At 62.9% G+C, this 50,559-nt stretch carries 46 protein-coding genes; 17 read left to right on the top strand and 29 right to left on the bottom strand.

From position 1 onward, the window contains the following. Positions 1 to 79 precede the first annotated feature (79 nt). The 6 genes from ACCD07_RS27130 to ACCD07_RS27105 form a co-directional block, all read right to left on the bottom strand. Positions 80 to 1,531, bottom strand: coding sequence for an efflux transporter outer membrane subunit (locus tag ACCD07_RS27130; RefSeq protein ID WP_413449147.1), 1,452 nt, complete (start codon positions 1,529 to 1,531; stop codon positions 80 to 82). Continuing rightward, positions 1,524 to 4,676 (bottom strand): efflux RND transporter permease subunit, encoded by a 3,153-nt coding sequence (locus ACCD07_RS27125; protein WP_413449146.1) that lies wholly within the window; start codon positions 4,674 to 4,676, stop codon positions 1,524 to 1,526. Before ACCD07_RS27125 ends, ACCD07_RS27130 begins: the two co-directional genes overlap by 8 nt. Before the next feature lie 12 nt (positions 4,677 to 4,688). Continuing rightward, positions 4,689 to 5,882, bottom strand: a complete 1,194-nt coding sequence (locus tag ACCD07_RS27120) for an efflux RND transporter periplasmic adaptor subunit (RefSeq protein ID WP_413449145.1) — start codon at positions 5,880 to 5,882, stop codon at positions 4,689 to 4,691. Positions 5,883 to 6,059: 177 nt separating this feature from the next. Continuing rightward, on the bottom strand, positions 6,060 to 6,995 hold the full coding sequence (tal, locus tag ACCD07_RS27115) for a transaldolase (protein ID WP_353403967.1): 936 nt from the start codon (positions 6,993 to 6,995) through the stop codon (positions 6,060 to 6,062). A 141-nt stretch (positions 6,996 to 7,136) separates the two neighbouring features. Continuing rightward, positions 7,137 to 7,541 carry a response regulator gene (locus ACCD07_RS27110; RefSeq protein WP_413449144.1) on the bottom strand — a complete coding sequence of 135 codons (405 nt, stop codon included), beginning with the start codon at positions 7,539 to 7,541 and terminating at the stop codon, positions 7,137 to 7,139. A 9-nt stretch (positions 7,542 to 7,550) separates the two neighbouring features. Further along, positions 7,551 to 9,005, bottom strand: coding sequence for an ATPase domain-containing protein (locus ACCD07_RS27105; RefSeq protein WP_353403969.1), 1,455 nt, complete (start codon positions 9,003 to 9,005; stop codon positions 7,551 to 7,553). Positions 9,006 to 9,414: 409 nt separating this feature from the next. Here ACCD07_RS27105 and ACCD07_RS27100 point away from each other — a divergent pair, with 409 nt between their 5' ends. The 5 genes from ACCD07_RS27100 (at position 9,415) to ACCD07_RS27080 (ending at position 16,861) form a co-directional block, all read left to right on the top strand. Further along, positions 9,415 to 10,200 carry a helix-turn-helix transcriptional regulator gene (locus ACCD07_RS27100; RefSeq protein ID WP_413449143.1) on the top strand — a complete coding sequence of 262 codons (786 nt, stop codon included), beginning with the start codon at positions 9,415 to 9,417 and terminating at the stop codon, positions 10,198 to 10,200. A gap of 116 nt (positions 10,201 to 10,316) precedes the next feature. Continuing rightward, a complete protein-coding gene (locus ACCD07_RS27095) occupies positions 10,317 to 12,560 on the top strand; it encodes a TonB-dependent receptor (RefSeq protein WP_413449142.1) in 2,244 nt (747 codons plus the stop codon). 136 nt (positions 12,561 to 12,696) lie between these two features. Beyond that, positions 12,697 to 14,202: an aldehyde dehydrogenase family protein gene (locus ACCD07_RS27090; protein ID WP_413449141.1), complete on the top strand. Its 1,506-nt coding sequence runs from the start codon at positions 12,697 to 12,699 to the stop codon at positions 14,200 to 14,202. A 55-nt stretch (positions 14,203 to 14,257) separates the two neighbouring features. Then, positions 14,258 to 16,390 carry a PQQ-dependent dehydrogenase, methanol/ethanol family gene (locus tag ACCD07_RS27085; RefSeq protein ID WP_413449140.1) on the top strand — a complete coding sequence of 711 codons (2,133 nt, stop codon included), beginning with the start codon at positions 14,258 to 14,260 and terminating at the stop codon, positions 16,388 to 16,390. Between the two features lie 96 nt (positions 16,391 to 16,486). Next, positions 16,487 to 16,861, top strand: a complete 375-nt coding sequence (locus tag ACCD07_RS27080; protein ID WP_413449139.1) for a VOC family protein — start codon at positions 16,487 to 16,489, stop codon at positions 16,859 to 16,861. A 6-nt stretch (positions 16,862 to 16,867) separates the two neighbouring features. On the opposite strand, the gene ACCD07_RS27075 is transcribed toward ACCD07_RS27080, so the two are convergent. The 4 genes from ACCD07_RS27075 to pgi all read right to left on the bottom strand — a co-directional run bounded on the left by ACCD07_RS27075 (position 16,868) and on the right by pgi (position 21,868). Further along, complete coding sequence (locus ACCD07_RS27075) at positions 16,868 to 17,722, bottom strand: SIS domain-containing protein (protein WP_176654247.1); 855 nt, start codon at positions 17,720 to 17,722, stop codon at positions 16,868 to 16,870. Continuing rightward, a complete protein-coding gene (gene zwf / locus ACCD07_RS27070; RefSeq protein ID WP_176654248.1) occupies positions 17,723 to 19,195 on the bottom strand; it encodes a glucose-6-phosphate dehydrogenase in 1,473 nt (490 codons plus the stop codon). A 121-nt stretch (positions 19,196 to 19,316) separates the two neighbouring features. Continuing rightward, positions 19,317 to 20,213 carry an SMP-30/gluconolactonase/LRE family protein gene (locus tag ACCD07_RS27065; protein WP_413449138.1) on the bottom strand — a complete coding sequence of 299 codons (897 nt, stop codon included), beginning with the start codon at positions 20,211 to 20,213 and terminating at the stop codon, positions 19,317 to 19,319. A gap of 5 nt (positions 20,214 to 20,218) precedes the next feature. Then, complete coding sequence (pgi, locus tag ACCD07_RS27060) at positions 20,219 to 21,868, bottom strand: glucose-6-phosphate isomerase (protein WP_413449137.1); 1,650 nt, start codon at positions 21,866 to 21,868, stop codon at positions 20,219 to 20,221. Positions 21,869 to 22,122: 254 nt separating this feature from the next. Here pgi and edd point away from each other — a divergent pair, with 254 nt between their 5' ends. The 3 genes from edd (at position 22,123) to ACCD07_RS27045 (ending at position 25,467) form a co-directional block, all read left to right on the top strand. After that, the gene (gene edd, locus ACCD07_RS27055) at positions 22,123 to 24,045 is read left to right on the top strand and encodes a phosphogluconate dehydratase (protein WP_413449136.1); all 1,923 of its coding nucleotides are present in this window, start codon (positions 22,123 to 22,125) and stop codon (positions 24,043 to 24,045) included. 3 nt (positions 24,046 to 24,048) lie between these two features. Next, positions 24,049 to 24,672 (top strand): bifunctional 4-hydroxy-2-oxoglutarate aldolase/2-dehydro-3-deoxy-phosphogluconate aldolase, encoded by a 624-nt coding sequence (gene eda, locus ACCD07_RS27050; RefSeq protein WP_176654252.1) that lies wholly within the window; start codon positions 24,049 to 24,051, stop codon positions 24,670 to 24,672. A 276-nt stretch (positions 24,673 to 24,948) separates the two neighbouring features. After that, positions 24,949 to 25,467, top strand: coding sequence for a hypothetical protein (locus tag ACCD07_RS27045; protein WP_413449149.1), 519 nt, complete (start codon positions 24,949 to 24,951; stop codon positions 25,465 to 25,467). On the opposite strand, the gene ACCD07_RS27040 is transcribed toward ACCD07_RS27045, so the two are convergent. Beyond that, positions 25,393 to 25,575: a hypothetical protein gene (locus tag ACCD07_RS27040; RefSeq protein ID WP_413449148.1), complete on the bottom strand. Its 183-nt coding sequence runs from the start codon at positions 25,573 to 25,575 to the stop codon at positions 25,393 to 25,395. The genes ACCD07_RS27045 and ACCD07_RS27040 overlap by 75 nt on opposite strands. Before the next feature lie 63 nt (positions 25,576 to 25,638). Between ACCD07_RS27040 and ACCD07_RS27035 the strand changes: the two genes are divergently transcribed. Together ACCD07_RS27035 and ACCD07_RS27030 are read left to right on the top strand one after the other, a co-directional pair. Then, on the top strand, positions 25,639 to 26,556 hold the full coding sequence (locus ACCD07_RS27035) for a hypothetical protein (RefSeq protein WP_413449135.1): 918 nt from the start codon (positions 25,639 to 25,641) through the stop codon (positions 26,554 to 26,556). Positions 26,557 to 26,636: 80 nt separating this feature from the next. Next, positions 26,637 to 27,941 carry an RES domain-containing protein gene (locus ACCD07_RS27030; protein WP_413449134.1) on the top strand — a complete coding sequence of 435 codons (1,305 nt, stop codon included), beginning with the start codon at positions 26,637 to 26,639 and terminating at the stop codon, positions 27,939 to 27,941. Positions 27,942 to 28,282: 341 nt separating this feature from the next. Here ACCD07_RS27030 and ACCD07_RS27025 read toward each other — a convergent pair whose 3' ends face one another. Beyond that, on the bottom strand, positions 28,283 to 29,560 hold the full coding sequence (locus tag ACCD07_RS27025) for a hypothetical protein (protein WP_413449133.1): 1,278 nt from the start codon (positions 29,558 to 29,560) through the stop codon (positions 28,283 to 28,285). A gap of 218 nt (positions 29,561 to 29,778) precedes the next feature. Next, on the bottom strand, positions 29,779 to 30,036 hold the full coding sequence (locus ACCD07_RS27020; protein ID WP_413449132.1) for a hypothetical protein: 258 nt from the start codon (positions 30,034 to 30,036) through the stop codon (positions 29,779 to 29,781). 19 nt (positions 30,037 to 30,055) lie between these two features. On the opposite strand from ACCD07_RS27020, the gene ACCD07_RS27015 reads away from it, so the two are divergent. Next, positions 30,056 to 30,292 (top strand): hypothetical protein, encoded by a 237-nt coding sequence (locus ACCD07_RS27015; protein WP_413449131.1) that lies wholly within the window; start codon positions 30,056 to 30,058, stop codon positions 30,290 to 30,292. A gap of 101 nt (positions 30,293 to 30,393) precedes the next feature. Here ACCD07_RS27015 and ACCD07_RS27010 read toward each other — a convergent pair whose 3' ends face one another. The 4 genes from ACCD07_RS27010 to ACCD07_RS26995 all read right to left on the bottom strand — a co-directional run bounded on the left by ACCD07_RS27010 (position 30,394) and on the right by ACCD07_RS26995 (position 32,603). Continuing rightward, a complete protein-coding gene (locus ACCD07_RS27010) occupies positions 30,394 to 30,795 on the bottom strand; it encodes a GFA family protein (RefSeq protein ID WP_413449130.1) in 402 nt (133 codons plus the stop codon). 16 nt (positions 30,796 to 30,811) lie between these two features. Then, entirely contained in the window at positions 30,812 to 31,075 is a 264-nt protein-coding gene (locus ACCD07_RS27005; RefSeq protein ID WP_413449129.1) for a BrnA antitoxin family protein, read from the bottom strand. 66 nt (positions 31,076 to 31,141) lie between these two features. Next, on the bottom strand, positions 31,142 to 31,657 hold the full coding sequence (locus ACCD07_RS27000; protein ID WP_413449128.1) for a hypothetical protein: 516 nt from the start codon (positions 31,655 to 31,657) through the stop codon (positions 31,142 to 31,144). Positions 31,658 to 31,703: 46 nt separating this feature from the next. Next, entirely contained in the window at positions 31,704 to 32,603 is a 900-nt protein-coding gene (locus tag ACCD07_RS26995; protein WP_176654256.1) for a LysR family transcriptional regulator, read from the bottom strand. A gap of 84 nt (positions 32,604 to 32,687) precedes the next feature. Between ACCD07_RS26995 and ACCD07_RS26990 the strand changes: the two genes are divergently transcribed. Continuing rightward, a complete protein-coding gene (locus ACCD07_RS26990; protein WP_413449127.1) occupies positions 32,688 to 33,497 on the top strand; it encodes an NAD(P)H-dependent oxidoreductase in 810 nt (269 codons plus the stop codon). Positions 33,498 to 33,500: 3 nt separating this feature from the next. On the opposite strand, the gene ACCD07_RS26985 is transcribed toward ACCD07_RS26990, so the two are convergent. Both ACCD07_RS26985 and ACCD07_RS26980 read right to left on the bottom strand, forming a co-directional pair. Beyond that, on the bottom strand, positions 33,501 to 34,079 hold the full coding sequence (locus tag ACCD07_RS26985; protein WP_413449126.1) for a hypothetical protein: 579 nt from the start codon (positions 34,077 to 34,079) through the stop codon (positions 33,501 to 33,503). Between the two features lie 38 nt (positions 34,080 to 34,117). Then, complete coding sequence (locus ACCD07_RS26980; RefSeq protein WP_413449125.1) at positions 34,118 to 35,554, bottom strand: cytochrome P450; 1,437 nt, start codon at positions 35,552 to 35,554, stop codon at positions 34,118 to 34,120. Positions 35,555 to 35,660: 106 nt separating this feature from the next. Here ACCD07_RS26980 and ACCD07_RS26975 point away from each other — a divergent pair, with 106 nt between their 5' ends. After that, positions 35,661 to 36,509 carry a helix-turn-helix domain-containing protein gene (locus tag ACCD07_RS26975; protein ID WP_413449124.1) on the top strand — a complete coding sequence of 283 codons (849 nt, stop codon included), beginning with the start codon at positions 35,661 to 35,663 and terminating at the stop codon, positions 36,507 to 36,509. 93 nt (positions 36,510 to 36,602) lie between these two features. Here the strand turns inward: ACCD07_RS26975 and ACCD07_RS26970 are convergent, their stop codons facing one another. The 8 genes from ACCD07_RS26970 to ACCD07_RS26935 form a co-directional block, all read right to left on the bottom strand. Further along, the gene (locus ACCD07_RS26970; RefSeq protein WP_353403989.1) at positions 36,603 to 37,031 is read right to left on the bottom strand and encodes a VOC family protein; all 429 of its coding nucleotides are present in this window, start codon (positions 37,029 to 37,031) and stop codon (positions 36,603 to 36,605) included. A 101-nt stretch (positions 37,032 to 37,132) separates the two neighbouring features. Beyond that, the gene (locus ACCD07_RS26965) at positions 37,133 to 37,540 is read right to left on the bottom strand and encodes a DoxX family protein (protein ID WP_176654262.1); all 408 of its coding nucleotides are present in this window, start codon (positions 37,538 to 37,540) and stop codon (positions 37,133 to 37,135) included. Positions 37,541 to 37,565: 25 nt separating this feature from the next. Next, positions 37,566 to 39,038: a radical SAM protein gene (locus ACCD07_RS26960; protein ID WP_413449123.1), complete on the bottom strand. Its 1,473-nt coding sequence runs from the start codon at positions 39,036 to 39,038 to the stop codon at positions 37,566 to 37,568. Beyond that, positions 39,035 to 39,808: a prolipoprotein diacylglyceryl transferase gene (locus tag ACCD07_RS26955; protein ID WP_353403992.1), complete on the bottom strand. Its 774-nt coding sequence runs from the start codon at positions 39,806 to 39,808 to the stop codon at positions 39,035 to 39,037. The genes ACCD07_RS26960 and ACCD07_RS26955 overlap by 4 nt, the downstream gene beginning before the upstream one ends. Next, the gene (locus tag ACCD07_RS26950) at positions 39,805 to 40,038 is read right to left on the bottom strand and encodes a hypothetical protein (protein ID WP_353403993.1); all 234 of its coding nucleotides are present in this window, start codon (positions 40,036 to 40,038) and stop codon (positions 39,805 to 39,807) included. The genes ACCD07_RS26955 and ACCD07_RS26950 overlap by 4 nt, the downstream gene beginning before the upstream one ends. A gap of 88 nt (positions 40,039 to 40,126) precedes the next feature. Then, positions 40,127 to 41,101, bottom strand: a complete 975-nt coding sequence (locus ACCD07_RS26945; protein WP_413449122.1) for a diguanylate cyclase domain-containing protein — start codon at positions 41,099 to 41,101, stop codon at positions 40,127 to 40,129. Beyond that, positions 41,098 to 41,724, bottom strand: coding sequence for a chemotaxis protein CheC (locus ACCD07_RS26940; RefSeq protein ID WP_176654267.1), 627 nt, complete (start codon positions 41,722 to 41,724; stop codon positions 41,098 to 41,100). Before ACCD07_RS26940 ends, ACCD07_RS26945 begins: the two co-directional genes overlap by 4 nt. Positions 41,725 to 41,726: 2 nt before the next feature. After that, positions 41,727 to 42,098 carry a response regulator gene (locus tag ACCD07_RS26935; protein WP_176654268.1) on the bottom strand — a complete coding sequence of 124 codons (372 nt, stop codon included), beginning with the start codon at positions 42,096 to 42,098 and terminating at the stop codon, positions 41,727 to 41,729. A gap of 202 nt (positions 42,099 to 42,300) precedes the next feature. Between ACCD07_RS26935 and rpiA the strand changes: the two genes are divergently transcribed. Continuing rightward, on the top strand, positions 42,301 to 42,978 hold the full coding sequence (gene rpiA / locus ACCD07_RS26930) for a ribose-5-phosphate isomerase RpiA (protein WP_413449121.1): 678 nt from the start codon (positions 42,301 to 42,303) through the stop codon (positions 42,976 to 42,978). Then, the gene (locus ACCD07_RS26925) at positions 42,978 to 43,370 is read left to right on the top strand and encodes a hypothetical protein (RefSeq protein WP_413449120.1); all 393 of its coding nucleotides are present in this window, start codon (positions 42,978 to 42,980) and stop codon (positions 43,368 to 43,370) included. The genes rpiA and ACCD07_RS26925 overlap by 1 nt, the downstream gene beginning before the upstream one ends. Before the next feature lie 37 nt (positions 43,371 to 43,407). Here the strand turns inward: ACCD07_RS26925 and ACCD07_RS26920 are convergent, their stop codons facing one another. Together ACCD07_RS26920 and argA are read right to left on the bottom strand one after the other, a co-directional pair. Then, the gene (locus ACCD07_RS26920; RefSeq protein ID WP_008451241.1) at positions 43,408 to 43,680 is read right to left on the bottom strand and encodes an oxidative damage protection protein; all 273 of its coding nucleotides are present in this window, start codon (positions 43,678 to 43,680) and stop codon (positions 43,408 to 43,410) included. Between the two features lie 35 nt (positions 43,681 to 43,715). Next, complete coding sequence (gene argA, locus ACCD07_RS26915) at positions 43,716 to 45,026, bottom strand: amino-acid N-acetyltransferase (RefSeq protein ID WP_176654271.1); 1,311 nt, start codon at positions 45,024 to 45,026, stop codon at positions 43,716 to 43,718. A 55-nt stretch (positions 45,027 to 45,081) separates the two neighbouring features. On the opposite strand from argA, the gene hrpA reads away from it, so the two are divergent. Together hrpA and ACCD07_RS26905 are read left to right on the top strand one after the other, a co-directional pair. Next, positions 45,082 to 49,302: an ATP-dependent RNA helicase HrpA gene (hrpA, locus tag ACCD07_RS26910; RefSeq protein WP_413449119.1), complete on the top strand. Its 4,221-nt coding sequence runs from the start codon at positions 45,082 to 45,084 to the stop codon at positions 49,300 to 49,302. Positions 49,303 to 49,379: 77 nt separating this feature from the next. Beyond that, complete coding sequence (locus tag ACCD07_RS26905) at positions 49,380 to 50,486, top strand: alpha/beta hydrolase family esterase (protein WP_413449118.1); 1,107 nt, start codon at positions 49,380 to 49,382, stop codon at positions 50,484 to 50,486. Positions 50,487 to 50,559 lie beyond the last annotated feature (73 nt).

The raw sequence follows: 50,559 nt of genomic DNA, 5'->3' as shown, positions 1-50,559 counted from the left end.
CCCCCCCCCCCCCCCCCCCCCCCCCCCCCCCGCCCCCCCGCCCCCCCCCCCCCCCCCCCCCCCCCCCCCCCCACCCCCGTTATTTCAGGCCGCCGCCGAGGGCGCGGTAGAGGTCGATCGCGCTGGTGGTGCGCAGCAGGCGCGCCTGCACCAGTGACTGCTGGGCGCTGAACAGTTCGCGCTGCGCGTCCAGCACGTCGAGCGAGCTGGCCACGCCGTTGTCGAAGCGCAGTTGCAGCAGCTTCAGGCGGTCGGCCTGGGCGTCCTGCACGGCGCGCTGCGCGGCCACCTGTTCGCCCAGGTAGTCGCGCGCGGCCAGCGCGTCGGCCACTTCGCGGAACGCGGTCTGGATGGTCTTCTCGTAGTCGGTCACGGCCAGGTTCTTGCGCACTTCGCTCAGCGTCAGGTTGGCGCGGTTGCGGCCGGCATCGAAGATCGGCAACGTCAGCTGCGGCGCGAACGACCAGCTGCCCGAGCCGCCGTCAAACAGCCCGCCCAGCGACGGGCTGCTGCTGCCCAGCGCGGCCGTCAGGCTGATGCGCGGGAAGAAGGCTGCGCGCGCGGCGCCGATGTTGGCGTTGGCCGATTTCAGCCGCTGCTCGGCGGCGCGGATGTCGGGACGGCGCGTCAGCAGGTCCGACGGCAGCCCGGTCGGCACGGCGCTCAGCAGGTCGATCTGCTGGTCGCTCGGCATGGCGCCGGCCGCGGCACCGGCTACGGCCTGCGACGATGGCTGGCAGACCAGCAAGGTCAGTGCGTTGTCCGCCTGCGCGCGCTGGCGCGCCAAGGTCAACGCGGCGGCGCGCGCGGTTTCCATCAGCGTTTCGTTGGAGCGCAGGTCCAGCCGCGACGAGGCGCCCACTTCGGCGCGCTGCTGCGTCAGCTTGTAGGTGCGGGCGCGCGCTTCATAGGTCTGCTGCGCCAGTGCGTACTGCTCGGCGTAGGCGCGCTCGGTGTAGTAAGCCTGCGCCACCTGCGCCACCAGGGCGATCTGCGCCGCCTGGCGCGCTTCGTCGGTGGCCAGGTAGGCCGCCAGCGCGGCGTCGTTCAGGCTTTTCACGCGACCGAAGAAATCCAGCTCGAAGGCGGATATCGCCAGGCCTGCGTCGTAGCGCTTGCCGATCGTGGTCTGGCCCGTCGGCGACAGGAAGGCCGGTGTCTTGGCCTTGGTCACGGCCGCGTTGGCGTTCAGGTTGGGCAGGCGGTCGGCCGACTGGATGTCGTACTGCGCGCGCGCTTCCTCGATGCGCAGGGCGGCCGTGCGCAGGTCGCGGTTGTTGTCCAGCGCGGCGGCGATCAGCTGCTGCAGGCGCGGATCGCTGAAGTATTCGCGCCAGCCGGTATCGACGGCGTCCTTCTGGCCGGGGCCGGCCTGCACGCTGGCGAAGCCGGTCTTGGCGCCCGCGCCGGCGGTATCGGCCGGGAAAGCGGCGGCCACCGGCGCCGCCGGGCGCTGGAAGGTCGGCGCCATCGAGCAGGCCGACAGCAGTGCCGCCGCCAGCACGGTCAGGGGCAGGGCAAACTTAGTCATAGGTTTCATGGTTCTTATCGTTCATTTCATGTGCGGCCAGTTTGCGCTGGCGTTCGCTGCCCTTGAAGATCTTGCGGACCACGACGAAGAAGACCGGCACCAGGAACACCGCCAGCACGGTGGCGGTGATCATGCCGCCCATCACGCCGGTGCCGATGGCGCGCTGGCTGGCCGAACCGGCGCCGGTGGCGACCACCAGCGGCAGCACGCCGAGGATGAAGGCCAGCGAGGTCATGATGATCGGACGGAAGCGCAGGTGCACCGCTTCCAAGGTCGATTCGATCAGGCCCTTGCCCTGCGCCTGCAGGTCCTTGGCGAACTCGATGATCAGGATCGCGTTCTTGGCCGACAGGCCGATGATGGCGATCAGGCCGACTTTGAAGTAGACGTCGTTCGGCAGGCCGCGCATGGTGGCGCCCAGCAGCGCGCCGAGCACGCCCAGCGGCACCACCAGCAGCACGGCCACCGGGATCGATTCGCTCTCGTACAGCGCGGCCAGCACCAGGAAGGCGGCCAGCAGCGACAGCGCGAACAGCATCGGCGCCTGCGAGCCGGAAGTCTTCTCTTCCAGCGACTGGCCGGTCCATTCGATGCCGAAGCCTGGCGGCAGCTGCTGCGCAAGGTGTTCCAGTTCGTCCATCGCTTCGCCGGTCGAGCGGCCGGGGGCGGCGTCGCCGGTGATGCGGATGGCCGGATAGCCGTTGTAGCGCACCAGCTGCACCGGACCCTGGATCCAGTGCGAGGTGGCGAACGAGGAGAACGGCACCATGGTGCCATTGCTGCTGCGCGCGTTGAGCTTCATGATGTCTTCCGGCTGCAGGCGGCGCGGCGCGTCGGCCTGCACGATCACGCGCTGCTGGCGCCCGCTGCTGGCGAAGTCGTTGACATACGAGGAACCGAGCGCGATCGACAGCATGCTGTTGACGTCGGCGAAGGTCACGCCCAGCGCGTTGGCTTTTTCACGGTCGATGTCGACCTGCAGCTGCGGCGAGTCTTCCAGCCCTTCGGGACGCACGCCCTTCAGGATGGCGCTCTTGGCGGCCAGGCCGAGCAACTGGTTGCGGGCGGCGATCAGCGCGTCGTGGCCCAGCGCGCTGCGGTCCTGCAGACGCGCCGTGATGCCGGTGGCGTTACCCAGTTCGCGGATGGGCGGAGGACTGAGCGGGAACACCACCGCGTCGCGAATGACCGACAGGTCCTTAAAGGCGCGCTGCGCGATGGCCTGCGCGGAGTCCTCCGGACCCCGTTCCTTCCAATCCTTCAGCGGCACGAACACCAGGCCGGCGTTCTGGCCGTTGCCCGAGAACGAGAAGCCCGCCACGGCGATGGTGCGCGCCACCGCAGGCTGCTTGCGGAAGTAGGCATCGACCTCGGTCAGCACGGCCTGCGTGCGGCTGGTCGATGCGCCGGCCGGCAGCTGGATGTTGGAGATCAGATAGCCCTGGTCTTCGTTCGGCAGGAACGACGACGGCAGGCGCGCATACAGCCAGCCCACCACGCCGCACAGCACGGCGAAGATCACCAGATAGCGGCCGGTGCGCTTGAGCATCTTGGCGATCACGCCCTGGTAACCTGTGGCGGTGACGGCGAAGCCGCGGTTGAACCAGCCGAAGAAGCCTTTCTTCTCGTGGTGATGGCCCGCTTCCACCGGTTTCAAGATGGTCGCGCACAGCGCCGGCGTCAAGGTCAGCGCCATCAAGGCCGAGAACAGCATCGCAGACACCATCGCCAGCGAGAACTGGCGGTAGATCGCGCCGACGGCGCCGCCGAAGAAGGCCATCGGAATGAACACGGCGATCAGCACCAGCGTGATGCCGATGATGGCGCCGGTGATCTGCGACATCGCCTTGCGCGTCGCGTCGCGCGGCGACAGGCCTTCCTCGCTCATGATGCGCTCGACGTTTTCCACCACGACGATGGCGTCATCGACCAGGATACCGATCGCCAGCACCATGCCGAACATGGTCAGCACGTTGATCGAGAAGCCGAAGATCTGCATCGCGGCGAAGGTGCCCATCAGCGCCACCGGCACCACGATGGTCGGGATCAGCGTGTAGCGGAAATTCTGCAGGAACAGGTACATCACCAGGAACACCAGCACCACCGCTTCCAGCAGCGTCTTGACCACTTCCTCGATCGAGATCTTGACGAACAGCGAGGTGTCGTAAGGGATGGTGTACTTCACGCCGGGCGGGAAGTACTTGGCCAGTTGGTCCATGCGCTCGCGCACCGCGGTGGCGGTCTGCAGCGCGTTGCCGGTCAGCGACAGCTGCACGGCGATGGCCGCGAACGGCGCGCCGTTCAGGCGCGCGTTGATGTTCAGGTTGGCGCCGCCCATTTCAATGCGCGCCACGTCGCTCAGGCGCACCAGCGAGCCGTTGGGGTTGGAGCGCAGCACGACCTGGCCGAACTCGGTGGTCGACGACAGCTGGCCGGTCACCACGATAGGCGCGGAGAAGGTCTGCTGCGCAGGGCTGGGCAAGTCGCCCAGCGTGCCGGAGGTGACCTGCGCGTTCTGCGCCTTGATGGCGGCGGTGACGTCGGCCATGGTCATCTTCAGGCCGACCAGCTTGGCCGGATCGACCCAGATGCGCATCGCGCGCTCGGTGCCGAACAACTGCGCCTGGCCCACGCCGGGAATGCGCTTGATCTCGTTGACCACGTTGCGCGCCATGTAGTCGCCCAGGCCGTAGGGATCGAGGCGGCCGTCGGTCGAGGTCAGGCCGACGAACATCAGGATGTTCGAGCGCGCCTTGTTGACCTGCACGCCCTGCTGCGTGACGGCGGCGGGCAGGCGCGATTCGACCCGCTTGATGCGGTTCTGCACGTCCACGGCGGCCAGGTCCGGATTGGTCCCCGGCACGAAGGTCACGGTGATGGTGACGGCGCCGGTGGCCTCGCTTTGCGACTCCACGTACTGCAGGCCGTCGGCGCCGTTCATTTCCTGCTCGATGACGCTGGTGACTGCATCGTCCAGCACCTGGGCGGTGGAGCCCGGGTAGTTGGCGGTGATGACGATCGACGGCGGGGCGATGGTCGGATACTGGGCCACCGGCAGGATGGTGATCGCCAGCGCTCCTCCCAGCAGGATGAACAGCGCGATCACCCACGCAAACACGGGGCGATCGATGAAGAACTTTGCCATCTGGGCTCCCGGTTATTTGGCTGCGGCCGGAGCGGCGGCAGCGGGTGCTGCAGTTGCAGCGGCAGCGGTGGCCGACGGCGCCTTCCACGGCTGCGGATTGACCGTCGCACCCGGCTTGGCCTTCTGGAAGCCTTCGACGATGATGCGTTCGCCGCCCTTGAGGCCGGAGCTGACGATCCAGTTCTGGCCTTCGTTGGCGGTGGCGACCACCGGCTGCGCGAGCACCTTGTTGTCGGCGCCGACGATCCACACCGACGAGCCTTCCGGGCTGCGCACCACGGCCTGCTGCGGCACGGTGATGGCGGCGCTGTCCACGCCCTGTTCCAGCCGCGCGCGCACGTACATGCCCGGCAGCAGGGTGCGGTTGGGATTGGGGAATTCGGCGCGCATGGACACCGCGCCCGAGCTTTCGTCCACCGACACGTCGGAGAACAGCAGCTTGCCCGATTGCGGATAAACCTGGCCGTCCTCGGTCACCAGCGTGACCTTGGCCTGGTCTTTACCAGCGCGTTGCAGCTTGCCGCCGGCCATGGCCTTTTGCAGTTTCAGCAGCTCGGTCGACGATTGCGTGATGGTGACGTAGATCGGATCGAGCGTCTGCACGGTGGCCATCGGCGTCGCTTCACCCTGGCCGACCAGCGCGCCCTCGGTCACCAGCGCGCGGCTGATGCGGCCGGAGATCGGCGAGGTCACGGTGGCATAGCCCAGGGTCAGGCCGGCGTTGGTGCGCGCGGCTTTCGAGGTGGCCAGGTCGGCCGCGGCCTGCTTCTGCGCGGTGACGGCGTCGTCGTATTCCTGCTGGCTGACGGCTTGCGCGGCCAGCAGCGGCTTGTAGCGCTTGACCTTCAGCTCGGCCTGCGCCAGGTTGGCCTCGGCCTTGGCGACGGCGGCCTGGCTGCTGTCGTAGGATGCCTGGAACTGGGCCGGATCGATGCGGAACAGCACTTCGCCGGCCTTGACGTCGCCGCCTTCCTTGAACACGCGCTGCAGCACGATGCCGGCGGTACGCGCGCGCACCTGGGCCACGCGCGAGGCTTCGGTACGGCCCGGCAGTTCGCTGGTGAGGGTGACGGCGGCGGGGGCGACGGTGACGACGGATACGGCGGCCGGGGGCGGGGCGGATGGCGCGGCGGCCTTGTCGCCGCAGGCGCTCAGCAAGGTTAAGGCGGCAGCTGCGACGGCAGTGTAACGAGGGACTGATCTCATGGATGGATCTCGTAAAAGGTTTGTTGTGTTGAACGTGCGCCGCTCGGGTCTGGTTATATGCCGAACGAGGTCGCAACATTGTAATGCATGCAGGAATGTAACGTTTTGTGAGCTGCAAAAACAAAAGGCGGGATCCCGGCCGCCGCCGAAATCCCGCCCCGATGGCCCGCGGCCGCCTTAGCGCATGCCGGAGATGATTTGTTTCAGCTTGCCCGAGTCGGCGCAGAAGGCGCGGATGCCTTCGGCCAACTTTTCCGAGGCCATCTGGTCTTCGTTGAGCTGGAAGCGGAAGGTTTTCTCGTCCTGGGTCAGCTTGATGATGCCGGCCGCCGGCGGCGCGTCGGCGCTGAGCTTGCGTTCGACGGGGCCGTCGGTGTCGGCCAGCTTTTGCAGCAGGTCCGGGCTGATGGTCAGCAGGTCGCAGCCGGCCAGTTCCAGGATCTGGCCGGTGTTGCGGAAGCTGGCGCCCATCACCTCGGTTTTATAGCCGAACTTGCGGTAGTAGTTGTAGATGCGCTTGACCGACTGCACGCCCGGATCTTCGGCGCCGACGTAGTCGATGCCGGTCGATTTCTTGTACCAGTCGTAGATGCGGCCGACGAACGGCGAGATCAGCTGGGCGCCCGCTTCGGCGCAGGCGATCGCCTGGCCCAGCGAGAACAGCAAGGTCATGTTGCAGCGGATGCCTTCCTTTTCCAGGATCTCGGCCGCGCGGATGCCTTCCCAGGTGGCGGCCATCTTGATCAGCACGCGCTCGCGCTCGATGCCGGCTTTTTCGTACAGCGCGATCAGTTCGCGGCCCTTGGCCACAGAACCCTCGACGTCGAACGACAGGCGGGCATCGATCTCGGTCGACACGCGGCCCGGGATGATGCGCAGGATCTGCTTGCCGAAGGCGATCAGCAGGTGGTCGATGGTGTCGGCGATCGAGTTGTCGAGGTTGTCGCGCACGGCCTTTTCCAGCAGCGGCTTGTATTCGTCCTTCTGCACGGCCTTCAGGATCAGCGACGGGTTGGTGGTGGCGTCGCGCGGGGTGTAGGCCTGGATGGACTGGAAATCGCCGGTGTCGGCGACTACGGTGGTGAATTTCTTGAGCTGTTCGAGCTGGTTCATGTGCACTGCCAATCAGGTGAAGGGAATAAGACTTGTCTTATTGTACTCAAGCGTGAACAATTGTTAAAGAATGCCCGCGCATTCGTCGCCGTATTGCCTTGAAATAAAGATCAGCTTGCTATTCTGCCATCCCCGGCCCGTTCAGCGCGATTGGCGCCGGGCGATCAGATGGTTGATCTCCGCCAGCAACACCTCGAAGCGTACCGGTTTTTTGAAAAAGGTGTCGTAGGGCAGGTCGGCATCCTTGCGCGGAATGCCGGCGCTGGCCAGGATGAAGGGAATGTCGCGCAGCGCCGGATCGGCGCGCCACGCCCGGCACAGGGCGGCGCCGTCGAGCACCGGCATCATGTAGTCCGACACCACGATGTCCGGCCGCTCGCGGGCGGCGGCGGCCAGCGCCCGCTCGCCGTTGATGGCGGTGCGCACGCGGAAACCGTGATATTCGAACAGCATCGTGTAGGCCGACAGCACGTCGAACTCGTCGTCGACCACCAGGATCAGCTTGCCGTCCGGATTGGTGTCCATGATTGCGGGAGCATCGCTCATATAGTCGCGCTACAGTGCCAGTGTGGGGACGACGGCACCGGACACCGCGCCCTCGATGCTCATGCCCGAGTCGGAAATGAGCAGGATGTGATTGGCGGCGTCGTAACTGTTTTCGCGCAGCTTGAGCACGCCGATCTGGCGGCGGTTGATACCGTTCACGTCGACATAGCGCAGCAGGATGATGTTCTCGAACAGCATCGAAGCCGACATGTCGCCGTGCAGCTGGCCCTGGCCGAAGTACGGCAGCTCCTGCGTGAAGAAGGTGGTCACGTTGCGGCAGCGCAGTTCGTTGACGAAGGCGGCCAGGAAGGAGCGCGCGCGTCCCTCGTGCAGCACGACTTCGCGCAGGCCGTCGAGGCCGTCGACCAGCAGCCGCGACACCGAGCGCCGCTCGACGTTGCTCAGCACGTCGTGCGCCAGCGCGTCGACCAGCACTTCCAGCGGCGGGTGCCAGATCAGCTGCAGCGCGCCGCTGTCGTAATAGGGCTTGAGGTCGATGCCGACGTTGGCGGCCTTTTCGATCAGCCGCTGTGGCGATTCGTAAAAGCCGGTGATCAGGCAGTGCTCGCCGCGCCGCAGGCCGTCGTAGATGAAGTGCAGGCCCATCAGCGTCTTGCCGACGCCGGGATTGCCCAGCAGCGCCGTGGTCGAGCCCCGGGCGACGCCGCCATGGGTCAGGTGGTCCCAGCCTTCGATGCCGAAGCCGAGCCGCTGGTGCGACACCGACGGCGTGGCCGCCGACAGGCTGCTGACCGCTTCCAGGCGCGGGTAGATGGCGATGCCATTCTCTCCCACCTCGAACACGTGGCGGCCCAGCAGGTGCTTGCTGCCGCGCAGCTTGAACACCTTGATTTCGCGGATCAGCTGCAGCCCCTGTTCGTACTGGCTCAGTTCGATCAGGCCGTCGACCAGCGTGTTTTCCGAATCGGCGACGTTGCCCTCGGTGGGCGACAGCAGGAAGGTGGTGCATTCCATGGTCGACACCAGCGAATTGAGCGAGAGCATGAACTCGGACAGCGCGACGTCGGACGGCTTGGCGTCGCGCACGGTGCGGAAGCCGTCGATGATCATGATGTCGGGACGCTGCTCGGCCAAGGTGCCGGCGATGGACTTGAGCAGTTCGCGCAGGCCGCCCTTGAGCAGGTCGCTGTAGGCGCCGAGGAAGACGATGCGGTCGCCGACCAGTCTTTCGTCGAAGAAGGAGAAGCTGCTCAGGTGGTTGAGCATCTTGCCGTGGGTTTCGGCGATCAGCGTCAGTATCAAGACCTTCTTGCCCTGCAGCGCGTGCTGGAAACCGATCTGGCAGGCCAGCGTGGTTTTGCCGCTGCCGGCCAGGCCCTGGATCAGATACAGGCTGTGGGCGGGGAAGCCGCCGCCGAGGATGCGGTCGAAACCGTCGACGCCGGTGCGCAGCAGCGGAATGCGCGCTACGGTGCCGGCTGTACTGGAAGTAAAGGTAGTCATGTCCACTCTCACGGAGGCTAAGTGCGGCCGCGAACACCTGATTGTGCAAAATGCAATATTGCGAAGCGGCAAACTAGCCATACTCTAGCGCAGAAGCGGCAATTATAGAAGGACTATTGCCATCGGTGCGGTGCGCCAGCACACGGATGGCGCCATTGCTGCCTCGGCAGCCGTCTGCGCCTTGCCAAGATGCTATGCTTCTAATCATCGTAGTCCCCGGGCAAGCGCTTGACTTGACATACGACCGACCGGACGGTAGTATATATTTCAATCGAAGCGCTGAATTATGTTGACTTCGAAATTGCATCAGAGGAAGCGCCCCACGGCAATCGATCCGTGGTGAAAAACGATGCGTCAATCAAGTGACTTTTCGAGCTCGGAGAAAGCGATGAGCTGCCACGCAGAGGCAATGAACAATCCCGCAGTCCAGCATTTCTCAACGCAATTTGAACGGTTGACCTCACTCGAGGAGGCTGGGCAGACATTGGCTGAATCAGCCCAATCTCTTGGGTGGGAACTGGTCGCTTTCCACGCCGATGTCGAAGTGCATTCCCTGCCGCGCGCCCGTGACGGCCAATACATTGCCCGCGCCATGGGCTGGCCACAAGACTACATCGACCAATGGGTCAGGCAGGAAATGGGGCGCCACTGTCCAGTCGGGCAACGCGGCCTTTCAACCATGCGTCCGTTCTTATGGGACAGCAACGCCGCCAACGCATCATGGAGCAACGAGAGCATTACCCCCAAGCGTCGCCAGGTGCTGGACCACTATCAAACCCTGGTATCTGGCGGCCTTGCCATTCCCGTACGGCACGCCGACGGCAAGATCGGCTACGTCTCCTGGTGCACCCGTGAGTCGATCAGCGCGCGGCTGCACGACGACGCCAACCTGGAGTCGGCCGTGGTGCTGTCGCACGCGTTTATTCGTCACGCTGCCCGACTGCAGTCGCTGCATACCGGCGTGGCGAACGTACTGAGCGAACGTGAACGTGAATGCCTGAGCTGGGTCGCGCGCGGCAAGACCGAGCAGGAGATCGCGCAGATTCTCCATCGCTCCGCCGCGACCATCCATTTCCATATCGGGAATGCGATCACCAAACTGCATGCCGTCAATCGTACTCATGCGGTCGCCATTGCCTGCACACGCCGGCTGATTTATGCCGACCTCATCGAACAGAACTACCGGATCCGCTAGTTCCCCCCTTCCCCTTGATGAGGCACAGTGACGACGTCGAATCGTGGTTGAAGTGCCACGCGAAAAAAAGCGCACGGGTGACTCACCTGGCGTTACATAAAAATGGGGGGGACAAAATGATCAAGAGGAATCAAGGCTGTGTAAGCCACGGCCGGCGTTATTCGTTGCTCGCACTCGCCGTGGCATCCACCTTGGGTGTGCCGGCGTCTGCAACAGCGATTGCCGAAGAGCGGGTCGCGCCGCAAAGCGAAGGCGCCGGGCTCACCGAAGTCATCGTGACGGCGCGCCGCCGCGCGGAAAACATGCAAACCGTGCCGGTGGCGGTGAGCTCCATCGGCGCCCAGCAACTTGAGCACAGCGTTGCCATGGACACGACGTCGCTGGCGCAATTCGCGCCCAACGTGGTGTTCGACAAGGTGGAGGCTGGTACTGCCGGCGGCGCCGCTTTTTCCATCCGTGGCATCAGCTATCAGGACGTTGAAAAGGCCTTTGACCCAACCGTTCTGCTGTTTGTCGACGACATTGCGGTCGGCACCGGCACCGGCAACGTGATGAACATGCTGGATGTGCAGAACATCGAGGTGTTGCGCGGGCCGCAGGGTACGCTGTTTGGCAAGAATGCGGTTGGCGGCATCGTCAACATCCATCGCCGGGAGCCGGAACTGCATGATGTGTTCGGGAAGGTGCGCGCTACGGTGGGGAATTTCGACACCAGGAGCCTTGAAGGGTATCTCAACTTCGGTGGCGAGAACTTCGCGCTCAAATTGACCGCGGCGGAACTTGACCACGGTGGCTACTACAAGAACGCCACCCTGGGCACCCGCCAGGACGATCGCAAGGAACAGGACTATGGCGTGCATTGGCTGTGGCAGCCGACCAGATCGCTCAAGCTGGAACTGCAGACCAACCATGTCGAGCAAAAGGGCACGCCCAATCCTGTCTTGAACATTTCGGATCGTGCCGCCATCAATGGTTCCGGTGATGCCTTCTGCGCATTCTATGGCCAATGCGCGACCAACCCCTACAAATCGCAGTCAGGTGATCCTCAGGTCGCCGTGGGCGAAGGGCCTACCCGCCTGACCTTGAACAGTGACATGAACATCGCCAGGCTTAACTACGATCTCGACGATAAATACCGCCTGACCTACATCGGCGGCCACATGAAGAGCTACGACTTCACCCAGTTCGATTTCGACGGAACGCCGCTGCCGCTGTATTCGGCCGCCAAGGATTCCTGGTACACCCAACGCAGCCACGAACTGCGCATCAGCCGCAATGACCCGGTATTGAGCGGCCAGGCCGGCGTGTATTACTGGAGTGCCGATTCGTTCACGATCAACAACGGCCCCGGTCTGGTCGACCGCGCTTCGGCCAGCTCGAAGTCGTATTCGATTTATGGCGAAAGCGACTATCGCTTCGCCAATGAATATGTGCTGACCACCGGCGCGCGGCACATCAGCGAAACGAAGGAGATAGGAAAATTCGTCGATGATGGCCAGGGCAGGGTGTCGATTCCCGACGGCACGCATTTCTCGCGCACCGACTCCGCCAACATCTGGCGCCTGGGCCTGCGCCGCGAGCTGGCCAGCGGCGATATGGTCTACGGAACGTATTCGACGGGCTTCCGCAGCGGTGGCTTCTCGCCGCGCGCAGCGACCATTTCGGCACTGGAACACGGCCAGGCGCCGGAAAAGCTGAGCAACTTCGAGCTGGGCGCCAAAACCCGCTGGTTCGACAAGCGCTTGCAACTGAACGCTGCGCTGTTCCATATGATCTACGACAATATGCAGATCGAGACCAGCCTGCCGGCGCCCGGAGGAAATGGACAGCAACAGGGCTTCGACAATGTCGGCAAGGCGATCATCAATGGCGGCGAGCTGGAGTTGCTGGCCAGGCCGGACCAGCACTGGACCTTGAGCAGCAATCTCGGCCTGACTGATGCCCACTATGCCAGCTTCTTTACCGACCTGTATGGCACTGGCGTCAAGCAAGATTTCAGCAACCTGAAACTGCGTCGCGCACCGCGGGTGACCTATGCCTTGGCAGCGGATTACCGCGACGCGGTCGGCGCGGGAAAAATGAACTACCACGTCGGCTACAACTGGCGTTCCAACTACGAGGGCACGCTGGACAATGCGCCGGGAACACAGGTGAAGGCGTTCGGCATTCTGGAGGCTTCTGTCAGCTACGAGCAGGGTCCGTGGTCGGTGGTCCTGTTCGGCCGCAACCTGACGAACGAGACGGCGTATTCACACACCTTCTCGGTGGCGCCAAATAACCAGGGCGGCAGCATCTGGAAATTCGCCACGCCGCGCACGCCGCGCAACTATGGTTTGCAGGTGACCTACTACTTCGAATAGTGCGGCGCCAGGCGACGCGATTCGCCAACAAGCAGGCAAGGCGCGTACGCGCGCCTTTGCCAAGATCAAATTTATCTGCAGCATGAGAAGTTCCCCGAAGCCCGGGGCTGCAGGTTCCAACACGAAGGAGTCCCGTATGACTATCGCAGCAAGTGCGCAAGACGCGAGCGTCGGCTATCCGCTGTCGCCCAAGACCCGGCAATTCCTTGCACAAGCTTGTCTTGGCCACCTGATCGACGGCAAATTTGTTCCTTCCGCCAATGGCGCAACCATGCCTGTGGTCGATCCCAATACCGGCGCGGAATTCGCCCGCGTGGCGCAAGGCAGTCCGGCCGAGGTCGAACTTGCCGTGGGCGCAGCCCGCCGCGCATTTGAGGATGGCCGCTGGCGTCATCTGCATCCGAACAAGAAGGAAGCCGTGTTGCGTCGCCTGGGGGCGCTGCTGGAAGACAATCGCGACGTGCTGATGGATCTGGATATGCTCGACGGCGGCATCATCCGTTCGCAAACGCCGTTCTTCGTTCAATTCGGCATTGATGTCACCAACTACTATGCCGGGTGGCCAACCAAGATTGAAGGAAGAATGTCGCCAACCGGGCCCGACGTGGTGGTCCAGCAAGTGCGTGAACCGCTCGGCGTGTGCGCCGTCATCATGCCGTGGAATGCGCCTTCCGCCGTGCCTTTGGGCGTGGTCGCGCCGATTGCCTGCGGCAATTCAATCATCCTCAAGCCGGCCGAACAGACGCCGCTGACCGCCATCTTTTTCGGTGGGTTGTGCGAACAGGCAGGCCTGCCGGCGGGGGTGATCAACATTGTGCACGGCCTGGGCGGCACCGTTGGCGCGGCGCTGGTCGAGCACCGTGAAGTCGATGCAATCAGTTTTACCGGTTCCGTTGAAACGGGGCGGGGCATCCAGGCTGCGGCAGCCAAACAACTCAAGCGGGTATCGCTGGAACTGGGCGGCAAAAGCCCGCAGATCGTCTTTGCCGATGCCGATCTCGATGCGGCTGCCAACGCGGCAGCCTGGGCGGTATGGGGGCACTCAGGCCAAATCTGCACGGCCGGTTCGCGCGTTCTGGTGAACCGCGCGATCCATGATGAATTTGTCGCGCGCATGGTGGACGCTTCCCGCGCACTGACAATTGGCTCCTGCTTCGATGCCGAAACCTGCATCGGCCCGGTGATCTCCCAAAAGCAACTGGATCAGGTGACCCGCTACGTCGAACTGGGCAAGGCCGAAGGCGCACATCTGGCGCTGGGCGGCGCCCGTCACGGGGAGAAAGGGTTTTTCTTTGAGCCCACCATTTTTACCGCCGTCAGCAACCGCATGAAAATCGCCCAGGAGGAAATCTTCGGGCCGGTGATGGCGGTCATTCCGTTTGACACGGATGAGGAAGCCTATGCCATCGCGAATGACACGACCTTTGGCCTGGCGGCAGGCGTCTGGACCCGCGACCTCGGACGCGCGCATCGCGCATCGCAACGACTCAAGGTGGGCACGGTCTGGATCAACACTTATCAGCTGAACGAGACCTCGGTTCCGTATGGCGGTGTGAAGCAGTCGGGATTTGGCCGCAGCCTGGGCGCCGTGTCGATCGAAGAGTTCACCCAGGTCAAGAGCGTCTGGATCAACGCCGCCTGAGGGACGGGGCGACTTGCCCGACGCAGGCCATATCCGCAATAAGGAGACAGAGACAATGGATGAAAAAAGCAAACGACTTCTGGCGCGCCGCGGAGGCGCGGGCCGTCGACTGCTGTTGGCGATGGGCTTGTTCATGGCGATAGGCATACCGGCGGCGCCTTGCCACGCCACCGATGTGGGCAAGGCACTCGCGAAGCCGGGCAATGCCGATGCCGATTGGCCCAGTTACGGACGCACCAGTGACGAGCAACGTTTCTCGCCCCTTGCCAAAATCAATGAAAAAAACGCGGCCCGGCTTGGCCTGGCGTGGGAAGCGAGCCTTGAAAGTCCCAGGTTCGGTATCGAAGCCTCGCCGATCGTCGTCGACGGGGTGATGTATGTCAGCTCAAGCTGGGGCCGGGTGTTTGCGTTTGATGCGCGCACCGGCAAAAGCCTGTGGGCGTTCGACCCCAAGGTGCCAGGCAGCTGGTTGCGCAACGGCTGCTGCAAGCCGGTCAATCGCGGCGTGGCCTTCTGGAACGGCAAGATCTATGTGGGCGCATTTGACGGGCGCCTGATTGCGCTCGACAGCCGGACCGGCGCGATGATATGGGAGGCCAACACAACGGGCGGAAAGCCCTACTATACGATCACCGGCGCGCCGCGCGTCGTCAAGGGCAAGGTGATTATCGGCAATGGTGGCGCCGATTTCGCCACGCGCGGATTTTTTTCCGCGTATGACGCTGAAACGGGCAAGCTGGATTGGCGCTTTTACGTCGTCCCGGATGACCCGAAAAAAGGATTTGAACACCCTGAGCTGGAAATGGCCGCCAAGACCTGGGGCGCGGACCATGACTGGTCGCTCGGCGGCGGCGGCAATCCATGGGACTCGTTTGCCTATGATCCGGACCTCAACCTGCTCTATGTGGGCACGGGCAACGCCGGTCCGTTTGGTGTGTTCCGTCCCTCGGGCGGCGATGGCTTGTTCCTGTCTTCGATGCTCGCGATCAATCCGGATAACGGCCGGCTGGTGTGGCACTATCAGACGACCCCAGGGGACAGCTGGGACTTTACCGCGACCCAGCACATGATCCTCGCCGATATCAAGATTGGCGAACAAACGCGAAAAGTGCTGATGCAGGCGCCCAAGAATGGTTTTTTCTACGTGCTGGACCGGGCGACGGGAAAACTGCTGTCTGCCAAGAATTTTGTGCATGTCAACTGGGCCAACGGCGTGGACCTGGAAACGGGGCGGCCCAATATCACCGATGTCGGCGACTACAGTCACGGCCCGAAATTGATGTTTCCTTCTCCGTTCGGCGGCCACAACTGGCATCCGATGGCGTTCAATCCGAAAACCGGCCTGGTCTATATCCCGGCCCGCGATCTTGGCTGGATCTGGGGCGCTGATCGACCGACATTTTTCACCACCGGCTATGATCTGGCCAGGCTAAACAAGGATGATGTCGCCAAGGACATGCGCGGCATGCTGATCGCATGGGATCCCGTGGCGCAAAAGCCCGCATGGAGCATTCAGCAAAAGACGCAGATCAATGGTGGCGTCCTGACCACGGCGGGCAATCTGGTCGTGCAGGGCACCGAGGACGGCCACATCATGGTCTATTCCGCGGACAAGGGAAAACGCCTCAAGGATATTTTTATTGGCACGGGCATTGTGGCGCCGCCGGTAAGCTATATGCTCGATGGCGAACAATATATCGCTCTCGCGGCCGGATGGAACGGCGTCAAGACGGCGCGGCACAAGGCGGGCGCGCCTGCTCCCTACGACAACGCGGGGCGCCTTGTGGTGCTGCGCCTTGGTGGTTCACCGGTTCCTGTCGCGCCACAGGTAAGGGTGCCGGCATTTTATCGGGGTGGGGCGGGTGAGCGGCCGGCCAGCCTGGTCAGCAAGGGGGCGCCGCTTTACCAGAGAAATTGCGCCATGTGCCACGGCGTCGTCGGTGAGGGAGGGGTCTTTCCGGATCTGCGACGCATGAGCAACGCGACCTATCATGCGTTTGACGAGATCGTGCTGGGCGGCGCGCTGGCGCCTCTGGGCATGGCGAGTTTCGCCGATCAGCTCGACAAGCAGCAGGTTGAAGCGATCCGCGCCTATATCGCCGACTGGGCAGAGCGCTCGCGCCACGGGGACGAAAACCCCAGTCCGACTGGCGCTTCGTCCATCACTGAAAAGTCCCGCGGGTTCTGAAATCCGCAGGCGCAAACGGACTATGGCACACTCCTGACAGAAACTGACAAGCACCACGAGTAGACTGAAGTTCCTTTTTTTGCATTGGAACTCAGCATGAAATTCGCATCGATTCGTCTTGTCACCGAGCAGTTTGAAGCTCTTCTCGCCTTCTACAGGAACCTGTCCGAAATTGAACCCGTCCGGCTTGCCGACGGCTTTGCTGAAGTGCGCTTTGAGGGCGTCGTGCTGGCTATCTCTGCCCAGCAACTGGTGGCGCGGTTTAATGCCGGGGCAGCTATTGCTGCCGCCAACCGGTCGGCTATCCTGGAGTTCCAGGTGGCAGACGTGGAGTCTGTCCGCAGCCGTTTGGTTCAGGAGAATGTTGAAATCGTGATGTCCCCCACGCGCATGCCGTGGGGGAATCTGTCGCTTTTGGTTCGAGACCCGGATGGGAACCTGGTCAACATCTATTCGAAGCCTGAAGACTGAGACGCCTCAGCCGATGAACGAATCGAACTGCAGGTCGAACTCCTGCAAGGCCTTCTGCGCGTTCTGCATCTTCTTGCGGAACTCGGGGCCGCGTTGCAGCGCCAGGCCGACGGCCAGCACGTCGATCACCACCAGATAGGCCAGGCGCGCCGAGATCGGCGTGTACGGGTCGATGTTGAAGATCAGGTCGATCGGGATCAGCACCGTGGCCATATCCGCCAGCGGTGTGCCGGACGGCGCCAGCACGATGACGTCGGCGCCGCCGCGGCGCGCCAGTTTGATCGAGCGCACCAGCGACGGGCTGTTGCCGCGCTGGGAAATCGCCACCACCGCGTCGCCGGTGCGCAGCAGGGCGGCGGCGATACTGTGGATGTGCGGGTCGGCGTAGGCCACCGTCGGCACGCCGGAACGGAAGAACTTGTGCTGCGCGTCCGCCGCCACGATGCCGGACGTGCCCTGGCCATAGAACTCGATCTTGTTGGCCTTGGACAGGATGTCCAGCGCCTTCTGGATCGCTTCCGGGTCGAGGTTGTTGCGCAGGTCGAGCAGCGTGTTGATCGAGCGGCTGCAGATCTTGTTGACCAGGTCCGCGGCCAGATCGTCCTGGGTCGGCTGCTCGTTCAGGCCGGGCAGGGCCAGCGCCAGGCCTTGCGCCAGCTTGAGCTTGAACTCGTGCCAGCCGTCGTAGCCCAGCGTGCGGCAAAAGCGCACCACGGTCGGCTCGGACACCTGCGCGCTCTTGGCGAGCGCGGTGATGTTCTGGCTGACCGTCTGGCCCGGATGATCGAGGACCGCCAGCGCGACCTTGCGCTCCGATTTGGAGAGCGAGTCCAGCTGGGTACGAATGGAATCTAAAAGCATTTAATCCTCAGGAAGTGCTTCTTCACGCCACTGCAGGCCATCGCGGCCGATCAGCGCCGATGCCGCGGCAGGACCCCAGGTGCCCGAAGCGTACGGAATCGGGAAGCTGTCGTCGGACTCCCAGTTGTTCAGGATAGGCTCGACCCATTCCCACGCCGCTTCCAGCTCGTCGCCGCGCATGAACAGCGTCAGCTGGCCGCGCAGCACGTCGAGCAGCAGGCGCTCGTAGGCGTCCATGCGCGGCGATTTGAACGATTCGCGGAAGTCCAGCTCCAACTCGGCTTGTTTCAAACGCATGCCGTCGCCCGGCGTCTTCGCCATCAGATTCATGCGCAGTCCTTCGTCCGGCTGCAGGCGGATGACCAGCGAATTAGGCTGGAAGCTGTTGGTCGGCTGGGCGAAGATCGAGTGCGGGATCTGCTTGAAGCGCACGACGATTTCAGCTAGGCCGTCGGCCATGCGCTTGCCGGTGCGCAGGTAGAACGGCACGCCGGCCCAACGCCAGGTGTCGATCTCCGCCTTCATCGCGACGAAGGTCTCGGTGCGCGAGTGTTCCGGCGCATCCGGCTCGTCGCGGTAGCTCGGCACGGCCTTGCCGTCGACGTGGCCGGCGCGGTACTGGCCGCGCACGATGTTCTGCGCCAGCGTGGTCGGCGTGAATTTTTTCAGCGAGCGCAGGACCTGCAGCTTGGCGTCGCGCACGGCGTCCGGCGCGATCGAGGTCGGCGGCTCCATGGCGACGATACACAGCAGCTGCAGCAGGTGGTTCTGCAGCATGTCGCGCAGCGCGCCGGAGGTGTCGTAGTAGCCCATGCGGTTGCCGACGCCGAGCTTTTCGGCGATGGTGATCTGCACGTCGGAGATCCACTCGCGGCGCCACAGCGGCTCGAACAGGATGTTACCGAAGCGCAGGGCCAGCAGGTTCTGCACGGTCTCCTTGCCGAGATAGTGGTCGATACGGTAGATCTGCGATTCTTCGAAGACCTTGCCCACTTCGGCGTTGATCTGCTTGGCCGAGGCCAGGTCGCGGCCCAGCGGTTTTTCCAGCACCACGCGCGAATTGGCGGTCACCAGGCCGTTCGATTTCAGGTTCTCGCAGATCTGCGAGAAGATCGCCGGCGGCGTCGCCAGGTAGTAGACCTTGGTGATGGCCTCGTCCTGGCGCAGCGCCTCGACCAGCGTCTTGTAGCTGGCGGCGTCGGTGGCGTTCAGCGACACGTACACGATGCGGGCGGTGAACTTGGTCCACGCGGCCGGCGTCACGGCCGGCGACTTGATGTGCGGCTTGGACGTGGTCTCGACGGTGTGCAGGAAGTCCTGCTGGCTGGCGTCCGCGCGGCCGACGCAGATGATGCGGGCGGTGGCGGGCAAGTCGTTGGCGACGTCGCGGGCGTACATCGCGGGCAGCAATTTGCGCATCGCCAGATCGCCGCTGCCGCCAAACAGAACCAGGTCAAAATCGGTAAGAGCCATAATTATTCGCAGTAAGTAGGGTGCTGAAAAGGGGGACTACTAATCTTAAGTGTAAATTTACTACACGAATTTACGTTTTGCAAGAAAATTTACTACAAATGCCCGGAGTGCGACATCCAGTTTATTCGATATACGCAGGTTCCGCGCGGCCGGCCACGTCCATGCGGATGGCCAGCAGCTTGCCGCTCAGCGGATACTGCGCCAGTTCCGGCGCCGGACGCGCGCCCGCGCTGGTGACGTACAGGGTGCGCAGGTCGGCGCCGCCGAACGCCATCATGGTCGGGCAGCGCACCGGCAACTTGATCTCGCCGATCAATTCACCGGCCGGCGACAGCTTGACCAGGCGCGCGCCTTCGAACATCGCCACCCAGTAGTTGCCTTCGCTGTCGACGGCGGCGCCGTCAGGACGGCCGCCGTAGTTGTTCTCCTTGTCCATCGAGAACTGCATCAGCAGGCGCTGGTTGTCGACCGTGCCGCGCGCGACGTCGAAATCGAAACGGCTGACGCGGTGCGCGCTGGTGTCGGCGTGGTACATGGCCTTGTAGTCCGGGCTGAAACCGAGGCCGTTCGAGTTGGTCATGCCGCCCGACCAAGCCTTGCGGATTTCGCCTTTCTCCAGCACGAACATCTCGGCGGCCGGCTTGTCGCGCGGCTCGTAGATGGTGCCGACCCAGAAACGGCCGGCGCCGTCGACGTGGCCGTCGTTGAAGCGGGTGATGGCGGTGTCGTAGGGCGCGGCGGCGATGTCGGTCAGGCGCACTTCATCGCTGCCCGTGTCCAGGTGCGCGAAGCCGCTGCGCATGGCGACGATCAGGCCGCCCTTGTCGCTGATGGCCAGCGTGGCCGGCTCGCTGGCCAGCTTCCACGAACGGTGCGCGCCGCTGGATGGATCGAGGCGGTGCACGGTGAAGGCGGGAATGTCGACCCAGTACAGCACCTGTTCTTCCGGATGCCACAGCGGGCATTCGCCGGTTTGCATGACTGCGTCGAAGGCGACTTCTATATGTGGAGTATTCATCGTGGTCACAGGTGTTGTGCTGCCTTGGCCATGATGATCAGGCCATTGGTGGAGCTGTCGTGGCGCTCGGGCTTGGCGTCGCCGGTCAGTTCCGCATGGATGTTCTTGGCCAGTACCTTGCCCAGCTCCACGCCCCACTGGTCGAAGCTGTTGACGTCCCAGATCACGCCCTGCACGAAGGTCTTGTGCTCGTACAGCGCGATCAGCGCGCCCAGCGCCGACGGCGTCAGCTGGTCCATCAGGATGGTGTTCGACGGACGGTTGCCGGGGAAAGTCTTGTGCGGCACCAGCGCTTCGATTTCCTCGGCGCCCAGGTTTTGCGCTTTCAGGTCGGCGCGCACTTCGTCGGCGGTCTTGCCGGTCATGAAGGCTTCCGATTGCGCGAAGCAGTTGGCCAGCAGCGAATCGTGGTGGCCCGCCAGGTCGTGCGTGGCGCGCAGCGCGGCGATGAAGTCGATCGGCACGATGTCCGTACCCTGGTGCAGCAGCTGGAAGTAGGCGTGTTGCGCGTTGGTGCCGCATTCGCCCCACACCACCGGGCAGGTCGGCGTGGCGACTTCGCCGCCGCCGCGGGTGACGCGCTTGCCGTTGCTCTCCATGTCGAGCTGCTGCAGGTAGGCCGGGAAGCGGTTCAGGTCCTGGTGGTAGGGCGCGATCGACAGCGAGCCGGCGCCGAGGAACTGGCGGTTCCAGAAGCCGATCATCGCCAGCAGCACCGGCATGTTCTGCTCCAGCGGCGCCTCGCGGAAGTGTTCGTCCATCGCGTGCGCCCCGGCGAGGAAGTCGCTGAAGTAGCCGAAGCCCACCGCCAGCGCCACCGCCAGGCCGATCGCTGACCATACCGAATATCGGCCGCCGACCCAGTCCCAGAACGGGAACATATTAGCCGGATCGATGCCGAAGGCCTTCACCGCCTCGGTGTTGGTGGAGACGGCGACGAAGTGGCGCGCCAGGTCCTCTTCCTTAGCCGTCTGCAGGAACCAGTTGCGGGCGGTGCCGGCGTTGAGCATGGTCTCGGCCGTGACGAAGGTCTTGGAGGCGATGATGAACAGCGTGGTCTCGGGGTTGACCTGCGCCAGCGCGGCGTCCATGTCATGGCCGTCGACGTTGGAGACGAAGTGCATCTTCAGGCGCGGATGTGCGTACGAGCGCAACGCCAGCACGGCCATCTTCGGCCCGAGGTCGGAACCGCCGATGCCGACGTTGACGACGTCGGTGATCGGCTTGCCGCTATAACCCAGCCAGGCGCCGCTGCGCACGCGGTCGGTGAAATCCTTGATCTGGTCCAGCACCGCGTGCACGTCGTGGGCGATGTCCTGGCCGTCCACCGTCAAGGCTTTGCCGCGCGGCATACGCAACGCCGTGTGCAGCACTGCGCGATGTTCGGTAAGATTGATCTTCTCGCCACTCAGCATGGCGTCGCGCTGGCGCTCCACGCCGCGTTCGCGGGCCAGGTCCAGCAGCAGGCCGACGGTGTTCGCGTCCAGGCGGTTCTTCGAATAATCGAGGAACAGGCCGGCCGCGTCGACCGTCAGTTTAGGGAAGCGCTGGGCGTCGGCGGCAAACAACTGGCGCAATTGCCAGTCTTTGGCGTCGGCGGCATGGGATTCGAGGGCGAGGAAGCTGGCGGTGGAGGTCAGTGCAGGCTGGCGCATAATGATGTGGGCGTCGTTAGTCTGAGGGAGGGATGCGTGAATGATACAGGAAAAAACGGTAAATTCACTACGGTTACGTCAAAACGGTAGGATTTTTGCATTGTTACCGCTCCCATGCCGGGCAAGACCGGCCGGCACGCCTTCGAGTACATGATGCCCGCGTGATCGACTTTGGCCATCGTCCGATAAGAAAAGTCGGATGAAATCGAATTTTTGTAGTAAAATTTCACGGAATTCATTGATAAGGAACGTTCATGGCCCTGCATCCAGTCCTGGAAACCGTCACCGCTCGCATTATCCAGCGCAGCAAACCATCGCGCGGCGCGTATCTGGCCCATCTTGAAGCGGCACGCGTCAAGGGCGTACAGCGCGGCGCTTTGGCCTGTACCAACCTGGCGCACGGCTTTGCCGCCTTCCCCGCCAACGACAAGCTGTCGCTGAAGGAACTCAAGAAGCCGTCGGTGGCGATCGTCTCGGCCTATAACGACATGCTGTCGGCGCACCAGCCGTTCGAAGGCTTCCCTGCGCTGATCAAGGACGCCGTGCGCGAAGTCGGCGCCGTGGCCCAATTCGCCGGCGGCACGCCCGCCATGTGCGACGGCGTCACGCAGGGCCAGCCGGGCATGGAGCTGTCGCTGTTCTCGCGCGACGCGATCGCCATGGCCACCGCCGTGGCGCTGTCGCACAATATGTTCGACTCCGCCGTCTACCTGGGCGTGTGCGACAAGATTGTACCGGGCCTGCTGATCGGCGCGCTGCACTTCGGCCACCTGCCCGCGGTGTTCGTGCCGGCCGGCCCGATGACCACCGGCCTGTCCAATTCCGAGAAAGCCAGGATCCGCCAGCTGTACGCGCAAGGTAAAGTCGGCCGCGCCGAACTGCTGGAAGGCGAATCGCAGTCCTACCACAGCGCCGGCACCTGCACCTTCTACGGCACCGCCAACAGCAACCAGATGCTGATGGAAGTCATGGGCCTGCACCTGCCGGGCGCCGCCTTCATCACTCCGAACACGCCGCTGCGCGACGAACTGACCAAGGCCGCCGCCAAGCGCGCCGCCGTCATCACCGCGCAATCGAACGAATACCTGCCGGTCGGCCACGTGGTCGATGAGAAGTCCATCGTCAACGCCGTCGTCGCGCTGCTGACCACCGGCGGCTCGACCAACCACACGCTGCACCTGGTGGCCATCGCCAAGGCGGCCGGTATCGTCATCGACTGGAACGACTTCGACGAGCTGTCGAAAGTGGTGCCGCTGCTGACCCGTATCTACCCGAACGGCAACGCCGACGTGAACCACTTCCACGCCGCCGGCGGCACCGGCTTCGTCATCCGCGAACTGCTGGACGGCGGCCTGCTGCACGACGACGTCACCACCATCCTGGGCAAGGGCCTGCGCGCGCACTGCGCCGAGCCGTTCCTGGGCGAGGGTGGCAAGGGCGTGGTGTGGAAGGACTCCCCGACCGAGTCGGGCGACGAAGCGGTGCTGCGCAAGATCACCGCGCCGTTCTCGCCGGACGGCGGCACCGTGCTGGTACAGGGTAACCTGGGCCGCGCCGTGATGAAGGTATCGGCCGTCAAGCCGGAACACCAGACGGTGGAAGCGCCGGCGCTGGTGTTCAACTCGCAGGAAGACTTCATGGACGCCTACAAGGCCGGCACGCTGGACCGCGACTTCGTCGCCGTGCTGCGCTTCCAGGGCCCGCGCGCCAACGGCATGCCGGAACTGCACGCGTTGACCCCGGCGCTGGCCAACCTGCAGGACGCCGGCCGCCACGTGGCGCTGGTGACCGACGGCCGCATGTCCGGCGCGTCCGGCAAGGTGCCGGCGGCGATCCACGTATCGCCGGAGATCCTGGCCGGCGGTCCGCTCGGCCTGGTGCGCGACGGCGACATCATCCGCGTCTGCGCCAAGACCGGCACGCTCGAAGCGCTGGTCGAATCGAGCGTATGGCATTCGCGCTCGCTGGCCACGGCCGACCTGACGCCGAACGGCGTGGGCATGGGTCGTGAACTGTTCGCCATGTTCCGCAACAGCGTATGCGAAGCGGAGAAGGGCGCCACCACCTTTGGGCTGCCGTCGCCGATTCCCACCACGGTAGGCCTGCATGACAAAGACCCGGTCGGCAATACCGTGCCAGGTTCCGATGAAGATTACTCGATGAAGAAAGAAGCGTAAATTATGACCATGACTCTGCTCGACATTATGCGTACTTCGGCCGTGATCCCCGTGATCGCGATTGACGAACCTGAACATGCAGTACCGCTGGCGAAGGCGCTGGTGGCCGGCGGCATCCGCGTGCTGGAAGTGACGCTGCGCACCAAGCACGGCCTGGGCGCGATCAAGGCCATGTCGGCCGTCGAAGGCGCGATCGTCGGCGTCGGCACGCTGACGCAGCCGGAGGAATTTGCCGCCGCGCGCGATGCGGGCGCGGTGTTCGGCGTCTCGCCAGGCTTGACGGCGGCGCTGATCGCCGCCGCCAAGAGCAGCGGCCTGCCGCTGCTGCCGGGTGTGATGACGCCGTCGGAAGTGATGGCCGCGCGCGAGCAGGGCTTCCGCCAACTGAAGCTGTTCCCGGCGGTGCCGGCGGGCGGTATCGGCATGCTGAACGCGATCTACGGTCCGCTGCCGGACGTGACGTTCTGCCCGACCGGCGGCATCTCGCAAGAGACCGCGTCGCAGTTCCTGTCGCTGAAAAACGTCGCCTGCGTGGGCGGCTCGTGGCTGACGCCGAAGGATGCTATCGCTGCTGGCGATTGGGAGCGCATTACGGACCTGGCCAAGGCGGCCAGCGGCTTGCGCTGATAGGACCAGGCCTGAAGTAAAACGGCGTTAGCTGAACAAAACCCCAAAAGTTGGATTCCAACTTTTGGGGTTTTTTTATGGCCGTTCTGCTTCTGGTTAGGTATCTAAACTAAAGGGGATTAAGTATGGCCAAAGCTGGAACAAGGGTTTCACCATAAAACGAGGTTTATCACTAGACCCTGCCCTTTTGATACGGATCAGTCCGGTCAAGAGGTAGACGCTGACGCTACAGGGCAGTATGCTGAGCAAGTTGATAACTTCCTACGGCGAGGTTGTATGTTGAAAGCCAGTTTGGCTGGCGTGTTACTCATCGGGCTATCGAATCTGACCGTGACGGCCATCGCCCAGGGCGTCGCTTCGGAAGCCCAAAGATGGGCAGCTCGGACGGATGCCGAAAAGGCAGGCTACATTGATGCCTTATGCGACACATACCCTGACTTTCCAAACACCACGGAGGGCGATCTGTTCTGTAAACCCTTCGATGGCAAGGGTAAGCAGGTGGCGCGCTTTTGTAGCGCTCGTTGGTCCTTCACGAAGCCGCACGTTGCAGACCCCGCGCCTGGAATCCGTATCTTTAACCAGTTCTACGCGGACAAGAACCATTCGGACCTGCCTGCATGGGCTGTGGTTGCTGCTTACAACGATAAAGCATGTGGTGAAAGTAAGGTGCTTCCACGGCTGGCTGCGATGCAGGCGAAGCTACTATGCTTACGACAAGCATCAGGCATGGCGGTTGACCGTTATCCAACTACTGCCATTGATGCCCAGAACGCCGTCTGTCGTGCGATGAAGTAGCCCCTTCAAAAAAGCACGATGCCTCCTTTCCGATGTCTTCTGGGCAGCGACGACAGCAGCAGTGTAAAGGCATCGCAGCGTGTGCTGCCAAGCGCGGCGAAGGTGCATCATTCGGCGTGGAATGACGGTGATATGCTGGCATAACCAAGTCAAGGCCACAATGGGACGAAAATGAAATTACTGGACGATATAGTCGAACTGCTGATGAACGAAAGTGGGTCGCTGAACGAAGCACTTTTGAAAACTAAGGTGCTGCTGCGAGCAATCGGGCAGAATGAATTGGTTGGCTGGGTGAACGATGAGTTAATTGGGTACCGTGACATAAGCAGCGTCCCGCCGTATCGAAAATTGCATGCTCGTGTTCTTGGGAATATCTCGAACGGATGGCACACTGTCGCGCAGTCGCAGCTGGTGCCATTAACGAATTTACCTGAAGAGTTTCGTGAGTATTGGGAAGCGCAGGAGATGACGGAGGCGCTTGGCGTGCTGGAGAAGATGGTTAGCGGTGATGATGGCGATAAACACCTCAGTAGGGCAATGCCTCCAGAACTTCTCTCTATGCTTGGTGGGCTGTTGAGCAGTGGATTTCATTTTGAAAAAATATGGTCACAAGTAGAACTGCCACAGATCAGGCAACTTCTCATTGAGGTTCGCTCGCGTTTATTAGATTTCATTCTTGAACTGCGAGAAAAAATTGGAGATTCCATGTCCGACAATGATGCAAAATCTGCTGCTGCTTTGATCGATGTCCAAAGTATGTTTGCCGGAGCAGTGATCGGAGACAACGCTACATTCCAAATAGGCGGCAGCCAGAATCAACAGCGGGTCAGCAACCGGAACGTGAAAGGCGATGGAAACGCACTTGCGACGGAGCTCCGCAGCCGCGGTGTTGCGGAGGACGACATAGTCGTGCTGAATGAAGCAATTCGCACTGACCCGGCGACGACTGCGGATGGACAATTTGGCCCCGCCGTCAAGAGCTGGATAAAACGCATGATGGGCAAGGCCATTGATGCGTCTTGGAACATTGAATTGGGTGTAGCCGGCGGCCTGCTGACGTCAGCGCTGCAACGATACTACGGCATCTAACTTTGTCAAACTTTCCGCTGAATTCAGCGTGCCGGAGCACTCCTTTTCTTTGCCCGCCTAGCATTGAGCGGACGATTTGATTGAAGCAAGAAGCAGGTAAACGATTTATGTCAATTTGCAGCGACTGTGCCACTAATGTTCACCTGAAACAGCGAATTGTCCAAGGGGGGACATCGCAGCCGTGTGCTGTATGCGGGCAAGATAAGTCGCACGTTTTTGACGTCAACCGCCTTGCGGATGTGTTGGCAACGATTATCCGACAGAATTTTGGGACGGGTGAAACGCGATTCGTACCGAGCGAAGATGATCGTGACTACCACGAGCCATGTGGTGATCCGCTGGATACCATTGTCTCCGAAATGCTTGGGCAAGATTTGGACTTCTTAGACGAGCTTGTCACTGCTATTGTGGAAAGTGAAGACTGCTGGCCGCAAGACGGAGACGAATGTTTTTTCGGTAACGATGCGCTGTACTCTCGCGTACGTGAGAAGGTGTCGGTTGAATATTTCGACTACCATTGGAACAATTTGACTGACGAACTGAAGCATAAGCGCAGATTTTTTAGCGAGGCGGTTCTCGGTTTTTTCAAACGTTTATTTACCGATGTCGAAGCGGTAAAAACGTTCGGAACAGATGTTCAATCTGTTGAGAATGTCGTGCGCGAAATGGCGTGCGGCATGGTTATCTATCGGGCGCGAGCCATTGAATCGGATGATGTTAAAAGCGTAGTGTCTGAGCCATACCTGAAGGTCGGGCCTCCCCCGAGGATAAGGGCGCGAGCTGGACGTATGAGCCCGGAAGGTGTTGTGGTTTTGTACTGTGCGATGAAGCCTGAAACTGCTATCGCCGAGCTACGGCCAGCAATAGGTGAGACTGTGGCGGTTATAGAAATGGGTTTTACTCGCTCACTTCGTTTGCTGGATTTTGAACGGCTGGAACGTTCGTTCGACGACAATTGGAATTTGCTCCAGCCGGACTTCCGCACAGCGCGGGAGACACGGCAGTTTTTACGAAAACTGCATAAACTGATTACAAAACCAGTCACACCTGGCAATGAGGCTGACTACCTTATCACACAAACAATGGCCGAGTACCTTGCGCACGTGCATAGTCCGCAGCTCGACGGAATCATGTTCAAGTCAGCGCAGGACGCAGGAGGCGTCAATGTGGTGCTGTTCCCTGTTAGGGATTTGTTGGATGATGCCAAGGATGTCTTTCCGGTCGAGTACACACCTGGCAGCTTATCGTTTCATCGGGTCGATGGCGTTCAGTACAGTCCTAGTCTGCTCATGGTGATCCCCTCCACGAGTGATGGCTACAGCCTTCAGAGTGAGCAAGATTTGAGAGATGCTGACGATGCCTACAATGCTGAACACGATCTGTGATTTGTCAACGAACTTGCAAAGTCCCTGGCAAGTTGGGACGCGTGGTCGCTCAGTGTGCTGATACGATTTTCCTGAGTGTTCCTGCTGCACGGATAGCGAGGCGGTGCCCGCAGAAACGGAACGATCCCCAAGTGTCGGCGTCTCGCTCACGCTTCTTGGTTGTCCAAGATGTGATTAGTGTTGCTGTAACCACTGCAGCGGCGGCAATGATTGCCGTGGCGACCGGGATAAGGGAGGGGAGCAGTGCTTTCAGTTCTTCCACGGAGTGATCCTCTCTAAGCTTGCGTCAATGTGGAAAACGGAGTAGCGATGCTACCCCGTTTGTTGATACTGCGAGAGCTTCACCATTTTAGTTGGCCAAACATCCCCTTGAAATCGTTGTGCCAGTAGGTGCTTTCATTTTTCAGGAAATTATAAACAGTCCCTCTGTTTTCAACTAAATTGTCTTTACTGTCAATGCGCTCACTCTGGCTCACGAATCCAACACCCACTACGTGGGGCCGGTCTGCGCTGTTTAGGAATTTCGAAACGTCACGTGCAAGTTGTGTGGGACCTTGGTTCGGGTCTGCATCCTGTTGTGCAGTTCGCAGCAGTCCATCGGAATCGATTCCTTGAAAGCCGACGAAGAACTGAGCTGCTCGCGTTCCGGTTACTTGAGTTCGAGCTGAGTCACTAAGCGTTCCAAAGACCGATTTCAGGAAGCTGTCATCTTGGCGGCTTTGCATCACGAAGATGACAACTCCCCCTCGTGCACCTCCAACTATTATAGATTCACGGTTATTTGTTGCGGTGATCTGGTCTACGAACATCCTTGTGTTCGCATTGCGATGAAACGAATTAACATCGATGAGCTGCGCGGGAGCGAATTCAGTGATGCGTATACCAGCCTCGTCATTCAGCGACAGGCTTTGAGCTGCCAGTATCTGATCTTTTACCCGTGTTGCCAAATCTCTTCTGGCCTTAATGGCGGTGGGCAGCCTTCCAGGAATCGTCATCACCACCGCCAATCCGGTGTTCAAATTTTCAGCGATCTCCTTTAGATGAGGAGCTAGGTAATTGTGGAATTCCAGCGCTTCGTGATTGTGGATTTTTCGTCCCTTATCGTTCGATATGGACTTACATTCCACCTCTAATCCGTTGCTACCGATGCCGTCAACCAGAAGGTCAAATGTTCCTATGCCCTCCGTTTCAGGCCAGCGGATTTTGTATCCCCGTCGTGTAAAATGAGTTGCCGCCAACATTTCCAGTTGCATAGCGCGCATATCGTAGGGATTTTTAATCGCACCGTGAATTCGCCGAATGAGGGCGTTTTTCTGCTGCTCTGTCGATGTTTCCAATATCGATAACACTTGCGTGGCGAAGCCAATTGCAGGGTAGATCGAGCGGTTGCCAATCTGAGTATCTGGTATGCGTCCGTATTGTGCGACCAGCTCGCTGCAATAAGCGAACGCAAACGCGACAGAACTTTCGCTCAGTAAGTACTGTTCAAGAAATGGATTGTCCCTAATCCGCTGCCGCACAATTTTTACGCGCTTCAGCCAGTGCGACTCGTTCACTATTGCCCGAAAGCGTGCAAAAGTGTTTGGGATTTCTTCAATTCGGATGTCGATTTGCAGCACAATTATTTTCCGTGTTTCTTAAAGTGTTAGACGCTGCTTTGCAGTCCTACCACTATCGGGCGCGGTTGCCGTGACGGGTAGTGGTGAGTTCGCTCGAAGTGTATCAGGTGCAAACCAACGCGGACATAGGGGATTACTTGAAGGACGCCCCGTCGCGGGGCGTCCTTAAGACCATCAGGACGGATGCTGTTGCATCCAGGGGCTAGGCGCTACGACTCCTAGAAAGTCGGTTCAGAGACGTCTGCGCTCGTTTTTCCGAAGCTGAATTCACAGTTCAGGCGCACGAAATTATCGAGAATATTTTCATCGACGATTTCGCCGAGCGCAGCACCTGATGACCCGCCGGCCGCACCACCAACAAGAGCTCCGATGATTGCTCCTGTCAGACTACCAACAACGACACCAGGCGGCCCAGCAAACATTCCGGCTGCAGCCCCAAGCTCCGCACCGCTTGCAGCACCTTCTGCACCACCCAAGGCCCCTGCGATAGCACCAATGGCGCAGACCACTCTTCTCGCATATCTGGGGGACTATAAGGCGTTTCGCGCGAGTTATTTGATTTACTCAGGCGAGCCGGGAGAGCGGGCAGCGCCAACGCCAACTGATCGGAAATTCGCGATTGCGATCGAAGGCCGGCCGGCAAAGGAAATATTCGATTCGATGGCGCCTGACTTCCATCCGACCTGCAGCCAGGAGAAAGGCGACCGGGATCGACGCAAAGGCAATGCGTAATGCACATACAGCCCGCGTGAGCCGGGAAAAGGGTATAGATGTTGGATTGGAGTTAATCTTCGTACTGGTGAAAGCATTGGAGCTGTGAGTTGTTAACTTCCTCACGGATCTTTGCTGAAGGCTTCTACGTCCGATGGCAACTGCACCCAAGAATGCCGGCGGCAATCGTAGACAGAGACTGTCGGCGCCGGGAAAGCCGGATCGGCAAATGCACCAACGGCCACGCTCACGCTGTCGTCCTCGCCGACCTCGGTATGAAACAGGTTGGTGCCACACACGGGACAAAACCGAAAGATGAATTGCGCGCCCTGATCGCCGGTCCGGACATACTCGGTCGCCTTGCCGCTGACCGAGTAGGGCGCCGTAAAACTTGCCAGCGCGGCGAACACGCTGCCCGTCCTGCGCTGGCAGGCGAAGCAGTGGCAAACACCCACTCCGCGCGGTTCACCATTTACTTCGATACTCAGCTGCCCGCATGAGCAGGATGCGATTCTGGAGGACATCAGGCGCTCCCTGGACTTAAAGATTAAACTCTTCTCGCAATACTTTGCGTAGCGTTGCTACGGTGAGGGGTTTGTCGCCTGCTTTGCGATCTTGGGATGATCGCATCGCGTCTCTCAGCGCGCCGTTAATCAGGGTTTGATACCCGGTTCCTTGCGCTTCCGCCTTCGCCCGGAAAAATGCGATCACGTCGTCATCCAGCATGATCGTGATGCGCGTCTTCCGGCTGGCGGCAATCACCGCACCGCGTTTGCCTTTGCTGAAATCATACTCGTTGCGCATGGTATTGCTCCGTGGCGGGGAGTAGAAATTATGCATATCTGATGCATAGGCAGTCAAGCGGGGCCGTCAGCGGTTGGGATTCAGGCAAAACAGACCCGCCTTTATGGCAAGTTCCAATACCGGCGCGGCTTGTTCCTTGTTTTGGAAGTACAGGATATTGGTATCGTCCCAGCCGGCCGCGTAGATGCAGCCCAGTTCCGGCAGGATGATGAATTGCGACGGCACGCCGTAGTCGTTGAAGCGCGACTGGCGCAGGAAACCTTCGCGGTCGGTGTAGCGCTTCAGCACCAGCTTGGCCTTGGCCGGCCAGCGGCCGCGATGGCGCAGCGTATAAACCGGCGTGAGATCGAACAGCGCCGCCCAGTGCTGGGCGAATTTCTGGTTCCGCCGCACGCGTTCTTCGCCTTCGAAGCAATCCAGCAGATGCCACTCGCTCTCGTCATCGATCCAGTGATCGAATACGGAGATCGCCAGGCGCTGCATGCCGCCGGCCGAGTCCAGATCCCTGATTTGCTTCAATTGCGGAAACTGCCGGTGGATTTCGGCAGCGACGTTCGCGTCAACGCGAGACAGCATCTTCATATACATCCTTCATTGGTGACTAGGCCTTCAGCGCCGAAGTATAACCTCAAGCCACCGTGCGGGCGATGTACTCGCGCAGCCATTGATGCGCCGGGTCGCGATGCGAGCGCTCGTGCCACAACATGGCCATCTCATAGCCCGGCACCTCGACCGGCGGCGCCACGCAGCGCAGTGCGGGATGGTCTTGCACCAGCCGCTCCGGCAGCATCGCGACCATATCGGTACTCGCCAGCGCCGATATCACAAACAAAAAGTGCGGCACCGACAATGCCACCCGCCGTGGCGGCAAGCCCGCCGCGGCCAGCGCATGGTCCGTGACGCCGCTGAACCCTCCGCCGTCGGGCGATACGATGACATGCTCCATGGCGCAGAACTGCGCCAGCGTCGGCCGTCGTTTCAGGCGCGGATGGTCGCTGCGTCCCGCCAGCACGTAGCGCTCCCGGAACAGCAGCCGATGGCGCATGCCCGGCGGCGCTTCCTCGCTGGTGTGGAGGGCCAGGTCGATCTCGCCCGATTCCGCCTGCCTGGCGATGCGTGGCGGGATCAGTTCAAGCACCGCCAGCCGCGTTCCCGGAGCCGCCGCGCGCAAGCCCGCCAGCGCCGGCAGCAGGATGGTCGATTCGCCATAGTCGCTGGCGGCCACGCGCCACGTTTGGTTCGCCTCGCGCGGATCGAACGGACTGGCTGGCGACACCGCACGGCCCAGCGCTTCCAGCGCCAGCCGCAAGGGCTCGCGCAATTGTTCGGCGCGCGCGGTGGGCCGCATGCCGCGCGGCCCGGGCAGCAGCAGCGGATCCCCGAAGATGTCGCGCAGCTTCGACAGGTGCACGCTGATGGATGGCTGCGAAAAGTTCAAGCGCTCCGCCGCCCGCGTCACGTTGTGCTCCGAGAGCAGCACGTCCAGCGTCACCAGCAGGTTGAGGTCCAGACGTCTGAGATTATTCACGGCTATACCTGGAATATTAGAAATTCATTTTCAATATACCTCATCTGCTCCTATGTTGGTGTTTTCCAGTCAAGGAGTAGCGTGATGAATGTTCTGATTGTGTATGCCCACCCCGAACCGAAGTCGTTGAACGGCGCGTTGAAGGACTTTGCGGTGCGGCGTCTGGAAGCGGCGGGGCACGCCGTCCAGGTATCCGACCTGTATGCGATGAAATGGAAGGCGCTGGTCGATGCGGGCGATGTCGTCGGCGGCCCGGCCGGCGACCGTTTCGACCCGGTGGCGGATTCCCGGCGCGCCTACGCCAACGATTTACAGAGCGCCGATATCGCCAGCGAGCAGGACAAGCTGCGCTGGGCCGATACCGTCATCTTCCAGTTCCCGATGTGGTGGTTCTCCATGCCGGCCATTATGAAAGGCTGGGTTGAGCGTGTCTATGCCTTCGGCTTCGGCTACGGCGTCGGCGAGCATTCGGATGTGCGCTGGGGAGACCGCTACGGCGAGGGCACGCTGGCCGGCAAGCGCGCCATGCTGGTGGTCACGGCCGGCGGATGGGCGTCGCACTACGGCCCGCGCGGCGTCAACGGTGCTATCGACGACCTGCTGTTCCCCATTCAGCATGGCATCCTGTACTACCCCGGCTTCGATGTCCTGCCGCCGCTGGTGGTCTATCGCGCCGAACGCATGGACGCCGCCAGATTCTCCGCCGTGTGCGGCGAACTCGGAGAGCACCTCGACACGCTTGCGCAAACCGCGCCGATACCGTTCCGCCCTCAGAATGGCGGCGACTACGACATCCCCGCCATGACATTGAAAGCCGATGTGGCGCCAGGGCTGTCGGGCTTTGCCGCGCATCTCGTTGCAGCGGACGCCCTGCCGGCGCCTCGTGTGGGATGACGGTCAGCGGAACGTGGCGAGATATTTCGCCGGCACCGTTATGTCATGCAGTCCGCCGGAGAAGGCCGCGATGATCAGCGTGGCGGCCGTGCAGCCGCCTATCACCAGCAGCACCTTGGCGATACGCAGCGTCGCGGCGCTGAGGCGATCATGCGCAAGCCAGTGCAGCGCCCGCGCCAGATGGACCGTGATCGCCAGCACGGCGAGGAAGTAGTAGGGCATGAAGAAGTAGCGATACGGCAGCACGTGCATGCCCGCGGCGGCGTAGTAGAAGTTCGTATCCAGCCCGAACCGCGTGCGCCCGGCCAGTACCGCGCTCACGTGCACCAGCAGGAAGAACGCCAGGTACAGCCCTGAACCGAGCTGCAACAGGTCCAGTCCTTGATGCCGGTCGCGCCAGCGGCGACGAATGAAGATCAATCCGCTGGCGACCTGGCTGGCGGCGCACAGCAGCAGGATGACTTCGACCACGCGGTTGCGGTACACCGCGCGAAACGCCTCCATGAAGTGGATATGCGCCTTCGGGCCGCCGATCGCCAGCAGGTGATTGAGTAGATGCAGCGTCAGGAAGGCGCCTAGCACGCAGGCGCCGATGCGATGGATCTTGTGCGGCACGCGGCTCACTCCGCGCGGTTGCGTACCCGCATGCGCAGGCCGACCGGCGACATGGTGAAGCCCATCAGCTCTTCCGGCTCTTCGCCATCGGCCGTATCGATGGACTCAATGTCGAAGCTGCTGAGCAGCATGGCGCTGGCGAGTTTGATTTCCAGCAGCGCCAGGTAACGGCCGGGGCAGGTGCGCACGCCGGCGCCGAACGGCATCGACACATGTTTGTCCATCGCGTCTTCGCCGCGCTTCAGCCAGCGGTCGGGATCGAACAGGCCGGCCTGCGCGACGTGGCTTTCGCTGACGCTGTCGTTGCGCATCACGCACCACACCAGGCTGCCGGCCGGCACCCGCACATCGCCGACCACGCTGTCGCGTAGCGCTTCGAGCGGAATGAACGGCGCCACCGGCTTGAGGCGCATCGCTTCCTGAGCACAGGCGTCGAGGTAGTCCAGCGCATCCATCTGCTCGACGCTGAAGGCGGCGGCATCGGGCGCCACGCGCATGACTTCTTCCCGGGCCTTTTGCAGCGTGGCCGGATTCCGCTGCAGCAGGTACAGCATCCACGCCAACGTGTTGCTGGTGGTGTCTTCGCCGGCCAGCAGCATGGTGGTGACGTTGCCCGCCACGGCGATGTCGTCGACGCCGCTGCCGCCTTCGTCCGCCGCGCAGATCATCGCTTCGAGCAGGTTGACGGGATGCTGGCGCCGTGCCGGTTCGGCCGCGATGCAGGCGCGTGCGGTGGCGATCAAGTCATCGACTGCCTTGCTCAGCGCGGTCACGCACTGGTCCAGATGGCGGTCGCGCGCCAGCTTGACGTAGCGCCAATACGGGAACAGCGCGATCGAGCGGCGCGCGATCTCCGGCAAGATCACGTCCATGTGGCGCTGGATGACGTCTTCGCCGCCGTCAATGGTATTGACCTCGGTGCCGAAGGCCAGGCCGGCGATCACGTCGACGCTGAAGCGCTTCAGGTCTTCGGCCAGGTCGATGACGGTGCCGTCGCCCGCCGCCTGCCGCCAGCGGCGTTGCAGGCGCAGTCCCACCGATACTAGCGACGGAAAGTAGGCCTTCACCGCGTGCGGCGCCAGCGCGGCCATCACCATGCGCCGCTGGTCGCGCCACGCCGCGCCTTCGGCCATGAACACGCCGGGACGCCCACCGATTTCGTCGGATACCTGGGTGGTGATCGACGGCCGGCGGAAGCCGTCCGGCCGATCGCGCAGCACGGCGTTGACCAGGTCGTGGCCGGCGAGCACCAGGATAGGCGTGCGACCGAATTTGATCCTGAACATGGGGCCATAGCGCTTGCTCCAGGCCTCGACGTCGCGGTGCACGCGCAGCGGGCGGACTTGCGGCAGGTTGCCCGCCAGCGGCCAGGGACGCGGCCCCGGCAGGCTGTCTATGGTGCGCAGATGGTTGGCGGCAGGGGCGGTGATCGTGTTCTCCATGTGGCTTCCTTGTGTGACGATGCCTCACTATGCCTTGCCGCCGGGGGCGCGTATTGAACGTTTGCGACACACCGCCGGCCGCCGCGCTTTAGTATAAACTTTGCAAATGACCGCCACCGAACCCTCCCTGACGCGCCTGATCGTGCCGCCCTTTGCGCTGGCCTCCTGCGTGCGCGCCTACATCACGCGCAGCACGGTGGAGGCGCCGCTGGCCGATGCGGCGGACCGCTTCAATCATTTCCCGGCCACGCCCCATTGTTCCATCACCTGGTTCATCGAAGGCGAGGCCGAGGTGGTCGAGCCGGCGGGCATGCCGCACGAGGAACTGCGCGCCGTCTTTGTCGGCCCGCAGACGCGGCCCATGGCGACCTACAACCCGGGGCCGGTGCGCGTGTTCATGGTGATGTTTTATCCGCAGGCCATGCACGCGCTGAGCGGCATCAACGTGCCGGCGTGGGTCAACCGCTGGGATGCGGTCGAGCGGGTGCTGGGGCCGGAATGGGGCGCGATGTCCGACGCGCTGCTGGCCGCCGCCGACGACCAGGCGCGGCTGGCGGTGCTGGAAGCGTTCCTCGAGCCACGCTGGCAGGCGGCGCGTCCCGGTGGGCCCGGCGCCACGGCGGGCGACTGGGTGCGGCATCTGGCGTGGCAGGTGGCCGATACAGCGCTTGGACGGGGGGTGCGCAGCATCGAGCGCCACATCAAGGCGCGCGCCGGACAGCCGATGCGCAAGCTGCTGCGCCTGCAGCGCGCCGAGCAATCGTTCTTCGACGCGCGCGAGGAATTTATGGCGGGCAAGGTGTTGTGGTCCGACGTGGCCGCGCGCGGCGGCTATTCCGACCAGGCCCACCTGTGCCGCGAGGCGCGCGAAATCACCGGCCACAGCCCGCACGAATTGGCCCGCATCCTGAAGTCCGAAGACGAAAGCTACTGGATCTACCGCATCTGGACGTAAAACCCGGGGTCAGATCTGACATTTGGACACGAGCTCTACCGTAGCACCCGCTACGGTAGAGCTCGTGTCCAAATGTCAGATCTGACCCCGGGTTTAAAGAAGGGTGCCGCCCCAGGTGGCGGGATCGATGTCGGCCGTCGTTTGCGAGAAGGTCCAGATGTGGCCGCCGGGATCGGCCACCGAATACTGCCGCTCGCCGAACGGGTAGTTGGTCGGCGGACTCAGCGAGCGCGCCTTGCTCGCCATGGCGCGCTTGTAGTGCTGGTCGATGTCGCTGACCCGCACCATGATCGAGTGGCAGGGATGGGGACAGGCCGGCGCCGGCTGCGGCCGCTGCGCCACCACCACCGCGCCGGCGCCGCCGGCGATGTTCAATTGGATCCGATGGTCGCCGATGCGCAGCCGCTCGCTGTAGCCGAACGCCTCGCACAGCCATTGCGCCGCCACCGCCACGTCCTGGTAGTGCAGCACCGGGATCACCATCACGTCCTGGATCGAACGGTTGGGCGCCAGTTGCGTCATGCCGCGCCTTCCGCGGCGCGAACGCCATGCATTGCAATACGGTCAGGCGGTAAAACGGTGAGTGTGGCGGCGTTGCGCATGGCTATCCTCCATCGGGACGATTATCGTACGGAGATTTTTTGCTTCCAGTCTTCCCACGCGGTGGTCACCAGGCAGGTAATCAGCAGCGCGCTGTATTCCCAGCCTCCGGTGCCCGGCCCGACCACGAAGAAGCCGTTGTGGCGGTGGAACAGGATGATGCCGGTGGTGTAGATGATAGTCAGCGCGGCGCAGACGGGCAAGGTAAATAATTTCATGGCCAGCAGCAGCGCGCCCAGCGTCTCGGTCACGTTGACCGCGTAGGCCAGGATGGTGCCGCTGCCGCCCGGGAAGCCCTGGTCTTCGAGGATTTGCCCGAGAATGGGACTGCTGCCTTCGTAGAAACGGTAGGCGCCGTGGGTGAAGATCAGTGCGCACAGGACGAGGCGCAACAGGTCGGTGCCGGCCGTCGCGCGAGTAAATATTTTCATAAGGTCTCCAGGAATATTGTTGTTTTTACACTTGGACCGGCATGATCGGCACCGTCTTGTGCAACTGCCTGCGCTGCCGCGTCTGGGCGTCGATAATGCCGCGGATGGCGTCTAGGCGGCGCGGGTCGCGGTACAGCAGGTTGTAGCTTTCGAACGGGATCATCTTGCCGTCCGGCTGGGCGAAATGGATGCACGATTTTTTCAGCGCGCGCACGTCGAGCGAATACGCGTCCATGAACTGCACGATCAGCACCCGGAACACATTGTCGTAGCGGAGTTGCTCGGGCGCGGCGATCAGCGGCAGGCAGCACATCAGTTCGGACAGGCAGTTGGCCTGCGATTCCGGCGAGTGGTTGGTGGAAAACAGCTTGAACACCTGGTCCTTCATGCTGGCCTTGAACTGTTCGTCGCGCTCGAAGACGATGGTGTTGGCGCTGCCTTCGACCAGCGTCTGCGGATCGAGATAGCGGGTCAGCGGCACGGCGCCATCGGCCGTCTTGATCGCGTAGGCCATCGCCAGCGTGTCGGGATTGCACGGCACCGGCACCACGTCCGCGAGCGTGAACAGCGCGCTCTGCTCGGCGATCTTGCGGCGGATTTCGGACACCGTCAGCCGGTGCAGGCGCGGATCGTAGTCCTCGACCCGGCCGGCGTCCTGGATCGGCTGCAGCGTCACGCCGCGCACGCAGGGCTGGCTCAACGCGAACTCGATGATGGCGCCGATTTCATCGTCGTTCAGGCCCTTCTTCAGCGTCACCACCAGCGTGGTCGACAGGCCGGCCGCGTTCAGGTGTTCGAGCGCCTGGCGGCGGATGCGCGTCAGGTCGGCCCCGCGCAGCGTCTTGTGGACTTCGCCGCGCAGCGAGTCGAACTGCAGATAGACTTCGATGCCCGGCGCGTAGCCGGCCAGCCGCTGCGCGAACGCCGGGTCCTGGGCGATGGCGATGCCGTTGGTGTTGACCATCACGTGCTTGATCGGGCGCGCCTTGGCCGCGTCGAGGATGTTCCAGAACTGCGGATGCAGCGTCGGCTCGCCGCCGGACAGCTGCACCACGTCGGCCTCGCCTTCGTTGGCGACCACCGCGTCGAGCATGCGCAGCACCTCGTCCAGCGACTTGTGCGTCTCGCGATGGGTGCCGCTTTCGGCGTAGCACACCGGGCAGTTCAGGTTGCAGTTGTCGGTGATCTCGACCACCGACAGGCAGGAGTGCTGCATGTGGTCCGGGCACAGGCCGCAGTCGTAAGGGCAGCCGTATTCCATGCGCGTGTTGAAGATCTGCGGCATCTCGGGATGCTTGACGAAGACTTCGCGGCACAGCCGGTAGTATTCGACATCGTCGCTGATCAGCACCCGCTCGGTGCCGTGGGCCTGGCACCACTTGTCCATGTAGACGTGATCGTCCTTGAAGATGATCTTCGCTTCCACCGGATGCAGGCAGGTGGAGCAGACCGACGTCGTGGTGTCGTAAAACAGGTAGGGGCGGGTTTTTCTGCTCATGTTATTTCTCGGTTGGCGGCGCCGGCCGGCGCATGGGCATGGGGGCCTAAGAGTTGACGGAGCAGCAGCGGCGTGTAGCACAGCAGCGCCACCAGGCAGACCAGCTGGATGCCGCTCAGCTGCGCGGGATAGAAATACGGCACCGGCTTGAGGCCGTCGACCCACAGCCGCCACAGCAGGTAGCCTGCCAGGTAGAACTTGAACATCAGCCCCGGCCTGGCGCGCCAGCGCTCGCGCGTGGCCAGCAGCGCGCCGCCCCACAGCAGCGCGAAGGCCATGTCATACAGCTGGGTGGGGTGGCGGGCGATGCCGTCGCCGAAATCGACGCCCCACGGCAGCGCCGTCGGCGTGCCGTAGGTGCCGTCGTTGAGCCCGGCCAGGAAGCAGCCGGTGCGGCCGATGATCGTGCCGGCCACCAGCGGCAGCACGAACTGGTCGCCGGTGGACGCACGCGCGCCGGTCAGCTTCTTGGCCAGCTCGACGCCCAGCAGCCCGCCCAGCAGGCCGCCGACGATGGACTGGCCCGACATCCACACGCCGGCGTCGGCCGACAGCGTGCGCCACAGATGGGGGAACTCGATCCAGAACACCAGCTTGTTGCCGATGGCCGCGCCGAGGATGCAGCCGATGACCACCGCGTAGCGGCCCGGCTGCAGCAGGCTGCCGGCGCTTTGCCGGCGGTAGATCTGCACGCCGGCCGCCAGCGCGGCCCATTCAAACAGCAGGTGCAGCAGGTGCGCCGTGGCCGGCGCAAACACCGGCGCGTTCAATCGCCGCGTTCCGGCTGGCCGGGCTGGTCTGATTTGGCCAGTGTGCGGATCAGGCGGAAGCAGCCGTAGGCCAGGCCGAGGCCGATCGCGCCGGGTACGCCCATCATCAGCAGGGCGCCGGCGTCGCGTGCCACCGTGCCGCCGATCACGCCGAAGGCGCCGCAGATGCCGAAGCCGAGCATGAAGACAGAACAGACGGCGATGCTAATCCAGCGCAGAAAAGTAATCATCGGAATGTCAGCAGTAGGTTGTCCGGAAGCCGGTACTATACGATGCCGTGCGGCCGGAATAGTCAACAATTGTCACAGCGGCCCGGTATCAGTCCGGCAGCCGCGCGACAATGCGGTTGCGGCCGGCGCGCTTGGCGTTGTACAGCGCGCGGTCGGCGGCGCCGATCAGCGCTTCGATGTCGACCGCCGCATCGACCTTCTGCGTGGCGATGCCGATGCTGACGGTGATCAGCTTGGCTTCGCTGTTGTTGCGCTCGTGCGGGATCGCCAGCTCCTGCGTGCGGGCGCGGATCGCCTCGGCCATCAGCGTGGCCTGCTCGACGTCGGTCTCGGGCAGTATCATGGCGAATTCCTCGCCGCCGTAGCGCGCCATCAGGTCGCATGGGCGCTTGAGCATGCCGGCCAGCGCGGCGGCCACCTGGATCAGGCACTGGTCGCCTTTCTGGTGGCCGTAGTGGTCGTTGTAGGCCTTGAAGTGGTCGATGTCTATCATCAGCAGCGACAGCGGCGTGCCGCCGCGCTTGGCGCGCCGGTGCTCCTTCTCCATCGCGACGTCGAAGTGGCGGCGGTTGGCGATGCCGGTCAGGCCGTCGGAGAAGGTTTGCGAGCGCAGCACCATGGCCTGCTCGCGCAGCAGCTTCTCGCGGCCGACGGCGATGCTGACGTCGTTGATCTGTATCAGGCAATGGCGCGGCGCGCCTTCCACCGCGATCGGCGTGATCTCCACCGCCTGCTGGACGCGCTCGTTGCGGGCCGCCGCCGCCGGGTTGGCGTACAGCTCGAACGGCGCCTTGTTCAGCGTTTGCGACAGCAGCGACGGGAAGTTGTTGTACAGCGCCTGCTGAATGGCGGCGTCGACGCGGCCGCCGCGCAGGCCGGGGCAGACGCTGAAGAAATCGGCGCCGATCACCTGTTCGTGGCCCAGGCCGGAATGCCTGGCCATCCACGAATTCCACAGCACGATGCGGCGCTCGCCGTCGAGCATGATCACGCCCAGGTTTACCGCGCACAGCACGCTGTGCAGCAGGTTGAGGCGGTGGGGGGCGGACGGCGTATCCATCATGCCTGGCCCATCGCGCGGGCGATGTAGAGGTTGATCTGTTCCTTCAGGTCGTGCAGCGCCGAGATGTCGAGCACGAAGGCGACGTAGCCGTGGATCTGGTGCTTCTCCAGCACGAAATCGATGTGCAGCATCAGCACCACGGTGTCCGGCTGGCTGCCGGAGGCGACCAGGATTTCGTCGCTGGTGCCCACGTGGTAAGCCGGCAGCGAGCCGTGCAGCTCGCGCTGGAAGATGTTGGCCAGCGTGCCGACGCAGGAATTGAGGATGATGTTGCCGATCTCGCACATCGCCTCCTGTTCCATTTCGGTCAGCTCCTTGAGCGGCACCGACTCGCCCACCATCAGGCGCACGATCTCCAGGCTTTTATCCTCGGGGAACATCAGGATCGCCTCGGTCGAGAACGCGCCCTCGTAGTGCTGGCTGACGCCGCAGATGCGCTCGGTCTCGTCGTCCTTGGCGCCCAGCAGGCGCGCCGCCTCGGAGCGGTTGATGAAGCTGATCGACGGCACCGACATGTGCACCGCTTCGTTGACGATGGCGCTCATCGACGCCGCCGCCTGGCCGACGCCGATGTTGAAGATCTCGATCAGCGCATCGTTTTCCAGTTCGGAGAGGTTGAACATGGCTACGCCGCTTCCAGCGTGGAGAGCAGTTGCGCGATGCGCGCCTCGGTGATCGGCTTTTCCATGAAGCCTATGCCCAGCTGGGTCGCGCGGTCGCGGGTGGCGCTCTGCACGTTGGCCGTCAGCAGCGAGATCGGCAGGGCGGGAAATTCCTGGCGCAGCAGTTCGGCGGCGGCGATGCCGCCCATGCCGGGCATGTTGACGTCCATCAGGATCAGGTCGGGATGCGCGGTGCGAGCCTTGAGCAGCGCCTCTTCGCCGGTGCCGGCTTCCTCGACGACCCAATCGGCATGCAAGCCGGTGATGTACTGGCGCGCCATCAGCCGCGAAACGCGGCTGTCATCGACTATCAAGACGGTTTTGGTTTGTGTCATCTGTATCTCCGGCGATCTTTTTTTATGCTCTGCATGGAAACTATTCTCGCATATCCAGGGGAGCAACTGGCGACCATCGTGACACTTGTGCGTGTCTGCGACACCGGGGCGATTTTGATATTGTCTGAGCGCAATTTTCTGGGATGAAAACGGGGATCCGTTAGAATAGCGGTATTGAATTCCCCTCTCTTATAGAAACATCATGACCCAAGACGAACTGAAACAAGCCGTAGCCCGTAGCGCCATCGAATACGTGGTGGAAAACGAGATCATCGGCGTCGGCACCGGCTCCACCGCCAATTTCTTCATCGACGAGCTGGCCAAGATCAAGCACCGCATCAAGGGCGCGGTGGCGTCGTCCGAAGCGACCGCGGCGCGTCTGCGCGGCCACGGCATCGAAGTGTTCGACCTGAACGACGTGCCGGAGATCGCCGTCTACATCGACGGCGCCGACGAAATCACCAACGCCGGCGCGATGATCAAGGGCGGCGGCGCCGCCCTGACGCGCGAGAAGATCGTTGCCTCGGTGTCGAAACAGTTCGTCTGCATCGCCGATGGTTCCAAGCTGGTCGAGGTGATGGGCAAGTTCCCGCTGCCGGTGGAAGTGCTGCCGATGGCGCGCGCCTCGGTCACCCGCGCGCTGGCCAAGCTCGGCGGTACGCCGAAGCTGCGCCTGAAGCCGGGCACCGAGGAAGCTTTCATCACCGACAACGGCGGCGTGCTCATCGACGTGGCCGGCTTGTCGATCACCGACCCGGTCGGCCTGGAGCAGCAGATCAACCAGATCGTCGGCGTGATCGCGGTAGGCCTGTTCGCGGCGCGCGGCGCCAACGTCTGCCTGCTGGGCACGGCCGACGGCGTCAAGACGTTGAAATTCTGATGAGCCGCCGCTCACTGGTACTGCTGTTGTGCGGTGGCGCGTTGTTGAGCGCCGCGCTGGGAGCCTGTTCGTGGCTGCCGTCCAAACAGCGCGACGAGGAGGCCGAGGCCGCCCGCGCGCTGGCGGCGGCGCGCAAGCCGGCGCCGCGCACCACGGCCGCCGATGGCACGCCGCTGGCGCGCGTCGACGGTGTCGAGATCGAGAAGGTGCCGTTCCGCGCCGGCGTGTCGTCGGCGACGGTGGAGAACCTGGCCAAGCATCAGGGCTGCACGGGCGGGTGGGGCGCTGGATTGGTGAGCGAACCGGGACCGGTCGAGATTTACCGCATGACTTGCGAAAGCGGCAAGGTCTTCATTGCGAAGTGCGAGCTGAAACAGTGTAAAGCGATGTAATGCGCGCTGGCGGCGGGCGCCGCCAGCGTTGCCGGACTTACTCGGTCGGCGGCACGTAGCCCATGGCGGCATCGGCGCCGTCGCCGAAGAAGTGCTTTTCCATCTGCGTCGCCAGGTATTTGCGGGCGCGCTGGTCGGCCAGGTTCAGGCGGTTTTCGTTGACCAGCATGGTCTGGTGCTTGAGCCACGCGGCCCAGGCTTCCTTGGAAACCGATTCATAGATCTTCTTACCCAGTTCACCCGGATACGGCGGGAAGTCCAGGCCTTCGGCTTCCTTGTTGAGTTTGATGCATTGAACGGTGCGGGCCATCAGTGTTGCTCCTAAAGCGGTATGTGAATCCGTGATTATAAGGTCTTAACCAGAACCTGTGATTTGCGCTGCCAGTTGTACATGCGCTGGCGGTCCTTCGGCAGGGCGTCCACGGTGGTCGGCACGAAGCCGCGCTTCTGGAACCAGTGCGAGGTGCGGGTGGTCAGCACGAACAGCTTTTGCACGCCGATGGAGCGCGCGCGGTTCTCCATGTGCTTGAGGATGCGCTCGCCGTCGCCCTGGGCCTGGACCTCGGGGTTGACGGTCAGGCATGCCATTTCGGCCATTTTCTGTTCCGGGAACGGGTACAGCGCGGCGCAGCCGAAGATCACGCCGTCGTGCTCGATGACGGAGAAGTAATCGATTTCGCGCTCGATCAGCTCGCGGCCGCGCTTGACCAGCGTGCCGTCGGCCTCCAGCGGCTCGATCAGCTTGATAATCCCGCCGACGTCCTCAATTGTGGCCTGGCGCAGCGATTCCAGGTTCTCGTGCGAGATCATGGTGCCGACGCCATCGTGGGTGAACAGCTCCAGCAGCGCCGAGCCGTCCATGCTGAACGAGACGATGTGCGAGCGCTCGACGCCGTTGTCGCAGGCCTTGATGCAGTGTTTCAGGTAGAACGCGGTGGCGTCCGGCAGGAAGCCGGCCTGCAGCACGGCTTCGGCCTGGTGCGAGGACAGCTCGCGGATTTCGGCGCCGCCGGCGTCGGTCATCATGCCTGTTTCGGTGATGAAGATCAGCTTGTCGGCGTGCAGCGCGATGGCGGTGGCGCAGGCCACGTCTTCCATCGTCAGGTTGAACGCCTCGCCGGTGGGCGAGAAGCCCAGCGGCGACAGCAGCACCAGGCCGTCCGAGCCGAGGATGGAGTGGATGGTTTCGGCGTCGACCTTGCGGGTGACGCCGGTCAGCTCGAGGTCGACGCCGTCGATCACGCCCAGCGGACGGGCGGTGATGAAGTTGCCGGAAATGATACGAATCGCCGCGTTGGACATCGGCGTGTTCGGCAAGCCCTGGCTGAACGCGGCTTCGATGTCGAGGCGCAGCTCGCCGGCGGCCTCCTTGGCGCACTCCATGGCGGCGATGTCGGTGATGCGCACGCCGTTGTGGAAGCGGCCTTCGACGTTACGCAGCGCCAGCTGTTCGGCCACCTGCGGGCGCGAGCCGTAGACCACGGTAACGTTGATATCGAGCGCGTGCAGCAGCGACAGATCGTGGGCCAGCACCTGCAAGGCGCCGGCGCTGACCAGCTCACCAGGGAAGGCGACCACGAAGGTCTTGCCACGGAAGGCGTGGATGTAGGGCGCGACGGAACGCAGCCATTGGACGAATTGGGTAGGGTTTTCCATTAGCCGCATTATAATTCGGTGCGCGACTTCCGCGCCAAAACCTTTGTAAAAAACAATGTCAGAAGCCAGCAACAAGCCAAAAGGCGCAAATAGCGCGCCCGCCAATCCGCAAAACGCCGTCCGCCCCCGCACTCCGCAAGCGCCCAACGCCCGGCAAGGGCAGGGGCAGCCACGCCCGCAAGGGGAGGCACGCCAGGGCGGCCAGCAGCGCGCTGCGCGCCCGCAAGGTGGTCCGCAAGGTGGGGCGCAGCGCCCACCGCGCGCGGAAGGGCAGCCGCAAGCGGCGCGCGTTCCGCGTCCGGCCAGCGCGCCGCTGCCGGACGGCGAGGGTTCGCTGGTCCCGCCACCGCGCCGCGAGCCCCGGCTGCGCCTGACGCCGGAGGAACTGGCCGCCAAGGAAGCCGAACGCAACTTCCGCAACCCGCTTCCGCCGATCACCTATCCCGAAGACCTGCCGGTCTCCGGCCGCCGCCACGAAATCGCCGAGGCCCTGGTCAACAACCAGGTCATCATCGTCTCCGGCGAAACCGGCTCGGGCAAGACCACGCAGCTGCCGAAGATCTGCCTGGAGCTGGGACGCGGCCAGAAAGGCCTGATCGGCCACACGCAGCCGCGTCGTATCGCCGCCTCGTCCACCGCCAAGCGCATTGCCCAGGAGCTGGGCACGCCGCTGGGCGAGACGGTCGGCTTCAAGGTCCGCTTCGCGGACACGCTGACCAAGGGCGCCTCGGTCAAGCTGATGACCGATGGTATCCTGCTGGCCGAAACGCAGACCGACCCGTTGCTCAAGGGCTACGACACCATCATCATCGATGAGGCGCACGAACGCAGCCTGAACATCGACTTCCTGCTCGGCTACCTGAAACAGCTGCTGCCGCGCCGCCCGGACCTGAAGGTGATCATCACCTCCGCGACCATCGACGCCGAGCGCTTCTCGCGCCACTTCGGCACGCTGGAAAAGCCGGCGCCGGTGATCGAGGTCTCCGGTCGCCTGTACAAGGTGGAAGTGCGCTACCGCCCGATCGAAAGCGATGTAATCAATCCGGCCGTGGCCAACGCCGAAGGCAAGGGCCAGCGCACCGCCGCCGCCCGCGAAAAGCGCGACCTGATGGATGCCGTGATCGACGGCGTCGACGAACTGGCGCGCCTAGGCTCCGGCGACGTGCTGGTGTTCCTGCCCGGCGAACGCGAAATCCGCGACGCCGCCGAAGCCCTGCGCAAGCACCATCCGCCGCACGTGGAAATCCTGCCGCTGTTCGCCCGCCTGTCGGCCGAGGAGCAGGAGCGCGTGTTCAAGCTGACCAACGCGCGCCGCATCGTCCTGGCCACCAACGTGGCAGAGACATCGCTGACCGTGCCCGGCATCCGCTACGTGGTGGACGCCGGCCTGGCGCGCGTGAAGCGCTACAGCTACCGCAACAAGGTCGAGCAGCTGCAGATCGAGCCGATCGCCCAGTCGGCGGCCAACCAGCGCGCCGGCCGATGCGGCCGTGTGGCCGATGGCGTCTGCATCCGTTTGTACGAAGAGCAGGACTACCTGCAGCGGCCGAAGTTCACAGAGCCGGAAATCCTGCGCTCGTCGCTGGCGTCGGTCATCCTGCGCATGAAGTCCCTGCACCTGACGGACGTGGAGACTTTCCCGTTCATCGAGCCGCCGCTGGCCCGCGCCATCGCGGACGGCTACCAGCTGCTGCAGGAACTGGGCGCCGTCGACGAATACAACCAGCTGACGCCACTGGGCAAGAAGCTGTCCAAGCTGCCGCTCGATCCGCGCGTCGGCCGCATGATTTTGGCCGCGCTGGACAATGTCTGCCTGGAGGAAGTGCTGATCATCGCTTCGGCACTGTCGGTGCAGGATCCGCGCGACCGTCCGATGGAGCACCAGCAGGCGGCCGACGAGGCGCACAAGAAGTTCGCCGATGAGAAGTCCGAATTCCTCAGCTATATCAAGATCTGGAAGTGGTTCGAAAACGCGATCGAGCACAAGAAAACCAATCGCCAGCTGATGGACAACTGCCGTACCAACTTCCTGTCGCAACTGCGCCTGCGCGAATGGCGCGACGTCCACTCGCAGCTGCTGACTATCGTCAAGGAGCAGGGCTGGCGCGTCAACGAAACGCCGGCCACCTACGAGAACCTGCATCTGGCGCTGCTGACTGGTTTGCTGGGCAATATCGGCTTCAAGAGCGAAGACGAACCGGTCGCCGGCTACCTGGGCGCGCGCGGCATCAAGTTCAATATCTGGCCTGGCTCCTCGCTGTTGAAGAAGCCGGGCAAGTGGATCATGGCGGCCGAACTGGTCGACACCACGCGCCTGTATGCGCGCTGCGTGGCGCAGATCCAGCCGGAGTGGCTGGAGAAGGTCGGCGGCCACCTGCTGAAAAAATCGTGGGGCGAGCCGCGCTGGGAGAAAAAATCGGCGCAGGTGACCGCGTCCGAACGCGCGACCTTGTACGGCCTGGTGGTGTACAGCCAGCGCCGCATCAACTACGGCTTGTTCAATCCTGTCGAGGCGCGCGAGATCTTCATCCGCGACGCGCTGGTCGGCGGCGACTATGAGACACGGGCGCCGTTCTTCGCCCACAACCATAAGCTGATCAAGGAAATCGAAAACCTCGAACACAAGTCGCGCCGCCTGGACGTGCTGGTGGACGATGAACTGATCGCTGCCTTCTACGACAAGCTGATACCGGCCGACGTGGTCAACGGCGCCGGCTTCGAGAAGTGGCACAAGGATGCGACGGCCGCCGAGCCGAAGCTGCTGTACCTGAACCGCGACGAATTGATGCGGCATGAAGCGGCCGGCGTCACCACCGACCTGTTCCCGAAGATCATGTCGGTGACCGGCCTCGAACTGGCGCTGACCTATCACTTCGAGCCTGGCAGCGTGCGCGATGGCGTCACGCTGGCCGTGCCGCTGTATGCGTTGAACCAGCTGCCGCGCGAGCGTTGCGAGTGGCTGGTGCCGGGCATGCTGAAGGAGAAGGTGCATCTGCTGCTGAAGTCCCTGCCGCAAAAGCTGCGCCGCCATTGCGTGCCGCTGCCGGATTACGCGGCCAGGTTCTGCGAGCGTGTGCACGAAGCGGGCGTGTTCGGGCGCGGCGACTTGATCGACGCGATCATCGCCGATATTCGCACCCAGATCACGATTTCGGTGCTGACCACCGACTTCAAGCCGGAGACGCTGCCCGCCCACCACTTCATGAATTTCAAGGTGATCGACGAGCACGGACGCCAGCTGGAAATGGGCCGCAACCTGGCCACGCTGCAGGCGGAATTCGGCATGCAGGCGCGCGAGAGCTTCCAGAAGATGGCGGAGGCTTCGGGGCCGCAGTCGACGGTGGCCGTGCGTCCCGTCGTCGCACCCGCGAACGCGGGTGCCCATACAAAGCCTGCCGAAGTTGCGACAACAACCAACAACATCACGCTGACCGGCCTGACCTCGTGGACCTTCGGCGAGCTGCCGGAGCTGCTGGAAATCGCCCAGGGCAAGCTGACCCTGATCGGCTTCCCGGCGCTGGTCGACAAGGGCACGCACTGCGACCTGGAAGTGTTCGACGATCCGACGGTGGCCGCGCGCACGCACCGCGTGGGCTTGCGCCGCCTGTTCTCGCTGCAGATGAAGGACCAGATCAAGTTCATCGAAAAGAGCATCCCCGGGCTGCAGCAGATGGGCATGCAGTTCATGAGCATGGGCACGCAGGAAGAGCTGCGCGAGCAGATCATCAACAAGGCGCTGGACATCGCCTGCCTGCAGGATCCGCTGCCGGTGGACGCGGCCAGCTTCGCCAAGCGCAAGGACGAGGGCAAGTCGCGCCTGGTGCTGCTGGTGAACGAGATCGCGCGTTTGCTGTCGTCGGTGCTGACCGAGTTCCATGGCTTGCCCAAGCGGCTGCAAGGACTGCCGGCGCCGGCGGCGGCGGACATGCAGGCGCAGTTGCAGGGGCTGGTCAACAAACGTTTCCTGTCGGAGAACGAGTACAGTCAACTGTCGCATTTCCCGCGCTACCTGAAGGCGATGAACGTGCGCATCGAGAAGCTGCGCGGCGATCCGTCCCGCGATGCGAAATTGATGGCCGAGTGGCAGCAGGCGGCGATGCTGTATCAGCGTGTGGCCAAGGATAAATCGGCGGGCAAGAACACCGATCCGAAGCTGGTCGAGTTCCGCTGGATGCTGGAGGAGTTACGGGTATCGCTGTTCGCGCAGGAGCTGCGCACGCCGATGCCGGTGTCGGCCAAGCGTCTGCAGAAAGTGTGGGAATCGATGCAACGCTAGACGCCGTTAAGCGCGCTGGCGTACGCAGGCCGGAGGGGTTTTCGCGGTAGACTTTATCTCAACAGGAGAATGTCGCCATGAAGCTCAAAACCGCCGGCTTGCTGCGCAGCCTGGTTCGCTCGGGCAAGCGCATGACGAAATTGCTTGTCGCGGCCACGGCCGCAGCCACGCCGAAGACCAAGCCTAAATCCAAGCCTAAATCCAAGCGCAAGCGAACGCCGGCCGCCGCGCCGCGCGTGGCTGCGCCCGCGCCGCGGACGAAGCCGCCTGCCGCTGCCCACGTTCCGCCATCGCCCGGCAAATGGCTGGCATCGCACCTCACCGCCTCCGGGCACCGCATGAGCTACTGGCTCTACCTTCCCAACAAGATTCCCGATGCTGCCGTCCGCAACGGCCTGCCGCTGCTGGTGATGCTGCACGGCTGTCAGCAGACCGCCACGCAGTTCGCGCAAGGCACTCGCATGAACCACTGGGCCGAGCAGATGGGCTATGCCGTGTTGTATCCGCAGCAGCTGGTCAGCACGCACGCCCAGCGCTGCTGGAAGTGGTACGACCGTGCCACGCAGGAAGGCGGCGGCGATGTGCCGATGATCGTCGGCATCGTCAACAAAGTGTTGACTGAATATGCCATTGACCGCTCGCGTATTTACATCGCCGGCATTTCGGCCGGCGCCGGCATGGCCAACATCGTCGCGCTGAACCATCCGCGTTTATTTGCGGCGGTGGGGCTGCATTCGGGACCGGTGTTTGGCGCCGGTCACAGCACGATAGGCGCACTGGGCGTGATGCAGCACGGCGCCGGCCCGCGTGCCGAGCTTGCGGCGCGCGAGGTGCTGATACGCCAGCCACAATTCCCCGGCATGCCGGCGATCCTGATCCAGGGGGAGGGTGACAGCGTGGTGCGGCCGGTCAATCAGCATCAACTGGCGCGGCAAAGCCTGTTGCTGAACCGTCTGGGAGGAGCGCCCAAGACCACGGAGAGGCCGCAGGGACGCGGCGGTAGTCACAACGCCCACCGGCTACATGATTTCTATGAAGGAAGAAAACTGCTGCTGCGTGTGGCGCAGATCGCAGACCTCGACCACGCCTGGAGCGGCGGCGATCCCGCGCTGGCCTTCAACGCCAAAGCCGGCCCCGACGCCAGCAAGATGATGCTGGAATTCTTCTCGCGCCACCAGCGCTAATCCGGGGTCAGGTCTGACATTTGGACACGAACTCTGCCGTAGCGGCTGCTACGGCAGAGTTCGTGTCCAAATG

The organism is Duganella sp. Dugasp56 (assembly GCF_047304105.1).
GTDB lineage: Bacteria > Pseudomonadota > Gammaproteobacteria > Burkholderiales > Burkholderiaceae_D > Rugamonas > Rugamonas hordei.
The sequence above is the reverse complement of the archived record's forward strand: the minus strand, read 5'-3'. Positions and strand labels throughout refer to the sequence as shown.

Coding starts and splice junctions, on each gene's coding strand:
- ACCD07_RS27130 (WP_413449147.1), bottom strand. CDS start 1,531: ATGACTAAGTTTGCCCTGCCCCTGACCGTGCTGGCGGCGGCACTGCTG.
- ACCD07_RS27125 (WP_413449146.1), bottom strand. CDS start 4,676: ATGGCAAAGTTCTTCATCGATCGCCCCGTGTTTGCGTGGGTGATCGCG.
- ACCD07_RS27120 (WP_413449145.1), bottom strand. CDS start 5,882: ATGAGATCAGTCCCTCGTTACACTGCCGTCGCAGCTGCCGCCTTAACC.
- tal (WP_353403967.1), bottom strand. CDS start 6,995: ATGAACCAGCTCGAACAGCTCAAGAAATTCACCACCGTAGTCGCCGAC.
- ACCD07_RS27110 (WP_413449144.1), bottom strand. CDS start 7,541: ATGAGCGATGCTCCCGCAATCATGGACACCAATCCGGACGGCAAGCTG.
- ACCD07_RS27105 (WP_353403969.1), bottom strand. CDS start 9,005: ATGACTACCTTTACTTCCAGTACAGCCGGCACCGTAGCGCGCATTCCG.
- ACCD07_RS27100 (WP_413449143.1), top strand. CDS start 9,415: ATGAACAATCCCGCAGTCCAGCATTTCTCAACGCAATTTGAACGGTTG.
- ACCD07_RS27095 (WP_413449142.1), top strand. CDS start 10,317: ATGATCAAGAGGAATCAAGGCTGTGTAAGCCACGGCCGGCGTTATTCG.
- ACCD07_RS27090 (WP_413449141.1), top strand. CDS start 12,697: ATGACTATCGCAGCAAGTGCGCAAGACGCGAGCGTCGGCTATCCGCTG.
- ACCD07_RS27085 (WP_413449140.1), top strand. CDS start 14,258: ATGGATGAAAAAAGCAAACGACTTCTGGCGCGCCGCGGAGGCGCGGGC.
- ACCD07_RS27080 (WP_413449139.1), top strand. CDS start 16,487: ATGAAATTCGCATCGATTCGTCTTGTCACCGAGCAGTTTGAAGCTCTT.
- ACCD07_RS27075 (WP_176654247.1), bottom strand. CDS start 17,722: ATGCTTTTAGATTCCATTCGTACCCAGCTGGACTCGCTCTCCAAATCG.
- zwf (WP_176654248.1), bottom strand. CDS start 19,195: ATGGCTCTTACCGATTTTGACCTGGTTCTGTTTGGCGGCAGCGGCGAT.
- ACCD07_RS27065 (WP_413449138.1), bottom strand. CDS start 20,213: ATGAATACTCCACATATAGAAGTCGCCTTCGACGCAGTCATGCAAACC.
- pgi (WP_413449137.1), bottom strand. CDS start 21,868: ATGCGCCAGCCTGCACTGACCTCCACCGCCAGCTTCCTCGCCCTCGAA.
- edd (WP_413449136.1), top strand. CDS start 22,123: ATGGCCCTGCATCCAGTCCTGGAAACCGTCACCGCTCGCATTATCCAG.
- eda (WP_176654252.1), top strand. CDS start 24,049: ATGACCATGACTCTGCTCGACATTATGCGTACTTCGGCCGTGATCCCC.
- ACCD07_RS27045 (WP_413449149.1), top strand. CDS start 24,949: ATGTTGAAAGCCAGTTTGGCTGGCGTGTTACTCATCGGGCTATCGAAT.
- ACCD07_RS27040 (WP_413449148.1), bottom strand. CDS start 25,575: ATGCACCTTCGCCGCGCTTGGCAGCACACGCTGCGATGCCTTTACACT.
- ACCD07_RS27035 (WP_413449135.1), top strand. CDS start 25,639: ATGAAATTACTGGACGATATAGTCGAACTGCTGATGAACGAAAGTGGG.
- ACCD07_RS27015 (WP_413449131.1), top strand. CDS start 30,056: ATGGCGCAGACCACTCTTCTCGCATATCTGGGGGACTATAAGGCGTTT.
- ACCD07_RS27010 (WP_413449130.1), bottom strand. CDS start 30,795: ATGTCCTCCAGAATCGCATCCTGCTCATGCGGGCAGCTGAGTATCGAA.
- ACCD07_RS27005 (WP_413449129.1), bottom strand. CDS start 31,075: ATGCGCAACGAGTATGATTTCAGCAAAGGCAAACGCGGTGCGGTGATT.
- ACCD07_RS27000 (WP_413449128.1), bottom strand. CDS start 31,657: ATGAAGATGCTGTCTCGCGTTGACGCGAACGTCGCTGCCGAAATCCAC.
- ACCD07_RS26990 (WP_413449127.1), top strand. CDS start 32,688: ATGAATGTTCTGATTGTGTATGCCCACCCCGAACCGAAGTCGTTGAAC.
- ACCD07_RS26980 (WP_413449125.1), bottom strand. CDS start 35,554: ATGGAGAACACGATCACCGCCCCTGCCGCCAACCATCTGCGCACCATA.
- ACCD07_RS26975 (WP_413449124.1), top strand. CDS start 35,661: ATGACCGCCACCGAACCCTCCCTGACGCGCCTGATCGTGCCGCCCTTT.
- ACCD07_RS26970 (WP_353403989.1), bottom strand. CDS start 37,031: ATGACGCAACTGGCGCCCAACCGTTCGATCCAGGACGTGATGGTGATC.
- ACCD07_RS26965 (WP_176654262.1), bottom strand. CDS start 37,540: ATGAAAATATTTACTCGCGCGACGGCCGGCACCGACCTGTTGCGCCTC.
- ACCD07_RS26960 (WP_413449123.1), bottom strand. CDS start 39,038: ATGAGCAGAAAAACCCGCCCCTACCTGTTTTACGACACCACGACGTCG.
- ACCD07_RS26950 (WP_353403993.1), bottom strand. CDS start 40,038: ATGATTACTTTTCTGCGCTGGATTAGCATCGCCGTCTGTTCTGTCTTC.
- ACCD07_RS26945 (WP_413449122.1), bottom strand. CDS start 41,101: ATGATGGATACGCCGTCCGCCCCCCACCGCCTCAACCTGCTGCACAGC.
- ACCD07_RS26940 (WP_176654267.1), bottom strand. CDS start 41,724: ATGTTCAACCTCTCCGAACTGGAAAACGATGCGCTGATCGAGATCTTC.
- ACCD07_RS26935 (WP_176654268.1), bottom strand. CDS start 42,098: ATGACACAAACCAAAACCGTCTTGATAGTCGATGACAGCCGCGTTTCG.
- rpiA (WP_413449121.1), top strand. CDS start 42,301: ATGACCCAAGACGAACTGAAACAAGCCGTAGCCCGTAGCGCCATCGAA.
- ACCD07_RS26925 (WP_413449120.1), top strand. CDS start 42,978: ATGAGCCGCCGCTCACTGGTACTGCTGTTGTGCGGTGGCGCGTTGTTG.
- ACCD07_RS26920 (WP_008451241.1), bottom strand. CDS start 43,680: ATGGCCCGCACCGTTCAATGCATCAAACTCAACAAGGAAGCCGAAGGC.
- argA (WP_176654271.1), bottom strand. CDS start 45,026: ATGGAAAACCCTACCCAATTCGTCCAATGGCTGCGTTCCGTCGCGCCC.
- hrpA (WP_413449119.1), top strand. CDS start 45,082: ATGTCAGAAGCCAGCAACAAGCCAAAAGGCGCAAATAGCGCGCCCGCC.
- ACCD07_RS26905 (WP_413449118.1), top strand. CDS start 49,380: ATGAAGCTCAAAACCGCCGGCTTGCTGCGCAGCCTGGTTCGCTCGGGC.